Origin of the sequence: Sneathiella sp., assembly GCF_047631475.1 — a bacterium.
In the GTDB taxonomy this organism is placed as follows: Bacteria; Pseudomonadota; Alphaproteobacteria; order Sneathiellales; family Sneathiellaceae; genus Sneathiella.
This window is the reverse complement of the sequence record NZ_JBLHZT010000017.1, coordinates 1-57,553: the sequence shown is the minus strand read 5'-3', so window position 1 is coordinate 57,553 and position 57,553 is coordinate 1. Positions and strand designations below refer to the sequence as shown.

Here is a 57,553-nt window from a genome sequence, read left to right as displayed (position 1 = left end):
CTGCCACAGCAATCGAAAGATCGCGGTCCCGGCAGACAGGTGTTTACGACATAACTGTAACGGATCAGGATGATCGGACCGTCGCTTTGTTTCGTGGGAATTCCCATACAATAAAGGGGCAGATGATCCCTGGCCTTAATGCCAATAAAGAAGAAGAATGAAAATGAAAAACGTTTTTATCTGCGATGCTATCAGAACCCCTATCGGCCGTTACGGCGGCTCACTTTCTTCTGTTCGTACAGATGATTTGGGTGCGATCCCCCTAAAAGCACTGATGGACCGCAACGCCAATGTCGATTGGACGAAAGTCGATGATGTCATTTATGGCAATGCCAATCAGGCCGGCGAGGATAACCGAAATGTTGCCCGCATGGCCTCGTTACTGGCAGGACTTCCGCAAGATGTTCCTGGCTCTACTGTCAATCGCCTGTGTGGATCAGGTTTGGATGCAACCGCCTCTGCCGGCCGCCAAATCATGACGGGAGAAGCCCAACTAACGATCTCAGGCGGCGTTGAAAGCATGAGCCGCGCTCCTTTTGTCATGGGTAAAGCAACGACAGCTTTTTCCAGAAATGCTGAAATTTTCGACACTACAATCGGCTGGCGTTTCGTCAATAAATTGATGAAAGAAAAATACGGTACAGACAGTATGCCTGAGACGGCCGAAAATGTAGCCGATGACTTTGGTGTAAATCGGGAAGATCAGGATCTATTTGCGCTTCGCAGTCAGGAAAAAGCGGCGCAGGCGCAGGCCAACGGTAACCTTGCAGAAGAAATTGTTGCTGTCAGCATCCCGCAACGTAAGGGTGATGCCCTTATCGTTGATAAGGATGAGCATCCGAGGGCAACTTCCCTCGAAAAACTGGGAGCACTGAGACCAATTGTCCGCCTTGACGGCACCGTTACGGCTGGGAATGCATCGGGTGTCAATGATGGCGCCTGCGCGTTGTTGCTGGCCTCTGAAACAGCTGCAAAAGATTTTGGACTGACCCCAAAAGCCAGGATCATTGCAACGGCTACAGCCGGTGTTGCACCGCGTATCATGGGAATTGGTCCGGCCCCAGCATCGAAAAAAGCGCTGGCCTTAGCAGGTCTTTCGATTTCAGACATGGATGTAATCGAACTGAACGAAGCCTTCGCCGCACAAGGGCTGGCGGTCACCCGTGAGCTTGGCATCGCAGATGATGACCCTCGAGTTAATCCTCAAGGCGGCGCAATTGCGCTTGGTCACCCGCTAGGAATGTCCGGCGCCCGTCTTGCGACAACAGCAATGTATCAATTGCAAAGAACAGGCGGCAAATACGCTTTATGCACAATGTGCATTGGTGTCGGCCAAGGAATTGCCATGGTTATAGAAAGGGTCTGATAAAAGACCCAGGTTACAAATATCGGAGGAAAAATGTCACGCTTAACACCGCCGCGAAAATCAGATCTTGATCCGATCGAGATTGCAAGTCGCGACGAAATAACAGATCTGCAAACGACCCGTTTGAAATGGTCAGTATCCCACGCCTATCAAAATGTGGAATTGTTCCGAAAACGGTTTGATCAGGCAGGCGTGCATCCTGATGATATTAAATCTCTCGAAGATCTTGCCAACCTGCCCTTCTGCAACAAGCAGGATCTTCGAGACAATTATCCGTTTGGCATGTTTGCCGTTCCCCGTTCTGAAGTTGTTCGCCTTCATGCCTCCTCCGGAACAACGGGGCGCGCAACTGTCGTCGGATACACAAAAAATGATATCGACAACTGGGCCGATCTTGTGGCCCGCAGCATTCGCGCCTCGGGTGGCACCAGGGACCATATGGTTCATGTGACCTACGGGTATGGACTGTTTACTGGTGGCCTGGGCGCCCACTATGGTGCTGAACGTTTAGGATGTACGGTTGTCCCGATGTCTGGTGGGCAAACCGAACGCCAGGTTCAAATCATTCAGGATTTTCAGCCTGACATTATAATGGTCACCCCCTCCTATATGATGGCGCTGGCGGAAGAATTTGATCGACAGGGCATTGATCCCCGCAGCTCGTCCCTGAAAGCTGGAATTTTCGGCGCCGAACCCTGGAGCGAGGCCATGCGCGATCAAATCGAAAGCCGATTTGATATCGATGCATTGGATATCTATGGCTTATCGGAAGTCATGGGCCCTGGTGTTGCAAATGAATGTCTTGAAACAAAAGATGGCCTGACCCTTTGGGAAGACCATTTTTACCCAGAAATCATCGATCCCGAGACGGGGGCTGTGCTGCCTGATGGTGAACAGGGTGAACTGGTCTTCACGTCCCTGACAAAAGAAGCGTTCCCGGTTATTCGCTATCGGACGGGCGATCTGACCCGGTTGCTTCCCGGCACCGCCCGGTCCATGCGGCGCATTGAAAAAATCACCGGCCGCGCAGATGATATGTTGATCATACGCGGGGTTAATCTTTTTCCAAATCATGTTGAAGACCTTGTTGTCGCCACGGACGGGCTAACGGCTCATTATTTGATTGAGGTTACCCGTGAAGGTATTCTGGACGAGTTGACGGTCAAGGTGGAACGTGATCCCACGAAAAACACCGATGAAAGCGCGGCGGCCTACCTTCAAAAGCGAATTAAAGGTGTGCTTGGGGTTTCCACCAAAGTCGTTATCTGTGAACCCGGCGACATTGAGCGTTCCGTTGGCAAGGCGAAACGCGTCATTGATCACCGAAAACTTTGATCGAAGGGCCAATAATGAGTCAGAATTTCAACGGTTTTTCTGAGGATTTCCAAGCCTTCTTCAAGGAACTCAAGGAAAATAATAATAGGGACTGGTTTGCTGCCAACAAAAAACGCTATCAGGATATCGTTCAATATCCAATCAGTGATTTTGTCGCCGATCTGGGTCCTAAACTTGAAGAAATTGCCCCTTGTTATGTGGCCGATCCCAGACCAAATCGGGGGTCCATGTTCCGCATTTACAGGGACATACGCTTCTCCAAGGATCAACGCCCCTATAAAGATCACGCAGCCTGCCAGTTTCGTCATCAGGCGGGCAAAAATGCACACGCACCCGGTTTTTACATTCATCTTGCTGACGATGGTGTTCATTATGGCGGGGGTATCTGGATGCCACCCTCTCCAAAACTGGCGCTCATCCGGCAGGCAATCGATAAAAATCAGGATAAATGGCTTTCCATCACGCAGGATGAAACATTTTTAAAAACCTTTGGCGCCCTAAATTCGGAAGGTGCCTTAAAGCGTCCTCCAAAAGGCTTTTCAGAGGACCACCCCCTGATTGATGATTTGAAGAAAAAATCTTTCTTCGCAATGCATCGTGCGCCGGCCGCCAATTTACAAAAGGCGTCGCTGTTGGATGACGTAATTGAAACCTATGAAAAAGCGGTTCCCCTGATGCGGTTTTTAACCAACGCTGTTGGTTTACCCTTTTAGGTTTTCGTCTTTTCTGTCACCTGAACGTCCTGTGCATAACTAAAATTTCGCCCTGTTTAAATCCACTTACGAGTTATTAATAATTTTCCTCTAAATTGAGGATCAGGACATTAATTGCGTAAGGAGTGGTATCATGATGAATGTTGTTGAATTTCAGCCAGAGTCTGCTGTCGATCTATACAGCACAGCCCATTACATGATCATGCACCAAGGAGAAAACGCCGTTGAGCTTCTGGACGACGAGGCAAACAGCCTTCGTCAGCTAGGCGCAGAAGACGAGCTAAACGCTTGCCTGCATCTGCTGCGCGTTGTCAAAGAACTGATCCAGATGGAATATAAAGGTCCTATTCACTAAAAAAGCGGCCCTGTTTCCAAGCCCGCTTTTTTATTCGATCAGGTGGGTTTCAAGGAAGAAACACCAGCCTTCAGTCAGTTTTTAAGCACAACACGCCCTACGACATTTCCTTTTTGAAGATCTGTCAGCGCATTATACGCTTCGTTCATTGGGCGTTCATCCAAAGTAAGGGCATTCAATTTGCCCGCTTTGGCAAGCTCCATTAATTCATGCATCTCGGCGAGGCTTCCCACCATGGAACCTTCAATACCGATTGCCTTAATGGGAAACATGGGAAGTGGAAGAGAAAAATTCCCACCGAACAAGCCCACAATAACCAGTCGGCCTGCTTTTGCCAGAATGCTGGCTCCGAAACGGGCGCTGCTTTCCGCGCCCACAAAATCAATTGCCGCATTCACACCGCCATTTGTCAGGCGCATGATTTCCTTGAACTGATCCCGGTCATTCGGATCAAACGCAGCTTCTGCACCGGCATCAAGGCCTGCTTGGCGTTTATCCGGATCAATATCGGCAACATACACTTTTGCGTTGGTCACTGATTTAACAATGGCCATACCCGCCAGCCCAACACCGCCGCAACCAATAATCATCAATGTGCCGTTATCGGCCAGAGGTTTTACCTTTTTTATCGCGCTATACGCGGTCAAACCCGAACAGGTGTAGGTACAAGCCAGTTCTTTAGGAAGATCACCATAATCCAGAAGATATTTTTCATGAGGGACAAGCAAATGATCACTATATCCGCCATCCACATCAACGCCCAGTGCCCGCGGGCGATTACACAGGTGGCCGTTCCCGGCGTCGCAAGTTGGACATTCATCACAACCGATCCACGGATAGACAACATGTTGCTCGCCGACCTTGACGGACGTCACATCGGGACCAACCGCAACAACCTCTCCTACAATTTCATGTCCAAGAGTAAAAGGGAGTTTGCGCTTCCCTTTAATATCTAGTTTTTTGTCTCCTCCAAGGCCGAAATATCCCTCCCAAATATGGATATCGCTATGACAAACACCACAAGCTGAAATTTTGATAAGAACCTGTCCCCCGGCGACAGACGGCTCTGCGGCTACATTTTCAACCAGTTCTTCGCCATATTCCTCGAATTGATAGCTTTTCATTATTATTGCCCTTTTTTATAATGTCAGATAAGAATCATTCCGACTTTTTTTTCTTCTTGTTGTCAGCATACCCAATACAACATTTGAGGGAAAGACCTAGTTCCATATCCCTATTGTTTCAGGGAGAATTCAGTAGCTTAATCTGTTTCTAATTTTTGGTTTTCTTTTGCAAGAATGCCAGTAAGCGTTTTCTCTTGTATGGCCCCCCATACACCTTATCGAACACACAAGCTGATTAAGCAATCGAACAACAGGCAGAGCATTAGTATGGCTGAAAATCTTAGTATTACACAGTTGAGAACCTTTTTATGGGTCGCGACACTGGCAAGTTTTAACAAAACCGCGGAAAAAATGAACACGACACAGCCAGCTATTTCCTCGCGTATTGCCAAGCTTGAGGAAGTCTTGGGTGCCCGTTTGTTCGACCGCGATACAGGCAACATACAGATTACACCAGCCGGAGAAGCCCTTCGTCCACATGCAGAAAATATCATTGCAACGGCCGAACAACTCCCTGTTATTGTGCAAGGAGACGTGTCCAGTTCCGGTCGCATTCAAATGGGAATAACCGAATATGCCGTGGCGACCTGGTTTCCTGAATTTTGGGAAAGTCTTTCAACAGTTTTCCCGAATGTGGAATTGCAGCTTCATGTGGATGCGTCCCGCAACTTGCAAATCGGACTTGAAAAAAAATCACTGGATGTTGCATTTCTGATGGGGCCTGTTCAGGATCACCGGATTAATAATCTGGATTTTGCCACCTACAAACAATCCTGGGTCGCTGCGCCCTCCACAGGATTGCGCAATGACTTACCCTATAATCTTGTTGATTTGAAAAAATACCCGCTGATTACTGGTGCTAAACTTTCTCAGCAGTATCTGGAAGTATCGGGGCATTTAAAAAAGAACCGGCTTGATCAACTGACCCTTTTCCCGTGTAATTCGTTCGTTGCAACCATGGAGCTTGCCAAGCAAGGCGTTGGTATCGGGATATTACCTGAACATTACACCGATCAGGAAGTTGCGAAAGGCTCTTTAATCAGACTGACCTGCGACTGGACACCGGCGCCCCTCGTCTTCACAGGGTCTTACACAGATGGCCCTAATTCAGAACTGACCAAAAAGCTCATCGGTTTTGCTAAATCATTGATATGAAAAAGGTCGCCCAAAAAGCGACCCTCTTCTTTAAACATCAATCTCTTAATTCCTTGTGTGTGCCGTCGCACAAAGGTTGCTTCGACGTCTTCTTGCAAGTACAGAAATAGGCGTAACCATCTTTTTTAGCTTCATACTGAACGGGTGAAAACTCGGTCCCGCTATGAGAGCCATCGCAAAAAGGTTGCTTGCTTGAACGACCACACGCGCACCAAAAATAGGTCTTTCCTTTTTTCACCTCAACGACGGCAGGGGCTGTTCCAGCTACTAATGGTTCACTCATCGCACACTCCAGAAATTTTATAATTTTTCGCGGTTATGGCGGGCACTCAAATCCATCAAGGGTCCCATTGGCACCACCCGCGTTGGGTTGATCGTATCATGACTTTCGTAATAATGCTTTTTGATATGGTCCATATGGACCGTTTGGGCAACGTTCGGGCGTTGATAAAGATCCCGCAGGTAATTGGACAAATTGGGATAATCTGCAATTCGCTTCAGATTACATTTAAAATGTCCGACATAAACCGGATCAAATCGGACAAGTGTCGTAAACAAACGCCAGTCGGCTTCGGTCAAGCGATCACCAGTCAGATACCTTTGCCTGGAGAGTTTTTCCTCTACCCAATCCAATGTTTCAAATAACGGAACGACTGCTTCATCATAAGCTTCCTGTGTTGTTGCAAAACCGGACCGGTAAACACCATTATTCACGGTTTCATAAATCCGTTCGTTAATGGCATCGATTTCAGATCGAAGGTCTTCCGGATAATAATCACCCTCCAATGCACCAACCTGATCAAAGGCGGAATTAAACATCCGAATGATTTCCGAGGATTCATTGGACACGATCGTGTTCATTTTTTTGTCCCACAAAATAGGAACCGTAACCCGGCCGGAATATTTTGGATCGGCTGCTGTATACACTTGATGCAAAAATTTTGCATGGTTGATTGGATCCTGAACAACGCCGTCTGCCTCCTCAAAGGTCCAGCCATTCTCGGCCATATACCAATGGACGACCGACAGGCTGATCATCTTTTCCAAGCCTTTCAGGGCTCTGAAAATAACCGTCCGATGCGCCCAGGGGCAGGCATGTGAAATGTATAAATGATACCGGTCAGCCTCAGCTTTAAACCCGCCCTCGCCGCTTGGGCCTGCAGCACCATCCGGTGTCACCCAGTTTCTAAAAGCGGACTGTTTGCGAACAAACCGACCTTTGCTGGATTTTGTGTCATACCACTGATCGACCCAAACACCCTCTTGAAGTAAACCCATACTCGTTGCTCCTAAAATTTATTTGACTGATAATCATGAAAGGCCTGCATAACCTCGGCCCGTGTATTCATGACAAAAGGACCCCCTCTGGCAACGGGCTCTTTTATAGCCTTCGCGGCGACAATCAGAAAACGGGCCCCCGCGTCAGCGGCTTGAACGGCGACGTCTCCATTATCACTCAGAATTCCGAGCACACCTTTTATGAGTGGTGCTTTCTGTTCACCGATCAAAGCCCGTCCGTCGATCACGAAGATAAAGGCAGAATGATCCGCCTTGATGGACTGTTCAAAAGTCTCGCCCGCAGGCAATGTAACATCCATAAAAGTGGGGATTGTATTTTCATTGGTGACGGGCCCAACCGTATGGTCGGCAAGCTCTCCTGCTACCAAGCGAACCGTTCCGCCATTCTCAAGGGTCACCAGCGGAATGCTTTCTGGCGGAAATTCCTGATATCCTGGGGCGGTCATTTTTTTCGATGCAGGTAAGTTGACCCAGAGTTGAAACCCTTTTAACAGGCCGTTTTCCTGTTCAGGCATTTCGGAATGAACGATCCCGCGTCCGGCAGTCATCCATTGAACGCCTCCCGGAACAATCACGCCTTCATTGCCCGCATTATCCTTGTGACGCATTTTACCAGCCAGAAGATAAGTGACGGTCTCAAAACCCCGATGAGGATGGGATGGGAACCCGCCAATATAATCATCTGGTTGATCGCTTTCAAAAACGTCCAGCAGTAGAAAAGGATCCAGCATTTCAAGTTCCGGTGATCCAATAATCCGGGTCAATTTGACACCATCACCGTCAGAGGCCGGGATGCCTTCTGATTGATAAATTAACCTGCGTGTCTGTTTTTTCATGGTTCGTCTATCTCCAACCTATGCCAAGGGATGCGATAAACATAATATTTCTCATAATCAGAATAAATATAAGATATTGAAAAATACTGTTCTATATTTTAGAACAATAAAATGGGACAATTTGAAGACATGTCGCTGTTCATTCGCATTGCGGATACGGGCAGCATTACAGAAACCGCCTACCAGCTGAATATTGCGAAATCGGCTGTCAGTCGGCGCCTTATGAATCTGGAAGACCGTCTGGGCGTTCAGCTACTGAACAGAACCACACGCAAATCCAGCCTGACGGAGGCCGGGCGGCGGTTTTACCGTCAATCTCAGGTCATTCTGTCCGATATGGATGAATTATCCAATTCAATGCAACAACGAACCACAGAATTATCAGGAACCCTTAAAGTTGCGGTACCATTATCTTTTGGTCTGATGCATCTGTCAAAAGCGGTCATTAAATTCTCTGAGTTGCATCCTGAGCTGGACATCGATCTGAATTTTGCAGACCGACAGGTTGACTTAGTGGAAGAAGGGTTCGATCTGGCACTTAGGATTGCTGATCTAGCAGACTCCTCCCTCGTTGCCCGTAAGCTCACAACTATTCGCCACACTTTGAGTGCCAGTCCTTCATATCTTGAAAAGCATGGCATGCCTCAAAGCTTTCATGATTTGAAAGAGCACTCGTTACTCAAATATTCCAGTCCAACGGGCTTAACGCATTTCTTGATGGATGGAGATGGCAACCGTCATGAGATTAAAGGTAAAACAATCATGACCGCAAACAACGGAGACTTTTTACGGCAAGCCGCCGTTGAAGGCTGCGGTCTGGTTTTTGGGCCAACCTTTATTGTCTGGAAGGACATCCAGGCAGGATCCTTGGTCCCTGTCCTTCAAAAATATGAGTATTTGGAATTAGGGGCATTTGCCGTTTACCCACAAACCCGGTTTGTATCCGCGCGCGTCCGACAATTCATTGACTTTCTGGTCGATTATTTTGGCCCGGAACCCTACTGGGATGCTGCTATTCCCTAGCTGACCCGGATCGCCATTCCACCGTCTACCATCAATTCCGCCCCATTTGTATGGCGGGCTTCATCAGAGGACAAAAACAGAATTGAACGGGCGACATCATCGGGTTCTCCAGCGCCGCCATAACCTTTCACTTTTTCAAATTCACGCCAGCCTGCAACGGGATCACCACCGCCCATTTGGCTCATCAATTCATCCCCCATGGCTGTTTTGATCGGGTTTGGATGAACCGAATTACACCGAATGGGGTAACCTTGGTATAAACAATGACTGGCCACAGACTTGGTAAGATGGGCAACCGCGGCTTTTGAAGCACCATAGGCAATCAGGCTTGGTGTCGATTGGTTTGCCGCCACGGATGCGATATTAACGATCACGCCGCCTTTTTCCTTCATATGCTTGACGGCCGCCTGACATCCCAGAAAGACGCCCTCCACATTCACACTATTCACGGCCTTCCAATGGGCGAGGTCCGTCGTCATAAGCGTTTGTGTAGGAGCGGTTTTCAGCAATCCGGCATTATTCACAAGTATATCGATCTGGCCAAATTGTTCGCTAGTCTGTTCGAAAACAGACTTCCATGCGTCTGGTAACGTTACATCATGCTGCAAGAATATGGCCCCAGCTTCCAGCGCGTTCAATGCAGTTTTTCCAGCCTCAGCATTTTTGTCCGTGACGACAACCTTCGCGCCTTCCGCCTGAAACAATTTAGCGGTCGCCAGACCAATCCCACCGGCCCCGCCCGTTATAAGGGCTACTTTCTGATTTAACCGTCCCATACTCTCCCCTTTTTATTCTGTGTTCAGAAGAGAGTAGAATCAATTTCGCTTGAAAACAATCAGTAGCGCTGACCACCTTCAGGCGGGGCGTAATTTTCTGTAATCACTTTTTTCCATGCCAGATCCGTCGCAAAATCACCCGGTTCGCGGAAATCAACGCCACGGCGTTTCAAATCCGCAGAGAAAATATCTCGAACCCTTTCCGCGGTCAGGTCATCTGAATGATCGTCATAAATCGCAGCCAGCCGTTCATCTTTAAAGCAATGGGCCTTCCAAAGAATTGAGATCCGCACCTGCCCATAATCGAATGACGCCCGCGTTTTCCCATCCTCTTTTACATGCCACCGATCATCCGGTCCCAATTCCAGCAAAGCATCGTAGCCAATATCATCATATTTTCCATGCTCTGACACGGGTCCGATAGCGCCCACTCGATGGAACATATATTCGTTATCGGCCAGTACACATCGGTTGGTAAATGGTGGGCTTTCGGTCAAGGACGGATGATCCAACCCATCCGGCCAGTATTCAAACTCACCCCCTTCGCCCTCATAAAACCAGGTAACGGCAGACGCGATGGGAATTGCCCAATCCTGAAACAGGTTGGAATAACGCATGGGCGTCAACATCCAGCTGGGAACTTCTTTGTTTTCAGCGCCCCGATAAAATGGCAGGTCCAGATGAAACGGCGCCCCTGACGCTGGCAAGTTCAGATTTGTCATCATGGCAACCGGTCGAATAACCTCTGCTCTATAGGTTTCTTTCGCGGTGTCAATAAAGCGCTGATTATTGAAATACGGCTCTGCCCCCTCAAAAACGACTTTACCGCCCAGCGCCCAGAAATTTCGAAACCACCCCCCTGTTGTTTCCCCGACATTTCTATGAACGGCAGCCAATGTTTTATAGGGGCCTCCTTTGCGAATAAGCTTTTCAATCCCTTCAGGATTATCAAAAGCCGGCTCCATGGCGACAGGTTTGGTAAGAAATTGATCACCGCGTAATTTGACTTGTGGTTTCATTATTATTATCCGTCAAAAATTAATAAGGTTTATCACCAGAAACAGTGGTTCTGTTAATTGTACGATAGGCGTCCGGTGGCAAGGTTCGCGTCGTTGCCCGGTGCATCAGGCAACGATTATCCCACATCGCCAGATCCCCCTTTTCCCAATTTAGGCTAAATTTGAACCTGTCTTGCAGACAATGCTCAAACAGGGCGTCAAGGATCGGTTGGGCCTCTTTTTCAGTGAGACCCTGTATCTTCTGAACAATTCCGGGAAAAGCAAAAATTGATCGGGCACCCGTTTCAGGATGCGTTCGCACGATGGGGTGAACGACCTCTGGTGTTGCGGCCAGTTGCGCTTTTGATAGCGTTACTGAAGTGCCTTTATCCTTTGATTTATTCGACCGGTAAGCATGGATGCCATATCGGTCCTTAACTTTCTCCCGCAATCCATCCGGTAATGCTTCAAAAGCCGCCTGCATATCAACAAATTCTGTATCGGCCCGAATATCCGGAATTTCTTTTGCATGTAGAATTGTCGCCTTGGCCGGGCACTCGTTATAAGACAAGTCAGAATGCCAATAAGACCCCCCGTCCGCCGCCCCAAGTGGGTTTCTATCGGCATCTTTTCGATTACTTAATCTAAAAATCTCTGGAAACTGCGGGTGATTGAACTGGGAAATAACATGTATTTCCAAAGGCCCAAACTGCTTAGAAAACTGAATCTGTTCCGTTTCAGACAGGTTCTGGTTTTTAAATATCAGTAGTTTATGGCGGAGAAATGCACGATTAACTGCGTCCTTCAGTTTTTGATCAAAAGGAGTCGCCAAGTCAATTCCCCCAACTGAGGCGCCTGCCACTGGACCAAGTCTTTCAGTTCTAAACAGATAATCGTGCATTGTCTCACCTTCAGACTGTTTAATGGAATACCAAATCAGCCTTCTTCTAATTTATGGGGTGAAATCAAAAGGATCAAACGACTAATTCTTGCTCAAGGGCAAGAAAATGTTATGCTTCGATTAAAATACTTGTGGATTATCAATGCAACGTAAACTTCCCCCGCTCAATCAGGTTCGCTCCTTCGAAGCTGCGGCCCGCCATCAAAGTTTCTCTGCCGCGGCCAGCGAATTGGGAGTTACAGCCGCTGCAATCAGCAGTCTTGTGAAGTCTCTGGAAGATTTTTTAGGAGTTCCCCTGTTTCACAGAGGCGCAAGCCATATCCGTCTGACACAATCGGGAAAGCGATATCTGTTACGTTTGACACCAGCCCTTGACGATATTGCAATTGCCACAGCAGAAGTGACGGGAGACTGGAGGAACAGTTTTACCATCGCAGCGTTTCCATCCGTCGCCCAGCGCTGGCTTATTCCGAATTGGGCTGAATTTAAAAATGAGAACCCCGAACATACCATTCACATAAAAACCGTTCTTACAGCACCGCGCAGTAATCAGGACGATATCGACGCTGCGATCCGGGTCAGGCCACCTGATGATACAACGATGATCTGGGACAAAATTCATGACGACGAATTGATACCGGTCTGTCACCCGAAATTTGCTGACGCTTACCCTGCAACAGAACAAAGCTTAAAAACCCTTCCCCGACTTAAAGTTAGGACACGGCAAACAGACTGGGTAAACTGGTTTCGCCATATGGATATTGACTATGATCCGGCCCTGTTGCGCGATGACCCGGAATTTCATGACCTTCCCATGGCGATTGCTGCGGCTGTTCAGGGAATGGGGATTGTCATTGCCATCAAAAGCCTTATCCAACCCGAACTCAGTTCTGGTCTGCTGGTTCCTTTCATGGAAGAGACACCCCGGATGCTGTGCCCATTTTACCTGACCTACCCACCGGACAAAGCCCATCACCCGTCCTTGCAGGCCTTTCATCACTGGATTTTGAACAGTAAAACAAATCAAATGTGACGACAGAGGGATTGCTCTTGTAAATAGGGAGGCCTAATATCGGATCAGCTTATCTCTTCTTCCCTCCTTCTGAATTGGTCCCTGCCAATGCCCCCTTCCTTCAGTACAGCCTCTCAACAGAGGGTTTCACCAACAGACTATCTGGATAGCCGGTATTCATGGATCCGTTTGTTTGTGTCTGTCTTGCTTGCGACCCTTGGTAGTGGCGGCATGTGGTCGATCATTGTCATCCTTCCTCAGGTCCAGGACGAATTCGGAATTAACAGAGGAGAAGCCTCCCTTGCCTTTACGGCTGTGATGATCGGTTTTGGTCTTGGAAACCTGATTGTTGGAAGACTGGTGGATCGATTTGGTATTTTCATCCCGCTCTTGCTGTCCTGCCTGTTGATCTCTGGCGGGTTTTACCTGTCTACGGTGGTCAGTAGTTTCTGGTTGTTCTCGGTCATTCAGGGCACGATGATTGGCCTGGGAACCTCAACCCTGTTTGGCCCCTTGATGTCAGATATTTCCCACTGGTTTTTTAAAAGACTGGGGATCGCAATCGCAACAGCGGCCAGCGGCAACTATTTTGCTGGCTGTTTTTGGCCTTTATTCATAAAGGATATCGTTGCAACAGAGGGCTGGCGAGATGCGTATAGCCTCGTTTCCATTATTCTGCTGGCAACAATGCTGCCATTGGTATTGATGTTAAGAAGAAAAGTTCCGTCAAAGGTTCATGCTGCCAGTGCCGCGGACCAGCCTATTCAAACCATGAGAGGCGAAACCGACCTTCAACCGAATATGTTACAAGGCTTGCTGGTTATCGCAGGGATTGGGTGTTGTGTTGCCATGTCAATGCCTCAGGTTCATATCGTGGCCTATTCTGATGATCTGGGGTATGGGATCGAACGAGGCGCGGAGATGCTTTCCCTGATGCTGGCAGGCGGTATTATCAGCCGCCTCGCCTCAGGCTTCCTCGCGGATTTATTTGGCGGCATCAAGACCCTTCTTCTTGGATCCGTTCTACAATGTATTGGTCTGATCCTTTATTTGCCCTTTGATGGATTGACGGCCCTATATATCATTTCTTTCATTTTTGGCCTGTCCCAAGGGGGGATTGTCCCAAGTTACGCCATCATCGTCCGGGAATATTTGCCAGCCCGCGAAGCCGGACAGCGGGTGGGACTGGTTATTCTGGCGACGGTCGCGGGAATGGCTCTTGGTGGATGGCTGTCTGGCCTTATTTATGATCTGACGCAATCCTACCGGGCAGCGTTCATTAACGGCATTGGCTGGAATTTGCTCAATATTGGCATTATGACATTCGTTTTGTGGCGGTCTCGCCTGACATTACAGCCCAGCTAACCTGTAACCGACCAGAACAGGGGCGCATGTTATTGCCTCCTGTTCTGGGTTTCTGCAAAAAAGGTGATCTTACCGACACGCCCCCTGTTTCTTTTTTTGAGAAATTACAGGCAAGCCTGCACCCCTTATATTGTCACGTTTTTTAACAAAAAAAATCATCTTTCTACGGAAAACCCTAATTGTTCATCTGTTCTTTTTTCTTGAAATGTTCTCTTTTTGTTCTATTTTATTATTACCCAGAACAAACACCAAAACAGAAGACAGATTTTAATGCCCCCTTTTTCACAGCATCAAAAAACAGACCTAAAAAAGAGCCTGCGCGCTCTTGAACGCTGTTCTGATGTCCAAAAAAAGGAAAAAAGTCCGGCAACAACCTCTTTGGGGTTATCTGCCCTTGATGATGCTTTGCCAGATGCCGGGTTAGAACATGGGGTTATTCATGAAATTGTTCCTCAGAACCATACGGATTTTCCAGCAGCCCTTGGATTTGCCGCAGGATTGGTAGAGCGCCTTTCCAAAGCACACAACCTTCCTGTGCTTTGGTGTAGCCTGGGGCGGGGACTGGATCACCCGCCCCGGCTCTTTCCGCCTGGATTGCCCGCCCTTGGTCTTTCACCGGATAAAATCCTGCATATCGATGTTCAGAATGAGCGAGAGATGCTGTGGGTTCTGGAAGAAGCCCTTTCCTGCCCCGCGTGCCCCTTATTGATTGCCGCCCTGAATCAGCCTGAGAAATTATATGATTTTACAGCGAGCCGGCGCCTTTCACTGCGCGCAGCCCGTCATAAAGGAACATTATTTCTGATCCGTCACCATTTGGCCAACCACCATTTAAAAGGCCGCGGGGCAACCGCAGCCGCAACCCGCTGGTCCATCGCAACCCGCCCCAGCCAGCCCTTTTTTTTTACCAATGCAAAAATGCCCGGATTTTCCCGCCCGCGCTGGCAGGTGGCACTCACCCGTTGCAAACGGGGCCGTCCCAATCTTTGGGAACTGGAATGGGACCATGAGACGTTTTCTTTCCGTTTGGCTGCCCCGTTGGCCGACCGAACGACAGCACCTGACCTCCCCGCAAGCACAGAGGCGGACATCTACAAGATCAGCGCGTTCCGATAAAACAGCCGGCCCTTCCCCCTTTGCCTTCACCACGCAGGTTGGGAACACCGTTCAAATTACAGCCGTCAATGAGGCGGCCGAGAAAATGGGCGTGCATCCTGATATGTCCTTAACAGATGCGCGGGCTCTGTACCCATCGCTTGAAACACGCCAAGCCACACCAGAAGACGACCTTTCAGCACTGCATCGTCTGACCTTATGGTGCCTGCGCTACAGCCCTTTGGTGACCCTCCATCCGCCTGATGGTATTGCTCTGGATATCACCGGATGTGCCCATCTTTTTGGGGGCGAAAAAGCCATGTTTCTGGAAATCGAAAATCGTCTGTCAGGTTTTGGATTAACCTGCAAAACAGGGGCTGCCGATACCATCGGTGCGGCATGGGCCGCTGCGCGTTATGGACGGGAAAATCAAACCCTTGTCCAATCGGGGGATCATATTGCCTTTTTATCCCCCTTGCCGCTTGGCGCCTTGAGACTGCCAAAAGCTCAGATACAGCGCCTTAATCAACTGGGATTACGGAAAATTGGTCACCTGATCAGGGCCCCGCACGCTCCGCTCACCAGCCGGTTTGGCCCCGATCTTATACGGCATCTGCAACAGGCAACAGGGGCCACGCCTGAAACGTTCAACCCACTTTCTGTTCCCCCCACCTATACAGTGCGGCATCCTTTGGTCGAACCTGTCCAGCATCTGGCGGCTGTGGAGGCCACCATTGAAATTTTAGCACGCCAGATTGAAGAGCTTTTAAAAACGCGTCAGGAAGGCGCCCGGCTGCTAAATGTCCTGATTTTTCGCGTGGATGGACATCTGGAAACGCTAAACGTTCAAACAAGCAGTCTGTGTCAGGAAGCCGCCCATATTACCCTGCTTTTTCGGGAAAAAATTGCGACCCTTCATGACGATCTGGATACCGGTTTCGGTATTGACCTGATCTGCATGTCAGCCTTGAAAACCGAATTTATGCCCGATCAACAATCCTCGCTTTCGGCTTCAACAACAACATCCCCGGTTGATGTAGAAACCGATCTTGCCACACTTTTGGATCGCTTTGGAAACCGTTTGGGCTTCAACCGTATTACCCGTTTTATTCCTTTTGAAAGCTATATTCCCGAAAAATCCGTTCGCTTTTGTCCGGTCACAACCCTGTCGTCACAGAAAAAATCACCCGCCTGGGAGCCGCCTCACTCCCCACGTCCTTTTCTGCTGTTTTCCCCAGCGGAACCTATTACTGTTATTGCAGAAGTCCCGGATGGCCCACCCCTTCAGTTCAAGTGGCGCCGCCTGCATCATCATATTACCCGCGCTGAAGGACCGGAACGTCTTGCGCCAGAATGGTGGGATGTTGGAAACCCTCTTTCCGGGCTCAAAACACGCGATTATTATCGTGTTGAAAATGCCTTGGGGCACCGTTTCTGGTTATACAGGGATGGCCTGTATGAACGAACCGACGATCGCCCCCGCTGGTATATGCAAGGGCTGTTTCCATAATGACAATTTCCCCCGGCACTGCCCGCTATGTTGAGCTGGCCGTCACCAGCAATTTCAGTTTTCTAAGGGGCGGCTCCCATCCACACGAACTGGTTCTGACCGCTGCAACCCTTGGACATACGGCGCTTGCCATAACGGACCGCAATACATTGGCAGGCATTGTTCGAGCTCATATTGCCGCTAAAGATATGGGGATACGGCTGATTGTCGGGGTTCGACTGGTCTTCATGAACGGTTTTGAATGCCTGTGTTTTCCAAAGAACAAAGGAGCCTATAGCCGACTGACCCGCCTTCTAACCCTTGGAAACCGCAGGGCGAAAAAAGGCGAATGTCATTTATTTTTATCTGATCTAACACACTTCTCTAAAGATCAGGTTTTTGTGGTTATGCCCCCAGCTATTCTGACACCGGCATTTGAAGAACAGCTGTCAGAGTTTTGCACCCTGTTTCCTGAACAAGCCAACCTCTCCTTATCGCGGTTATTCTCCGGGAAAGACCAAGAAAGGCTGGAACATCTATCGGCATTATCTGATCAGTATAATTGCTCCATGGTCGCAACAAATGATATTCTGTATCATATTCCCAACCGGCGCCCCTTGCAGGATGTTCTGACCTGTATTCGTAATCATTGCACAATTCAGCAGGCCGGTTTTCGGCTCCAGGCGAATGCAGAGAGATATCTCAAAAAAGCTTCAGAAATGTATCGGCTATTTTCCGGATTTGAAGTGGCTGTTCAGCGCAGTCACTTGATTGCTGAAAAATGCACCTTTTCAATGGATGAATTGGCGTATCAGTATCCGGAAGAGCCGAACGGCGAAAGCCTGACCCCGCAGGCAGAATTATCGCGGTTAAGCTGGATTGGTGCAAAAGAACGGTTTCCTGATGGCATTCCTCAAAAAGTAAAAAAAGCCATTGAATATGAATTGACGCTGATCGATCAGCTAAAATACGCGCCTTACTTTCTGACGGTCTATGACATAGTTCGATACGCCCGTTCCTTAACACCGCCCATCCTTTGTCAGGGACGCGGGTCGGCCGCAAATTCCACGATCTGCTACTGCCTTGGCATTACAGCCGTTAATCCTGCCGAAATCGATCTTCTTTTTGAACGTTTCATCTCGGCAGAGCGCGATGAGCCCCCTGATATTGATGTCGATTTTGAGCACGAACGGCGCGAAGAGGTCATTCAGTATATTTATGCCAAATACGGGCGGCACCGGGCAGGACTGGCGGCCACTGTAATCACCTATCGATCTCGTAGTGCCATTCGTGAAGTTGGCAAAGTCATGGGGTTGTCGGACGATGCGGTCAGCTCATTAGCCGCAAGCGTCTGGGGACGCAGCTCGTCCGGTATTCAGGACCATCAGGTTACAGAAAGCGGGCTTGCCGCTTCAGATCCTACTCTAAACCAGATTTTGAAACTCACACAATTGTTGATCGGCTTTCCCCGGCATCTATCACAGCATGTCGGAGGGTTTGTCATTACCCGTGGTCCTTTGGATGAACTATCCCCCATCTCCAATGCTGCGATGGAAAACAGAACCGTTGTTGAATGGGATAAGGATGATCTGGATGCCCTTGGTATCCTGAAAATTGATGTTTTATCACTGGGAATGCTCACATGCCTTCGCAAATCCTTTGATTTGCTGGAACAGCACTATCATAAGCCCATGCAACTTGCCCATATCCCAAGGAATGATCCCTCAACCTACAAAATGATCCAAAAGGCCGATACCATTGGTGTTTTCCAAATCGAAAGCCGGGCCCAGATGTCCATGCTTCCCAGATTACGGCCTGAAAACTTCTATGATCTGGTTATCGAAATTGCCATTGTCCGGCCCGGACCAATCCAAGGGGAAATGGTTCATCCCTACCTGCGCCGCCGACAGGGACTTGAACCGGTTGAGTATCCATCGGAAGAATTAAAAGCCGTCCTTGAGAAAACGAAAGGCGTTCCGTTATTTCAAGAGCAGGCCATGAAAATCGCGATGGTCGGTGCTGGTTTTACCGCATCTGAAGCAGATCAGTTGCGCCGGGCCATGGCAACCTTCAAAAAAACAGGCGATATTGGCAACTTTCGAGAACGGTTTATCAATGGCATGATCAATAAGCAATATGATCCGCACTTCGCCGAACTGTGCTTCAAACAGATTGAGGGGTTTAGCGACTATGGCTTTCCTGAAAGTCATTCAGCAAGTTTCGCCTTGCTGGCCTATGCATCAGCCTGGCTTAAATGTCATTACCCCGATATATTCGCCGCCGCCCTGTTAAATTCACAACCAATGGGCTTTTATTCCGCCTCCAGCATTATCCGGGATTTTTTAAGTCATGGCGGTAAAGCGTTGCCTGTCGATGTGAACGAAAGCGATTGGGATTACACGCTGGAAACACCGGATCGCTCCGACAAATTCCATCCATTGCGTTTAGGGTTTCGGCAGGTAAGCGGCCTAAAAAAAGCCGCGGCCCTCGCCATTGCAGATCAGCGCGGGACCGGTTATGACAGTGTACGGGATTTATATTTCCGTACAGGAATTGATATGAAATCTCTGGAAGATCTGGCCCATGCAGATGCCTTTCGTTCCATTGGTCTGGACCGGCGGGAAGCGCTTTGGGCTGTTAAGGGGTTAGGTGGTTATTCGGGACGACGCGCGGCTTTGGAAGAACTTCCCTTGTTTGCGGCCGCTCATGATGCGGCCTCTGAACTCCAGAATGAAGTTGAAATGCAGCTTCCGACAATGCCACTTGGACAACATGTGGTGGAAGATTACGCAAGCCTGCGTCTGTCTTTAAAAGCGCATCCGGTTTCTTTCCTGCGGCCCCTGTTTGATCAACGAAGGGTCTTAAAAGCATCAGATTTGCCCCATTGTAAATCCGGCCGAAAAATTGAAATCGCCGGGCTGGTTCTGGTCCGTCAGCGCCCCGGAACGGCGGCAGGTGTAATCTTTATGACATTGGAAGATGAAACAGGCACCTCAAATGTCATTATATGGCCGAAGAAATTTGAACAATATCGCCGCATTGTCCTTTCAAGCCGCCTCCTGCTGATTAGAGGAGAGATTCAGATGGAACAGAATGTAATTCATATCATAGCCGATCAAATCAACGATATGAGTGCACAACTGGCCACATTGACCGAAGAAGGGAACATCCCGCAACCCGACATCAAGAAAAGTCTGGAAAAGCCAAATCTGTGGCGCCATCCTCGATCGTCAAACGTCATGCCGAAAGGACGCAATTTTCATTGACGCCGCAGAAACCCAAAGACGGCCCTTCAGCAAAGCCTTAAACCTCTTTTGTACTTTCCCACCAACGAACCGTTTCCTGAATGGTCCTCTCAAAAGACGATAAGGAACCAGATATTTCATCCCAGTCGCCGGGCTGACCTTCAATAAGTTGAGCCTGATTGGCCAGACGCACGGCACAAAGAGAACTCGCCACCCCTTTTATCGTATGGGCCGCTCTTCCCACCCGCTCAGTATCACGACTAGATAGACCTTCCTTGAGACTAACAAGCTCTTTATTTATAGAGTTTGGCGCCTTCTCAAGGAGCATTGTCACAACATCCGTCCCAAGTTGCCCTTGAAAGTCACTCATATTCTCATCACTTCCGATCGGGTCTCTTAACGTTGCTTCGAACAATTCAGGGTCTCCCACATCATCGACGGTACGGCCGCTCTCGATCTTATCCTGCTGGACTGGCGCGCCCGCAGTATCATGCCTGTTTCGCGAGATGATATCGTGCAACTGTATTTCTGTAAAAGGCTTTGTCAGAACGTCATTCATTCCGATTTCGCGGAATAAAGCATGGCGTTCAGCGAAGGCTTCTGCTGTTAAGCCCACGATCGGAATATACGCGCCCTTCTTTAACGCCCGTATCTTCTTGGTTGCTTCAATTCCATCCATTTCAGGCATATGAACGTCCATCAGAACGAGATCAAAATGACCGGATTCCATTTTTTCAACAGCAAGCTTCCCATTTTCTGTCGCCTCAAAACTATGTCCCAGCTTTGTTAAAGATGCTTCCAAAATCGTCAAATTAACATCATTGTCTTCGGCAATCAGAATATGAAGCGGCGTATCCGATCTGGAAGGCGTGTCTGCCAGTCCCTCGTCACCCAGTACTCGTTCAGACGGTTCCTCAGTACAGATTTCCAAGGGAAGCTGGACATAAAACTTGCTCCCCTCTCCTTCTTTACTTTCAAGGCGGATTTGCCCCCCCAATATTCCAATTAGTTTTTTTATAATTGTCAGGCCTAAACCTGTTCCTCCGAATTTCCGGGCAACCGAATTATCGACCTGAGAAAAAGAGTCAAAAATTGCAGACTGTCGATTGGCAGGAATACCAACGCCCGTATCTGAAACCAGTATCTGTATGTTTTGCCTGTTTTCTTCCCCTCCGGGTTCTACAGAGACGCTCAACGTCACACAACCTGCCTCTGTAAATTTAAAGGCGTTACTCAACAAATTCATTATGATCTGACGGATACGGGTTGGATCAGACTTGAAGTGGGGGGCAATATTTGTTGAAATTTCAGTGTTAAACTCAATATTTTTTTCACTCGCCAAAAATTCGAAGGGGGACTTTACCGTCTGAATGGCCTCCAAAAGATCAAACGAAATACATTCAACCTGCAACACACCCGCCTCGATTTTACTCATATCTAAAACGTCGTTGATCAGATCAAGCAGCACATTACCGGATCGTAAAATGGTATCCAGCATGTTCATTTGCTCTTCATCCAGCCTCGTATCCCCCAGCATACGTGCTACACCGATAACACCGTTTAAGGGTGTCCTGATTTCATGACTAATCGTTGATAAAAAATCTGTTTTCGCCAGATTGGCAGTATTGGCCTGCAGCAACAGGCTTTCCAGTTTTTCCGCATTCCTTAGCCGATCCGTAATATCCATGTAAGTAGACACAAACCCACCGCCGGGCATGGCACGCGTGGACACCTCAATCTGATGATCGGTTCCAAAGTTACTTATAAAGCTTGTTGCATGGGGGTTGCGGGCAAATTCCAACTGTTTCTCGAAACTATCCCGCTGGTCAAATTTACCGAAATCCTCCCGCCCGACAAGATACCCGAGGCAATCCTCAAAGCTGACGCCAACTCTAAGCATTTCGCCGGGCAGGTTAAGCATATTCTGGGCGAGTTTGTTAACAACGGTCAGTTCCAGATCAGCATTGAAAACCGTTAAGCCGACGGGCACATTTTCTTTGGTTGTTTCGAGTATTTCCCGGCCAAACCGCAGTGCATCTTCGTCCGCTTTTCTTTGTGTTACATCCCGAATGATGCCCGTGTAAAGCTGCCTTCCGTCCACTTCCATTTTGCGAACCACGAGGTCCATAGGAAATAATGTGCCATCCTTGCGGCGGCCCCTTAATTCCTTAAGGGCTTCCCGTTCATTCTGTCGTGTTTCACCAAAAAATATTTCGATAAATCCATTCCAACCGCCGTGCCCCAGATCCGGCATCAGCTGATTGAAATTCATGGTTTCCAATTCATATGTCTCATACCCGAATATCTTGCCAACTCTAACGTTGAAGCTCTCGATGTCCCCCTTTTCACCAACGGTAATAATACCATCTGCAATTGTATCCAGAAGCGTATTTAACCGCGACGTTTGCGAGACAAGAAACTTTGCATCATTTTGTAATCTGGACTGGTGAAGTTGCTGTTCAACGCTGGCACCAAAATCGTTGAGAGCAATCAATTCGTCACTTGTAAACGTGCGAGGCTTCGTATCCATCAAACAAAGTGTCCCGACGGTCAGCCCCCCGCCCACTTGTAAAGGATAGCCAGCATAAAATCGTATTATTGACGACCCAAGAACAAACCTCCTGCCTTTGAAACGTGGATCCAGTTCCGTATCGCGCACATAAAGAATGTCGTCACTCAAAATGGCTTCTGCACACAGCGAACCTGCACGCCCAACCTGATGCACATCAATTCCCTGACACGATTTGAACCAAAGGCGGTTTTCATCTACAAGACTTACAAGGACAATAGGGACATCAAAATATTTTTTTGCAATTCTTGTTAAGCGATCAAACCCTTCCTCGTGAACAGTATCCAGCAATCCCAATTCCTGGAGAACCTCCAAACGCTGTTCTTCATATTCGGGGACCTCAGATACCGTCACAATCAACCCTCCCAAGGGTGTCGCAAAGTGCCAATCAAAGTTGATTAAAATAGAAAATTTGCTCGTCCAGTTTATTTTTGCTTAATTACGATAACGTTAATATAACAAAATATCGGCAAACGACTCAGACCCACTCAGCGCCTTGCACTGGCCCGATCAAAGGCATAGTGCAAGGCGACAAAAATGGTCAGGCGACAGGAACCCAAAAATCGAATTCACTGTGTTTTTCATCAAACAACTGAAGAAAACCGAGGCACTGATCATTTTTCAAATATCCAAAACAAACTTCTCTGGTTTCCGCCAAAGAATGGCCGAAGGTAATCTCACAAAAATCAACGTCGCTTGTTTGTCCAATTACATGACTGAGTGTATTGGGGGTTTTCGACAAATACGCGCTCTCCATTCGTTCTGATTGAGCCAAAACCTGCGGCTGACCAATGAGCTTCTTGTTTTCTACAGTCATAAAACCAACTTCGATACATCCAAATGTTTCAGGGGGCTGAAACCCATCTTGGAGGATCTTACCAGACCGAAGAACAATGCTTTCCGGATTAATTAGTGATAACAATGCGCGCGAACTATCCGCTTCGGAATATTGCTCGTGCATTCGCTCAAAAGCCGATTGGTTTTCGAAAAAAATGATATCCGCAAACTCGCCTTTCATATTGGACAGCAGGGAATGAAACCCGACTCCGTCAATTGGTCCCAAAAATGATCGCTGCCATTGCAGAGAGGCTTCCAGCATTTTCTCAGTCGTCGCGGTTTCATTCATTTTAAATTTTGCAAAACCAAAAACGGAATAATCAGTTAAATTCTTATTCAGCATCCAAGGGTCTCCTTTAATGGATCTCGTTATTAATCGGTGCCGAATTTAATAGATGTACACCCTGACAATTTATGTCAGTATTGGATATGCGCTTAACGAGACTTTTTAAAATTCTGGATCTTCTTCGAACCCTGCGGCTGCCCATTTCAGCTCAAAGCCTTGGACAAAAGTTTGGGGTCTCCACACGAACCATTTACAGAGATATCGCCACACTTCAGGAATTAGGCGCACCGATTAGAGGCGAGAGCGGTCTTGGATATCAGATCGAAAAAGGTTATTTTCTGCCGCCCCTGCATTTCGACACAGACGAACTGGATGCGCTGTCACTGGGCATCCATCTGGTGACCGCCCGCTCAGACGCTAACCTGAGCAATGCAGCGAAAAGTGCATCCGCGAAAATTGCAGACGCCCTTCCCGAGCAAATGAAAGGTCAATTCGAAAATGATCCCTTTTGGGCTTACTCCCGAGAAAAAGAGGAAAAACCCCAACAATTTTCATACCTTACCGACATCCGTACAGCCCTTAGGAACAGAAACAAACTGGACCTTCACTACAAATCCCTCAAAGGCGTTCATAGTCGAAGAACAGTTTGGCCCTTGGGATTAACCTTTTTTGACGACGCATGGCTTCTGTGCGCCTGGTGTGAAAACAAACAAGATTTCCGGAATTTTCGGGTGGACTTAATTCAAGAGCTTACACGACTGGAAACCCTGTTTCACCCGACTCCGGGGCGGACGTTCAACGATTATTTGCGTTTGTGGTAAGCCGCCAAAAGATCAGTCTTAAAAAAGTTCACTTTTGATATTGATAATCATTCTTATTAGTAATAAGGTGCCTTCAATAAGGTATATGCTGCTTTTGGCGATGCCTTTCTCCACATTGATTACTTTCCAACGGGATATCCATGTTTTCACTTCGCAAAACAAAGCACTCGCTATTGGCGATTTCAGCTGCTTTATTTATGGCCACCAATACAGCTTCCGCCGATACGGTCTCCAAAGACGCCGTGTTAGAAACCTATTCAAATATTGCGCATGCCATTTTTGAAGACAGCGTGACAACGGCCAAGGCATTGGAGGCCAGCATTCACGCCCTTATTGCAAATCCGTCCAGTGCAACCCTCAACGCCGCTAAAGCGGCCTGGATTACGGCGCGGATGCCTTATCAGCAAAGTGAAGCCTATCGTTTTGGTAACCCGATTGTTGACGATTGGGAGGGTCGCGTTAATGCATGGCCTTTGGATGAAGGATTGATCGATTATGTTGATCAATCTTATGGAACCGAAGCGGATTCCAATCAGCTATACACAATGAATGTGATCGCCAACAAAATACTTTCCGTCAACGGGAAAACGGTAGATGCCTCCCTGATCACCCCGCAATTTCTGGCAGAAACACTGCACGAAGCTGAAGACGTAGAAGCGAATGTCGCAACCGGATATCACGCGATCGAATTTTTATTATGGGGACAGGATACGAACGGAACAGGCGCTGGCGCAGGTGCCCGCCCGGCAACAGATTTTGACCTTGAAAATTGTACCGGCGGGAATTGCGAACGGCGCATTCAATATCTAACATCTGCCACGACATTGTTGATAAATGACCTGAAAGAAATGCAGGCCAACTGGTCAGAAAATGGAGTGGCACGGGCGCATCTTTTGAAAAATAACGATGCCGGAATTGCCACTATATTTACCGGAATGGGGTCTCTTTCCTATGGCGAACTTGCCGGCGAACGCATGAAGCTTGGCTTATTGCTGGGAGACCCGGAAGAAGAACATGATTGTTTTTCCGACAACACCCATAACTCCCACTATTTCGATCAGGTTGGCATTCGCAATGTCTATACCGGACATTATAAGCGCATCGATGGCCGCGTTGTTTCAGGTGCCTCTGTTGCTGATTTGGTAGAGGCTCAGGATGCAACTGTAAATGCCGACCTTTTGGCAAAACTGGATCAAACAGTCTCTGCCATGGCCCGGTTAAAATCCCGCGCAGAAAGCATCGAAGCCTATGATCAAATGATCGGTGAAGGAAATGCCGCCGGAAATGCTGTTGTTCAAGCTGCGATTGACGGTTTGATTGATCAGACGCGATCCATCGAGCGGGCTGTATCAACATTAGGGTTAAAAGCCATTGAAATTGAAGGGTCCGATAGTCTGGATAAACCTTCCTCTGTTTTCCAATAATATCTGAGGGGGCGTATGCCCCCTTTGTTCATTCTGAGTATAGACAATGAAACCTGTAAAATTTGGAATGTTAGGTGTCGGGACCACTCTTGCTTTATTGTTGGCTCATTCTGTAGCCGCCGCGCCAGCAAACAGCCACCGGACGGATCTGTCACAGAAAGATCAAATACGCGTTTTGTCAGTGACCCGCCCCACAAATGATTTCCAAAACGCCGAAACTTTCGAGGAAAATTCTGCAGGGGCCGCAACCGATACCGCTCGTCCATCCTCAAATGCCTTTTCGCAAAGCTCTGCAAATCTTGATTTTGAAGGCCAAAGAACCTTCAAACTGGGGAACGGCCTGTTTCGTAAAATATGGGTATCATCCCCGTCATCGACACAGGCATCTGATGGTTTAGGTCCCCTTTTCAATGCGCGTTCCTGCCAACGTTGTCATTTAAAGGATGGACGCGGTCATCCACCCGAAAATGCATCTGATCACGCCACTTCCATGTTTCTGCGGCTATCAGTTCCCCCCAAAACAGAACAGGAAAAAGCCGATATAGCAACTGGGCGGAAAGCGCTTATTCCAGAGCCCACCTATGGTGGACAGCTACAGGATTTTGCAGTCTCCGGTCTGAAGGCAGAAGGTAAAATGGTTATCCAGTATACAGAAGTTCCGGTCGAGCTGGGTGATGGAACCGTTGTCTCGTTAAGAAAGCCTGTTTATTCGGTAACGGATCTGGGATTTGGGGATCTTTCAAACGACGTTCTTTTATCGCCGCGCATTGCACCGCAAATGATCGGGTTGGGTCTTCTGGAAGCCATTCATCCCATGGACATCAAATCTCAGGCAGATCCTGAAGATCACGATGGGGATGGGATCTCTGGTCGCTTCAGTGAAGTATTTGACCCCGAAAGCGAAGAGAAAAAACTCGGGCTATTTGGTTGGAAAGCGTCAACTCCGACGGTTCTTTTGCAATCGGCCAATGCCTTCGCTGGGGATATGGGCATTTCAAGCCCGATGGCCCCCCGTCATCATGGGGATTGTACCGCCAATCAGCCAGACTGCCTTAACTTGCCAACCGGTGTACAAAGCCGGCTGGGAGATACCGAAGCCCCCGACCCGGTTTTGGAACTTGTCGCCTTTTACGCTCGTAACCTCGCTGTTCCAAAAAGGCGCAATGTCAACGACACCAAGGCATTGAAAGGCAAGGAGATATTCTATTCAGCCGGCTGTACCGCCTGTCATACCCCTAAATACGTGACTCGCCGAGATGCCCCGCAAAAAGAGCTTCGTTTTCAACTTATATGGCCCTATACGGACATGTTATTACACGATATGGGTCCAGGCCTTTCTGACCAACGTCCTGTTGGTAGCTCCTCGGGATCTGAATGGCGAACCGCCCCTTTATGGGGAATTGGTCTGACAGAAACGGTAAACGGGCATACTTTCTTTTTGCATGATGGACGGGCAAGAAACCTGCTGGAAGCTGTTCTCTGGCATGGCGGAGAAGCGCAATCGTCGCGGGATGCAGTTGTTGGTCTGGATCAGGAAAATCGGGAAGCTCTTCTTTTCTTTCTGAATTCCTTATAAGGAAGGCAACATGTTGTTTTGGAAAAAAGCAATCGCGATTGGCCTTTTCGCCATACCGCTCAGCCTGACCATAAGCCCTGCACAAGCGCAGGAAAAATTGTATAAAACCGTTATTCAGAATGCAATTTCGAAGGCCATTTTGCCAGGCTATACGCACCTGCAAACAGCGTCCCGATTACAGGTTTCCCGCCTGCAATCGCTCTGCACCCAAAAAACAATCGCCAATCTGGAAAACGCCCAATCTGATTTTAGAAGGCTTCTCATCGCTTGGTCTAAAGTGGAACTGTATCGGTTTGGTCCCGCCCGCGTTGACAACAGACAGGAAAGGTTGTTTTTCTGGCCAGACAGGCGATCCCGCGGATTGAGACAGATCAAAACCATTTTATTGCAAGAAGATAATCAGGATCTGATCCCGGAAAATCTAATCGGGAAAAGCGTGGCCGTCCAAGGTTTAACAGCCTTGGAATATGTGCTGTTTGGAAAAGGAGCCGAAACGCTGTTAAAATCGGACAGTAACCCCTATCGATGTTCATATGGTCTAGCCATCGCCAAAGTGATTGAACAGAATGCAACCTTTCTAAAAGACGCATGGCAGGAACACGCGAGCTATCCGTCCATCCTAAGCAATCCGGGCCCAGCAAACCCGATCTATAAATCCTCAAAAGAGGTTATTCGGGACTTGCTTCAATATTCCAACGAAATCTTGCAGATTGTAGAGATGCGCAAAATCCAACCGATGCTAAAGAAGGGTTTTGACGGCGCCACGCATAAACCGGCTCCGTTCTGGCGCAGTAATATGACCATCCCAACCCTTATTGCAAACCTTCAATCCGTTGCAGAATTACAAACCCTATCAAACATGCAAGTCCTACTTCCGAAAGATGAAAAGGGTCAGGTTTCATCGTTGAAATTCGAACTTTCTCAAGCCCTTAAGATGCTAAAGGTGATTAAACAATATGGGCCCATATCCCATATTCTTCAAAATCGCGTAGCCTACGAAAAACTTGTTTATCTACAAAATCCGATAGGCGGGGCTCAAAATATTTTGTCTGAATACTATCCTGAGGCTCTGGGGATCACGATGGGGTTTAACTCACTTGATGGAGATTAACAGACGGCAATTTATCTATGCGTCAGTCGCCAGCCCGTTTTTTACAGGCTCCGTGATGGCTGCGGATGCCCCTGCTTTCGTGTTAGCTGGGAAAGACGAAGATGGTGGTTATTATTCTGTTCTGTTGGACCAGAATGCACGGATTTTGCGCGCTGTTCCTTTGCCAGGCCGGGCTCATGGGGCCGCCTATTGCAGGCAGTCGAACACCCTTATAACATTTGCGCGAAGACCAGATCAATTCGCCGTCGCCTACGCGGCTGAAACTGCATCCCCAATAACCGTTATTCAGTCAGCGAAAGGGCGTCATTTTTATGGGCATGGGGCATTTTCCAAAGATGGAAAATTTCTGTACGCAGCCGAGAATGATTTTAACAATGAAACCGGCGTGATCGGCATTTATGATGCGCAAGACAGGTTTAACCGCCTTGGAGAATGGCAGAGCGGTGGCATTGGCCCCCATGAAATCAGATGCTCCAACGATGGAAAAAGGCTTATTATTGCGAATGGCGGTATTCTGACCCATCCGGATTATCCCCGGCAAAAATTAAATCTGCCAGACATGAGCCCATCCCTGACCATATTGGACCTGCCAAATGGCGATCTGGTCAACCAGGTCGTCCTGGATCCTGTATTACGGCAGGTGTCTCTTCGGCATTTTGCTGAAGACCATCAAGGAACAATTTGGGTTGGCGGACAATATCAGGGACCGCTGGTCGATGACGTACCGCTTTTATTCAAACTTGAACTAGCATCCTCTGTGCTGGAACCCCTTGTCCTGCCGCGATCCCTCGGGCCGGGCATAAAGCAATATATTGGCTCGGTCGCCGTCAGTGGTCAGGGATCAAAAATTGCTTTTTCCGCACCGAAGGGCAATCGGGTTTTAATTTGGAACGAACAGGAAAATTCTTTTGAACCCGGTTATTCTGAAAGCGATATCTGTGGATTGGCCCCAATGGGATCAGGCTTTCTTATGTCCACGGGGCGCGGTAAGCTCATTCATAGAACCACTGAGCAACTCCGCTTTCAATGGGACAATCACATCACCGTCCTTTAAGGTTCGATGACCATTATCGGGCCAGGGCTTTAAATACATCCTGCGGTGAAATGCTACCAACGGCCTGCTGACCTTCAACCACTTGAACTGTCTCAAGATCCCCTTCCATACGGCTAACAAGGGCCTGTAAGGGAGTATCAACGGACACCGTTGTCCCATCATCCTCTACAATCGACGCCGGTGTCTGGGGACGCATCACATCCTTTGCTCTCAGAACGTTCATCGGGTTCATGTGAGCAACGAAGTCTTTCACATAGTCATCCGCCGGCTTCAGAACAATTTCCTGTGGGGTCCCGAACTGAACAATTCGCCCACCTTTCATTATCGCTATTTTATTTCCGATTTTCATGGCTTCATCAAGATCATGACTGACAAACAAAATCGTTCTTTGAGATCGCTGCTGAAGATCCAGCAATTCATCTTGCAAATGCGCCCGAATAAGGGGGTCCAACGCACTAAAAGGTTCATCCATCAAAAGAATGGGCGCTTCCGTCACAAAAGCACGGGCCAGACCCACACGTTGACGCATCCCTCCAGACAATTCGGTTATTTTGCGATCTTTCCAGTCGGACAAGCCGACGAGCTCCAGCTGATGATCCACTTTTGCCGCACGCTCTTTCTTGGAAAGGCCGGAAAGTTCCAACCCCAGACCAACATTTTCCGCGACCGTCCGCCAGGGTAGAAGCGCAAAATTCTGAAAGACCATAGACACAATATCGCGGCGCAAGTGCTGTAGATGCTGTTTATCCGCACGGCCGATGTCAATCAGTTCATCGCCATTATGGACTTGAACATTTCCATCAGTGATAGGATTAAGCCCATTTACTGTCCGCAGCAACGTCGATTTTCCGGATCCGGACAGTCCCATCAACACAACAATCTCGCCGCGTTCTACAGACAGCGTGCAACCAGAAACGCCCAAGACATTGCCTGTTTGCTGTTCGATTTCCTCGCGTTCTTTACCGGCATTGGCAAGATCGAGCGCAGGGCCCGTATCGTGACCAAAAATCACAGAGACATCGTCAAATTGAACTGCAATATCCATCTGGATTAATCCTTCGATGAACGGATCAGCCGATCCAGAATAATGGCAACCAATACGATAGCCACACCAACCTCAAAGCCTTTTGCGATATTCACCTGATTAAGGGCGCGCAACGTGGGGACACCAAGACCGTCGGCGCCAACCAATGCTGCAATCACAACCATTGAAAGAGACAACATGATTGTTTGTGTAATACCGGCGCGGATTTGTGGTAACGCATAGGGAATTTCAATTTTCCAAAGAACCGCCCAATGACTGCCGCCGAACGCAACACCGGCTTCCTTAAGATCAGGCGGCGTACTTGAGATACCCAACTGTGTCAGTCGAATAGGCGCTGGCAAGGCAAAAATTACGGTTGCAATCAATCCCGGTACCATCCCTAAACCAAACAGAATGAGCGCGGGAATGAGATAAACAAAGGTGGGAATGGTTTGCATCAGATCCAAAACAGGTCTGATTGCCGAATAGAACCAAGGCTTTCGTGCTGCATAAATGCCAAGCGGTATCCCCAATAGCATGCACACAAAGGTAGAACCCAGGACCAACGCCAATGTCTCCGTGGTTTCTTCCCAATAGCCCTGATTGATAATCAACAACATTCCAAGAAGGACAAAAATTGAAAATCCGACCGAGCGGCGTAAATACCATGACAAGGCAACCGTTACGCCCACAATAATAAAGGGGTGCGGACCTTGAAGGATAAAAAGAATTCCTTCAATAAAGCCTTCAAGTGCGAAGGCCAGTCCATCAAAAAACCAAGCACCATTTTCAGTTAGAAAATTCACGAAGGCCTTGGCCCACTTGCCGATCGGAATTTTCTCTTCGGTCAACCAGTCCATTCTATCACCCCAAAAGGTAAAGGCCGGTCAAACCGGCCTTTAACGCATAAATTATAGACCCAAGCTTGCTTTAACAGCGGCAAGGCCCTCTTTTCCGTCGAGGGTTTTGACTCCGGCAAGCCACTTATCAAGGACCTCTGGATTTTTCTTAATCCACGCTTTCGCGGCTTTTTCCGGGTCTTCATCATCATTTAGAATGGCGCCCATGATCTCGTTTTCGAGCTTCAGGCTGAATTCAAGATTTTTAAGAAGCATGCCGACATTTTTGCATTCTTCTGAATATCCTTTACGCGTATTTGTAAAAACTTCGGCACCCCCAAAATTTGGACCAAAGTAATCATCGCCCCCCGAAAGATAAGCCATTTCGAAATTCGCGTTCATTGGGTGCGGCTCCCAGCCAAGGAAAACTACATGTTCCTTTTTCTTCTTGGCGCGCGCCACCTGAGACAGCATTCCCTGTTCTGATGATTCAACCACCTTAAAACCATCTAGCCCCATGGATTTTTCTTTGATCATATCCTGGATAAGACGGTTCCCATCGTTACCGGGCTCAATACCGTAGATTTTACCGTCCAGCTGATCTTTGAATTTTCCAATGTCAGCAAAAGATTTAAGTCCCGCATCGTACGTGTATTTCGGAACGGCGAGCGTATATTTGGCACCTTCCAGATTTCGGGCAACGGTCTCGACTGTGCCAGCATCCCGATAGGGCTTGATATCTGCTTCCATTGTCGGCATCCAATTCCCAAGGAAAATATCAATATCGCCGTTTGCAAGGGATGTATATGTCACCGGAACAGACAATACTTTGACATCGGTTTCATAACCAAGTCCCTGAAGGACAGTCGACGCGGTTGCTGTCGTTGCAGTGATGTCGGTCCAGCCAACATCGGAAAAACGCACAGTTGAGCAATCTGCATAGGCAGATGCAGATAACGCGGTAAAGCCAGCAACAAATATGGATGTTTTCAGTGTTGTATTCATTTAGCAGCCCCCTTGAGGTCAGTTTTATTCCGTATCGGTCTTGCGATACAGATGGTGCATGTCTTCAGCAAAATCCAAGATCAGTGTCTATCAGCGAAGATGCGTCTCATTTCATTTATACCCTGTTCCCTTATGCCAACATATTCACTCGCCAAAATCAATGTTTTATTGATTGACCAGTTAATCAAAAAAAAAGTATAAAAAATACATCATAGAAATACTAGTTTTCAGCCACTTAAGGAATATCATGCCTAAAGTCGGAGTTGAAGATTTCCGGAAGAAAAGCCTTATTTCCGCAACGCTTCATACAATTCAGGACAAAGGAACAATCGACATTCGGGTTAGTGACGTCGCCCGACATGCTGGTGTTTCATCAGGTCTGGCGCATCATTATTTTGGTAATAAAAACCAGATGATCCTTGCTGCGCTCCGATTTTTACTGACGGAGTTTCGAGGGCAGGTGAACCATGCGCTGCGGTCAACAACGACCCCTCGCGGCCGACTGTCCGCGATCATTGCAGCCAGCCTCAATCAATGCCAGTTCAGTCAGGAAAATATTACAGCCTGGCTTATTTTCTATGCACATGCGCAGGAAAATATCGAGGCACAGAAGTTGTTGCAGGTTTATGTCCGCAGGCTAAGGTCCAATCTATTGTATGATCTGAAAAAATTAACAGGGGAACAGGCTGGGCCTATTGCCGAAATCGTCGCTAGCCTGATTGACGGATTTTATATCCGGCAGGCCCTTCGAATGGGCAAAGCAGATGGCGATTATGCCCGTTCACTAATTGAACATTCTCTTGATTTACATATCCTGGCAGCTGTTGAAGGACCCGGGCATGACGTATGATTACATTGTTGTTGGTGCGGGTTCCGCCGGCTGCGTTCTTGCAAACCGATTAAGCGAGGACCCTAATAATTCTGTGTGCCTAATCGAGTTTGGCGGTTCAGACAGCAGCATTTTTATAAGCATGCCTACGGCCCTTTCCATCCCCATGAATATGGACCGGTTCAACTGGGGCTTTGAAACAGTGGAAGAACCAGGTCTCAAGGGCCGCAAACTGGATTGCCCGCGGGGCAAGGTCCTTGGCGGCTCGTCGTCGATCAATGGTATGGTTTACGTTCGGGGTCATGCATGCGATTTCGAGGAATGGAAAGAAGCGGGTGCAGATGGTTGGGGATATGCCGATACCCTCCCCTATTTCAAACGGGCAGAAGACTGGATTGACGGCGCTGACCCATATCGTGGGCAAGATGGTCCGTTAAAGACAAATAAGGGGAACAACATGTCCATGAACCCCCTTTACAAAGCATTTATCGACGCCGGTGTTGAAGCAGGATATCCCGCAACACCTGATTATAATGGTCAACAGCAGGAAGGTTTTGGCCAGATGCACATGACCGTTGGAAATGGGAAACGGGCATCGACCGCACAAACTTATTTGAAAGCCGCGAAAAAGCGCCCGAACCTGACCATCCTAACGCAGTGCCTTGCGCATAAAGTTGTGATGGACAATAAACGGGCGACGGGCGTTGAAATCTCCCAGTCCGGCACACGAAAGATCCTGAGTGCCACGAAAGAAGTCATCCTGTCTGCGGGCTCCATAGGATCACCGACACTGCTGCAACGCTCGGGGATCGGCCCGGCAGAGGATTTGAAAAAAGCAGGGGTCGATCCTATCCATGATCTGCCTGGCGTCGGCCAAAATCTGCAAGATCATCTGGAAGTGTATTTTCAGTTCAGATGCAAAAAACCGATTACCCTGAACAGCCGTTTAAATCCGCTTTCCAAGGGTCTGATTGGCGCGAGATGGTTGTTGTTTAAAACCGGCCTAGGCGCGACAAATCACTTTGAATCCTGCGGGTTCATTCGCTCTGACGCGGGCCAGAAATGGCCAGACATTCAATATCACTTTCTGCCTGCTGCCATGCGATATGATGGCCGCACGGCCTTCGATGGGCATGGCTACCAGGTGCATGTGGGTCCCAATAAACCGAAAAGCCGGGGCTCTGTCATGATCACGTCGGACAAAGCCGAAGACACACCCGAAATTCGCTTTAATTACCTGACCGAAAAGAAGGATATTGAAGACTGGCGCAAAGTTATTCGATTAAGCCGAGAAATATTGACGCAACCTGCATTGGATGAATATCGGGGCGAAGAAATCCAGCCCGGTGACAGCATCAACAGCGATGAAGAAATAGATCAGTGGGTTCGGGAAAATGTCGAAAGCGCCTATCACCCGTCCTGCACCTGTAAAATGGGGGCAGACAACGACCCTATGGCCGTTCTAGACCCTGATTGTTCGGTTAAGGGCATTCAAAATCTACGGGTTGTGGATTCTTCTATTTTCCCGACGATTACCAATGGAAACCTGAACGCGCCCACCATTATGGTGGCCGAAAAAGCATCCGATCATATACTGGCCAAACCGCTTCTTGCACAATCTAATGCTGACTACTGGCTAGACCCTGAATGGCAGACCCGTCAACGGCTTGGAAAACCGGCCCGATAGCAAGCTCGGTCAACTGGGTGTCCTGTGAAAGGTCCAGATGGCCCTTCCCTTCTGACGCAAACTCTATAAAAAGCTCAGAAAATCGTACCCGCTGTAAATCAAAAAACCCGGTTAGGTCACATGACCATGATGCCAACTTAGAATATCGGCTTTCAGTTCGTCTAGTTCTTCCTGTTCCAGTTGCTCAAACTCAGGATCATGACGGTCAGCCAAATGCTTGGAAACGTTTTTCCAGTCGTCCCGCTGCAACGCTTGGCGGGCCAATGGGAAAAGAGTTATCTCCTCCATCCGCAGGTGATTTTTATGGGCCGTACTATATTCCTGAGCGACCGAGGCAAACCACATTCGCGGGATCTCGTTATCCTGTTCGATGTTATCAACGGCCTCTAACAAATGATCGGCCAGGAAAGATAATTTTTTATGCTCGATGGGAAGGTCCTCAATTTCTGAGGCTTTTTCCGGACTTCTGACTTTCACCCACTTATAAATCTCGTCTTCCGCCTTGTGGTGTTTAAACTGACTGGTGCGGGTCAGAAACTCCAAGATAGATTGTACAAGGTGATAATCCAGAACTTTGCCTGATGTAAATTTATCGACTTCCTGATCGAGTAAATAGAGAAGCTTCGACATCGTTTTATGATCTTTGGTAAGCTGATCGATAATGACTGACATTGAACAAACTCCCATTTGTTAAGGATCGATCATCTAACCGTACCCAATGCGGTGTCCAATACATTGATTGAAATCAGCGAACGGTAAATATAAAAATAGCCGCCTAAGGATTAGCCCGTTTCTGGACGAATATTGAAGAAGACCGCATATAACGTCGGGACTACCGCCAACGTCAGGACGGTTCCCACGCCCAGTCCAAACGCCATGGCGCTTGCCATTGCATAAAATAGTGGGTCCTGCGAGATAATCAGCGGTAACAATCCCAAAACGGTCGTTAGGGACGTAATCATGATCGGCTGTAAACGAGCAAGGCACGCCGTAACCAATGCGTCATAAGCCGTCTGGCCACGGTCCCGTTCAAAATCAATCCGGTCGATCAGAACAATACCATTATTGATGATAATCCCCGCCAAACTGAAAAACCCAAGAATTACCATAAAGCCAAACAAGGCGTTCAATGCAAAAAGGCCCGCCGTTGCCCCCACCAGTATCAAAGGGATCGTCAAAAAGATTATGACCGGTCGGCGGAACGAATTAAATTGCCAGACCAGCAGTAACACAATTATCCCCAGACAAACGGGTAAATTGGCAAACAGCTTTTCGTTGGCTTCCGCCTGACTTTCAACTTCACCCGCGATTTCCCAACGATGCCCGTCGGGTATATCCAATCCGGCCAGATACCCATCCAAACCGCTAAAGATTTCAGCCGCCGACAAAGTTTGATGCTTTGCCGTCACCATGATTGCTCTTTCCTGATCTCGGCGCTTGATACGCGCAGTTTCCCATTGTCCGTTTATCGTGGCAATCTGATCCAACGGGACCCATTCCCCTCTTGAGGATGAGAAAACAACAACGTCAATCAAACCGTTAATTGTCCCTCTTTCCTGTTCATCGGACTGGATAACAATGGGAATGACCGTGTCCCCTTCCCGAAATTCCGTGATGGCACTTCCTGAAAAATAGATATTCAGGGCATTAGCAACATCTTCCGATGTAACACCGGCTTGCCGGGCCCGCGCCTGATCCACATCGACGATGATTTTGATAACCGGGTTTTCCCAGTTTTGTTTCGCAACCAGCATTCCCGGTATTTGCTTTAGAGTTTCAACGAGCTTATCGGCCTGAGACCGCAGAACCAGACTGTCATCGCCGACAAACCGCAACTGGAAAAGTCCAGCTTCAGAAGCACCCATCCACATTTTTTTCGCTTCGCCGCGCGCTTCGGGTAAAGCATCCAACATATAACGCCGTGTTTTAGCAACAAGGCCGTCCACATCTTCAGTTGATTTTGTCGTCACTAGAATAAAAGCCCGATGCGGGTCAGGATCCATTGCGGCAAGCGACAAGAAAAACCGAGGGCCACCATTGCCCACATAGGCGATATTACTTTCAATCTGGGGATTTATTTCCTGATCAGATAACCAGCCCGTTAGTCTGCCAACCACGACATCTGTCTTTTTAACAGACGTTCCCGCAGGTAAATCCAGATAAATCAAATATTGGTTGCGATCCCCGAGCGGGAAAAATTCCTTACCAACGAAATTCAGGAGATAACCTGACAGAAGCAACAGCCCCACCATCCCAAGCAGGAAAAGGTACCGAAATTTCAATACAGCTTCCAAAATTGATCTATAAAGCCGTTCAAACCTGCTTTTAAAGCTGTTGGTTTGTCCCTGCCCGTCTTTGGGTACCGTTGACTTCGATATTTTCATAAACCAGACACATAATACAGGCGTCAAAAACAGTGAAAGAAACCACGAAGACAACAGAACAATCGTAACAACCTGCGCCAAAGAGCCCGTAAATTCACCAGCGCCTCCTTCAGAGAGGGCCATCGGGATGAAAAACAGGATGGTTGTCAAAGATGAGGTTAGCAACGGCATCGCCAGTGTTTTTGACGCTTCAATCGCCGCCGCTCGGCGATCTTCTCCCTTCTTCAGTCGCACGCCAATATCTTCTGCGATCACAATGCCATTATCAACCAGCATCCCAAGCGCAATAATCATTGCCGCAATCGATACGCGCTGCAATTCAACATCGAACTGGCGCATGATGATAATGCTCATCAACATTGTTATGGGGACAAAAGAGCCGACGATCAGCCCGGTTCGCACCCCCAGGAAAAGCATGACAATGACAAGGACGATCACCAGTGTCTGATAAAGGTTGTTGACCGCTCCTTCAACCGCATCTTCCACCAGTTCTGGCTGGAAAGTCGCGAAATCGAGGACATACCCCCAGGGAAGCTGTTGTTGCAGGGCGTCCACTTTCTCAACAAGCTTCTCGCCAAAGGCAACACTGTTGATCCCTTCTTTAATGGAAAGCGAAATAATGATGGCGGGCTTACCGTTGAAATAAACCGGGTCTTTTGGCGGATCGATGTAATCCCGTTGAATTTCTACAAGATCCTTTAGCCGAAAGACCTGATCTGTTTCCGGGATCTCAATAAAGGTATTTTCAATTTCTTCAACCGTATCAAAATTTCCACTGGGCTCCAGAATGATATTTTGACCCGCAGCGTCAATTTTTCCGCCGGGTAGAATAATATTCTGGTCCCTCAGCGTAGCAACAACTGTATTCAAATTGATGCCCAACTGTGTGATACGAGAGCGTTTAAAATACAGATAGACCCGCTCATCCTGTTCACCAAATCGCTCAACTTTGCTGATCCCGTCCAGCGTATAAAATTTTTCACTGAGATTTTTTGCGGTCTCCTTCATTTCTGACAATGAGAAACCATCGCTCCACAACGCAATCGTAGCGACCGCTGTTTCTCCCACTTGATCATTAACCTGCGGACCGATCGTGCCTTCGGGCAGTTCAGATGTAATATCTGTCATTTTATCCCGAAGATCTGCCCAAACCGGCGCCAAATCATCGACCGAGTCATGCAGGATAATTTTGATCAGGGAAACCCCGGTTTTTGAATCCGAGTCGATATGCTTAACTTCGGGTATCTGACGGATTTTTTCTTCCAAAGGGCGGGTCAAAAGGTCTTCAACGCGCCGCGAAGACATTCCAGGAAACTGGGTGGTTATGTTCGCATTTCGAATAACAATGGACGGGTCTTCACGGCTTGGATATGTCACAAAGGTCAAAACCCCCATGATCACAATTGCCAGAACCGACAAGATCGTAATTCGCGAGTTATTAAGCGCAAATTCAGTGATATATGCCATGCCGATATTCCCTATCCTGAACGCTGCTTTAATTCGCTACACTGGTTATTCGTTTGACTTTCTGACCATCCGACAAAAATGAAACGCCTGCAGAAACAACCAGATCCCCGGCATCAACCCCTTTTACCGCAATCAAATTTCCCCGGACCGTTTCAGGAATGACAGGGCGTCGTGACAGCGTTTGAGAAGCCGGATCAAAAATATAAACAAAACTGTCTTTTAAGTTCTCGGACGCAGAAATTGCGGTCAGGGGAATCAGAAAACCGTGTTCTCCAGGCGCATTCTGGGTCACCAGTGAAACCTCACCACTCATACCAGCCCGTAAAGCGGATGGTGGTTCAATTAAACTGACTTTCACTGGAAAGACGTTACCGACACCGGCAACCCGCGAGATTTCCGTAACACGCCCCCTGACAGTTTCTCCGGGTAAGGCACCAAATTTGGCGGTTGCCACCATTCCCATATTGAGATTTGAAATGACATTTTCAGGCACTGAAATTGACACTTCAAGAGCGCCTTCAGCATCCAGCGATAAGATCTGCTTTCCGCCGCCAACTTCTTCATTTGGTTCAGCGAATTTCTCGGCGACGACCCCTTGATAGGGAGCCGTCAACACGGCATCCGCCCGCGCCCTCTTAGCCTGATTTAACCGGGTTGTTTTAAAGTTGACCTCGCTCAGCGCAGTTTCCAACGCATATTGCGCCTGCTCCAAAGCCGCCTTACTTACCCAACCTTTTTCAAACAGCTGCTTATTGCGTTTGAAATCTTCTTCCTTTTCTGCGGCCGCGGATCTGGCCTTGCCAAGCTCCGCTTCAGCCGCTTCTACATCCAGCTCAAACGGGACCGGATCCAATGTAGCAAGGATCTGGCCTTTCTCGATTTTGTCACCAATATTGACCGAAATACTTTTTACCGTTCCGGCCAGCGGAAAGCTTAAATTTGCCGTATTGGCGGCAATGATCTTCCCAGAAAAAATACGTTCGTTTCTGCCCGCATTCTGCGATACGTCAAACAGTTTAACCGCTCTAATCGGTTCGGATTTGTTGGTTGCGGGTTCATCACAAGCCCCCAGCAAAAAAGACGTAACACTGAACAGGATAACCGACAATGACTTCATTCTTGCCTCCGTAGGGAACGTGTATAGCCGTTTGAAGGATTAAGCCACCGTCCAGACGCAAGAACAAGTATAATCTGAATGAAATTGCTGAATATCCAAGTCTGCGTTGCCCTCACACGATACTGGCAAGGCTCGTTCTGACTATTGAAATTAACCATAAGAGCGGCATCATGAAAAACATCTGCAGCAAATGCGGGCAACCCTATACTAAGCTCCCTCAAGACAGCAGACACGGCAAGCACGCCCTGACCGTAGACAATGGGGTGCTAGCAGGCCTTGGCCACGAAATTCGTTTATCCCCGATCCTTTTTCGACTTTTCCACCTGCTATACAGATATCCGTCAAAAACAATCAGTCATGACTTCATTATGCATTCTTTGTATCAGGAAAGGCTGGATCAGCCGTTTAGAAGCGCTGTAAAAATGCATATCATGAAACTGCGCCGGAAGTTGGCCCCAATCAACATTAAGATTAAATCTGATTGGGGCTATGGGTATCGATTGGAACTTCCGAAACAATCTGAAAAATTTAAAAACAGGCTTAGCGACTGAGAACCTGCGCCAGTATATCGGCCTGTGCCTTTAAATCACTGGCGACATCCTGTACTTCCTTGGCATTCTCACTCACCTGCATGACGTTCTGATTAACCTCGCCAACGCTGAAAGTTACTTTTTGAACGCCCGACGCTGCCTCCTGAACGTTTCTCGAAATTTCGTGTGTCGCCGCACCCTGTTCTTCTACGGCAGACGCAATAGCAGACGACACCTCACTTAGCTTCCCGATTGACCCGCTGATACTCCCAATAGAAGAAACAGCATTCCCTGCTGCAAATTGGATGTCCTGCACTTGTTTTTTTATGTCATCGGTCGCTTTTTCAGTTTGTGCTGACAGGCTTTTCACCTCACTCGCAACGACAGCAAATCCCTTGCCAGCATCCCCGGCGCGGGCAGCTTCAATTGTGGCGTTCAGGGCGAGGAGTTTTGTTTGCCCTGCAATGTCATTAATCAGATTAACAACATCACCAATTTTGTCAGACGCTTCGGATAATCCAGAGACCAACGCATTGACCTCCTTCGACTGGGCAACAGCCTCCGCGGACATTGTCGCGGAATTTGAAACCTGCCTGTTGATTTCCTGAATGGAGGAATTTAATTCCTCTGCCGCGGATGCGACCGTCTGGGTGTTGTTGCCGGCCTCATCTGCTGCCGCCGCAACAGTTTTGGTTTTTTCGCTCGTCACATCAATGGTTTCACCCATTACCGATGAACTGGCGTTCAGCTGCGCTGACGCACTGGCAATTGACTCAACCACCTCTGAAAAGCGTTTGATTTTCTGTTCAATCCCATCCGCGGCCGTGTTGATCTTTTGTGCGGCGTAACCGTATGAGCCTTGCAGGCCTTCAGGCGCAATTCTTCTAAAATACTGATTGTCAGCGATAAACCCGAGACACGCCGTCGACTCCCGAACATAGGCGTCCGACCGATCGATCATTTCGTTTATTTTCACACAAAGATGGCGCTCTAAAGACGCCTCGGTTGGAATATTTTTGATCCGGCTATCAAAATTACCCTGACAGGTGTCCTCGACAACTTTAATAATCTCCAAAATTCGCTCATAGGGGATTGATGTGTCACTTGCTCTTTCCGTTTGTGAATAAGCGTTCATTGCGCTACTCCCCACATGATCGACGAAACAAATTCATCATAGGATTTTCTGGCCTCCTCCAGCATTCCGTTCAAATGAGCGACAGAGTTCTGAATTCCCGTTTTTCGATCGGAAGAACGCGCTTCAATAGCGTTCAGCTCCTCATATAACGGCTCAATCGTAGATTTAATCACGGCATGGTCCGGCACCCGCCTTGTTGAATGATATCCGTTTACGCGCCCATCGGCATAACTTGGCGTAACATGAGCAACGACCCAGTAATGATCTCCGTTTTTTGTTGCATTGACCACATAGGCGAAAATCTCCTGCCCGTTTGCTATCTGTCGCCAAAACAGCTCGAAAACCCCTCGGGGCATATTTTCATGTCGGATAAGATTGTGTGGCTGACCAATAACTTCAGCCTCTTCATATCCCGCGATTTCTAAAAAAGTGTGGTTGGCATAGGTGATATGCCCTTTTAAATTGGTTTTGCTCACAATCAGATCATTCTGATCAAAGAAAACCTCAGTCCCTTTATAATTCACGTTTCCATTCCCCAGATGCAACCGAACTCGCCTGTTAAAACTGCTCGATTACTTCAAAAACCCTGTCTTGTTGTAATTAAATTTCTTAATAATTTATTTTGTAGGGATAAGTTGGGAGTCTATTATTAATTAATAGTAAATCTATATTTAACAGATTACGTTCTATTCTTATGTATGAATAATCAATATTTCCTAATAATATGACTAAAGCAAAGAAAAAACACGACCTAAAGCATATGAAAAAAGTTAAACTATTGAGTATGATTTGCAAAAACTGACCCGAAAGACCTAATTTTTTGTATGGATTTAAACTTTAGAAAACAAAAATAAAAAAATATCAAATATAACAAAATTCCTGTCAGATCCTCCAAAACAATCCTTCTTCGCCTTCAAAAAGCCGTTTCACGAATCATCCCTATTAATTCCAGAATTGATGGTTTTCGAAACTGTCTAAACAGGTTAGGCTGTCACATCCGGTTACAAGAAAAAGAGAAAATGACCACATTTACATTTAACACCACACCGCAGCTGATCTGCAATCCCGGCGCCATGGCAGGCCTGGGTGAGCTCGTAAAATCCAATATTGGAAACCATATCCTGATCGTAACCGATCCGGGGATTGTTAAATATGGCCTCCTCGAAACAGCTTTGGAAAGTTTAAAAGCAGCAGACATTCAGGTTTCCATCTTTGAGGATGTTGAGGCCGACCCAAAAGAAAGCATAATCCTGGCTGCGACAAAAATCGCTTTGGAACGCAGGGTAGATGCGATCATTGGCTTGGGCGGCGGCTCATCCATGGATGTCGCCAAGCTTGTTGCCCTACTGGCAAAGGGAGACGAACAACTTGGTGATGTTTACGGGATCGATATGATTAAGGGAAGTCGGTTGCCGCTTGTTCTAATACCAACGACCGCCGGAACCGGTTCTGAAGTAACACCCATCTCTATTGTAACTGTCGGGGCAGAAACCAAAAAAGGCGTAGTTTCCCGCAAACTCTTGCCAGACATCGCCATATTGGATGCTGACCTGACCTTGGGGCTACCGCCGCATGTCACAGCCGCCACCGGGATCGATGCAATGGTACACGCCATCGAAGCCTTTACCTCTCGCGGCGCGAACAATAACCCTCTTTCTGCAACATTAGGAAAAGAAGCGCTCAGACTTCTAGGTGCCAATATCCGAACAGCCGTTAAAGAAGGTCAAAACCGCGAAGCCCGCTCAAACATGTTGTTGGGGGCTTGCCTTGCCGGACAGGCATTTGCCAATTCTCCTGTCGCTGCTGTTCACGCCCTTGCTTATCCGATCGGTGGAATTTTCCATGTTCCCCACGGACTTTCAAACGCACTGGTTCTTCCGGAAGTGATGCGGTTCAATGCACCGGAATGCGGAGAAGATTATGCGGCACTGGCGCCGTTGGTTTTTCCGGATATCGACCAGACAGGCGGTTCACAAAAAATATGTCAGGACTTCATTGACCGCCTTGCTGACCTGTCGCGGGATCTTGGGCTCGAAACCACATTGCGCGAAGTCGGCATTCAAGAACAGGACCTTGTTAAACTGGCGGATGCGGCGATGGAGCAAACACGACTTCTGGTCAACAATCCACGGCCCGTCACCCATCAGGATGCCCTGACCATCTATCAGAAAGCGCTTTAATTTATGAACGCCAGAAAAGATCTGAGTTCCCGCCGGGATTATCCGCACTTCCTGACCATACCAACACGGTGGATGGATAATGACGCGTATGGTCATGTGAATAATGTTCAGTATTACAGTTACTTCGATACTGCCGTAAACCAGTTTCTAGTGGTGAACGGTGCGCTGGATATTCAAAAAAGTACAGTGATTGGTCTTGTTGTCGAAACCCAGTGTCGATATTCGAAAAGCATCGTCTTCCCCGATATTGTGACAGCGGGCGTCCGTGTCGCCCATATGGGAAACAGTTCTGTACGATACGAAATTGCCTTATTCCGGGATAAGGAACAGGAAGCCGCCGCTGAAGGTCACTTCATCCATGTATATGTGGACCGAATAACCAACCGCCCTGTTCCCTTACCTCAATTTATGAGAGATATCCTCAAAACCATTGCGGTTTAATCAGGCATATCTTTAGATTTTAGAAAAATCCCCGCTTCGCCCTAATCCTGAGGCGAAGCGCGCCGCCCCTGTTTGCGCTTCCTGTTTCAAGGCTTTTTCACCCTCTATCCCTTCAAGGCGCAGGGCATCCTCCACATCCATTCCCCATTGTCGGTAAGATGTCAATCGGTCTCCCTGCAAACAGGTTTGCGGGAACGAACATAATTGTTCCGCCAGTTTAACAGCTTCCGTATAAGCCTCTCCTTCCGCCACCAGACGGTTCGCCAGGCCCATCTGTTCAGCTTCGCCTGCATCCACTTCGCGCCCGGTCAAAATCATATCGAGCGCCCTGCTATGACCAATCAAGCGAGGTAACCGAACGGTGCCTCCATCAATTAACGGAACGCCCCAGCGACGGCAGAAAACACCGAAACGGGCGGTTTCAGCAACTACTCTCAGATCACACCACAGCGCAAGTTCGAGCCCCCCCGCGACGGCATATCCCTCTACCGCAGCGATAACGGGTTTACTGAGAAGTCTGCGTGTCGGCCCCATCACCCCATCGCCCTCCGGTTCGTAAGAAAGCTCACTTGAAGACAGGGATTTCAAATCAAACCCGGCACAGAAGTATTTTCCGGCTCCCCGCAGGATTGCAACCGATTGGCTATCATCGGCATCGAAATCATCAAAAGCCTCAAGCAAAAGCCGGCCCGTGTGATAATCCACTGCGTTACGCCGTTCTGGCCGATTTATTGTTACTGTGGTGATGGCACCCTTTTTTTCAACCAAAACGGTTTTGTTTTCTTGCGCTGGCATAACGGTTTCCTGATTTTTTTTTAAGTTTCGTTGTCCAAAGGATACCCCGAAGCCGAAAACCGTCAACCGCCCCTTACAACACAGTCGCGTTTTCCAAAAAATAGAAGACACCGGTTTCCTGTTCATATCGCACAGACAGCGTCCCTCGGATTGTAATCGGATCGAAGGAGAAAGCGATGCCCTTTGGCGCGATAACTTCAATCACATTTTCAGGGCCGATATGGTAATGATACGGACAACTTAAGGGATACGGTCCAATTAAAAAATTCTTTTGATCCTCTGTTTGCTCCAAGGGAAACATATATCCCATGATTGTAACAGTGGTTCCGTCCAGATTTCTAACGTCATCGGCATAAACTGGTTTTAAGTAACAGGCATCATATCCGTCTTTTTCAGTCTTGCAGACTTCAAAGGATTTTGTCGCCGCAAAGATTGACCACGGGACAGCCCCCCCTGTTACCTCAAGCGGTTTCCAGTTCTGTTCAAAATCCAACCGTTCCTGCTCAGTCAGTTCCTGTTCACTTAAGGCTTGAACCTGCAACGCACCGGCAAATGAAAAGATCAGGATCAGGCTCAAATAGAATATATGCTTCACACCTGCCCCCCCATCAAGGAATGCCGAATGTCGATTTTATAGGCCCGGTAGGCCGGCACAAGGCAGATCAGGGCAGATATAACGACAACACTCCCCCATAAATAAAGAAGCTCTGTCTTGTGAAGAAGGGTTTCAACATTCAGCCCCTCTCCTTTTAAAAATAAAGTTACCAAGACTTCAAACCCGACCAGCCCGCCAACAACCCCTAGAATACTACCAATAACGGCAATAAAAAGACCCTGCATCAAAACGATGGCAAAAATTTTGGAAGGCCGCGCCCCTAGAACACGATAAAGAGCCAAATCGTATTTACGTTGCTGGATCGCGGACAATAGTCCGACGAAAACACCCCCCAGTGACAATAACAACAACCCTCCTCCGATCCAATTCAACACCGTTTGACCAATACCGATCATGGATGAAAGTCGTGTCATTGCCAAGGAAGGACTAACGGCCTGGAACGGCGTCTGCGTGTTAATTTGACGCGGCAAACCATAGGCAGCCGCCCGGGTTCGATAAAAAACCAGCAACGCCGTGATCTCCGCCTTAGATGCCTTACCCTCAGATTGATGAATGTCCAGCACCGATTGCACAGGTGTTACAATCAAGCGATCAATGATACGACCGGTAGGCTTTAAAATCCCAACCACTCGATACGGGTGCTCGTCATGACGATGCGCGCCTTCCTGCCCTACAAGACCATGGTTCCCCGAAAAGGCGGAGCCAATGACCATCCCCGTTTCTTGCGCCACAGTAGAACCAAGAACCACCTGCATCGGGTTTTGCCATATGCCGCCGTTTGCAAATTCAGCTTCAAAATATTCCAGATATTCTGAACTGGTGCCCACGATCCGCCGCCCCCTATATTGATCCCCAAGTGCCAGCGGAATGACTTTCCTGACATGTCGGTTCTGCTTTATTGCCATAGCCCGGTTATAATCGATATTTCCAGGGGGAATATCCAGATGATAAATCGACGAAAGGACCAGCTGTAGCGGACTTCCTTTCGCGCCAACCACAAGGTCAATTTCGGCGGCTTCGTTGAGAAAGCGATGCTGCAAATAGTCAGAAAAAAGCAGCAATAAAGTAACCATCGCCATTCCAACGGCCATGGACACGATATGAAGGGTTGTGGCGAAGGGCCTAAAGCGCAAATACTGCAAGCAAAGCGTAACAAGGGTCATGCTTTTTCCCAAATTCTTAGATCAAGGCGCTGGTCATTTGGAAACATCGCCTTCAAGCGACTGTCATGGGTGACGATGATAAGGGATGCCCCGACTTTCTCCGCCTCTGCCTTCAATAAATTGACAGAAAGATTTGCTGAATTATCGTCCAGTGCAGAGGTAGGCTCATCACACAAGATCCAGTTGGGACGCCCGATGACGGCTCTGGCAATGGCAACCCGCTGACTTTCACCGCCGCTCAATACACTGGCTTTCTTTTGTAAGAGATGGCCAATTTCCAACCTTTCAAGCAACGATATGATCGCTCCTTCTTCGGGCTCTTTGCCGCTCATCAAGTCAGGCAGCATCAAATTCTTTTCCACAGTCAGAAACGGAACCATGTGATGGGATTGGAACACAAATCCCATATTGCTTCCGCGAAACCTGTCCACCTCCGAGGCGGACAGTTGATGAAAAGGAACTCCATTATAATGAATAGTGCCTGTAGTGACCGGAATTAGCCCCGCCAAAAGTGACAAAAGCGTAGTTTTTCCAGACCCGGACGGCCCATGAACAAGCAGATGGGCTCCCGGTTCCAATGTGACATTCACATCCCTTAAAATATGTTGATTATCAATACGATAGGATACTGTTCTACATTCCAACATAATCTATTTCTGTGACTTAAGACAGTCCTGCAACCCACGTGACAAGCTTTTTAACAGGTCTGTATACTGATTTTCCCCAACCGCTATTTCCGAACCGATAGGGTCCAGCGTTCCGCTTTTAGCCTCGGTCCCTTCCAAAACAGTCTTAACAAGTTTATCGGAGAATTGTGGCTCCCTGAAAATGCAAACAGCTTTGCTGTCGATCAGCTTACGACGAATTTCCCGAATGCGACCAACACCCGGCTTTTCATCAGGCTCTAACAGGATCGATCCCACGGCAGTCAGCTCATAATGTTTTTCAAAATACTGGTAGGCATCATGAAAAACGATATAGGGAATATCCTTTACTGCTTCCAGTTCTTTTGCCAGTTGTTGATCAGTCGCGCGAATACGGGCAATCGTTGCTTTGGCATTCTGCTTATACAAATCCTGATTTTCAGGATAGACAACAGACAGCTCGCGCGTAATGGTTTTTACAATTTCCACGGCATTGTCTGGATCAAGCCAAAAATGATGATCGTCACTGGTGCTGTGCATGTCAGCGTCATGGTCATCAGATGAACCGTGTTCGTGTTCGTGTGCGTGTTCGTCCTTATGCTCAGCTTCATCAGCATGCTTATGGTCATCTTCATGCGCGTGTTTATGCTCTTCTTCATCAGCATGTTTTTTATCATGGCCGTGATTTTTCGCATGGTCTTTTTCATGATCATGCCCCTTATCTTTGGTATGCTCACGCTCATGCTCGCTATCGTGCTCATCTCCTTCATGCGCGTGACCTGAATGTGCGTGCGCCTCCCAAGCACCTCCTGCCCGATTTTCCAGAACTTCCAGTCGGGCTTTATTCGCCATACTGATTTTTCGAATATGCGAAGGTAATGTTTCCAGAGTTTTGGATAGAAACCCTTCGAAGCCGCCTCCAATGTAGAAGACGAAATTAGATTTTTGCAACTTGCGGATTTGCGAAGGTTTTAACTGATAATTGTGGGGGGACGCATATCCCTGTATTAACAATTCAGCCTCTCCCGTCTCTCCCATGACCCCTTGGACCAAAGAATGTAACGGAGCGATGGTTGTCATCACACCTTTGGTTTCTGCTGCAAAAGACAGGGAAAAGGGCGCGCATGCGACGGCAACTGCCAGGACGTATTTCTTCATCACTTTACCTAAAAATTTTGGTTATGTTATAATATAACTATTCTAAGTCAAGCCCATTTGGCAACCCATTTCAACGGCGTTCAGAACCAGACTTCAAAAAAGGCGTTGACAAATTCACTCATCTAGATTTGTTATGTTATAACATTTCATTAAGTGGACTCACAATGCAACCTTTATCTTTTAAAATCTATTCGCTCGTCACTGCACTCAGTTTTCTGCCGGCTCTTGCCGTTGCCGGTGACGGCCATAATCACGGCAACGCCTCGCACTCCCCTCAAGGCGCCGCTGGTTTCTATGGACATCTGGATACCAAGATACACAGCGATATTGTCTACAACGCTGAAGAAAAAGACGAGGAGATCTCAGAAATCTATAGCCATACGCATTTGGATTTGGGGTACGTTTTCTCTACCGGCCTCTCGCTCAACAGTGTTATCGAACTGGAAGGAGAGCCTGCGGGCCATGATCATGGCGGCGGCGGGAATGCAGCGGAAGGCCACAGTCGTTTTTTTGACGATCACACCCTCAAAATCAGAGATTTGAATATTCGCTATGAAACCGACCAATTTGGAGTGATGGCCGGCAAGTTCTCTCCAGTGGTTGGTTTTGATTATCATCAGTTTCCTGGCATTTACGGCTATCAGGTTATTCATGAATATGCGCTGCGTGAAAAAATTGGACTGGGAGCAAATCTCAAATTAGATATGGGCGACTTCGGCAAGCACAAACTCGAAGCCAGCAGCTTTTTCGCCGATACAAGTTTTCTCAGCGGCGCACTCTTCAACCATCAAGACCCCGTTGAAAAGCAAGATGGCGGTGTTTCCAATACAGAAGATCTATCCTCGTTTGCAGTCTCTTTAGGGGGAAAGGATTTTTATTCCTTGAACAATAATATCGTACAGGGGCTATCCTATCGGCTTGGTTTTGCTCATCAGGCCGCTGGTAAAAACAATGAAGAGGATGAAAACCGGTATTCTGTTTCGTTGAACTACAAACACCGTTTCACCAAGGATCTCGAAGGCAGAATGATCGGGGAGATTATGCATATCCGCCACCTGAACGGCGAAGCCGCCCACGATCGCACCTGGCACACAGCAGGTTTGGAAATCACCTACAAAAATTGGAATGTCGGCTCTACATGGAGCCATATCCGCAATGACAATTCTGTAGAAATCGACGAAGCCATTGACGGAGACATCGTACAAGCGTCAATCGGTTATGAATTCGATAGCGGGGTGTTTCTGGGGGTTGGATACAAGTATCAGGACGAAGAAAATGAAGAAAACCACCGAGTTGGTGCACTTGTAAGCTATTCACACCATTTCTAGAAGTTCAAAAATGATTTGACAAATTTAGACCGGTCGGTACATTTAAACCAATTGGTCTAAATTTGGAAATCTTTGTGTATTCAAAATCATCAAAAACCCGTGAAAAATTACTCGAAGCAACATCCCTGCTCCTTCGGACAAAGGGTTATAATGCGATGGGGTTATCTGACATCATTGGTCAAAGCGGGGTCCCTAAAGGCTCGCTCTACCACCACTTTCCAGATGGGAAAGAAGGATTGGCCGCTGGTGCCGTCGATTTCGCGGGTCAGAAGATGCTGGTATCCTTGCAAAAACTCATCGACAAAACGGGAAGCCCTGTGGCGGGTATTCAGGCATTTTGCGATTATTACATTCAGCAGTTGGAGGAAAGCGGCTACCGAAAAGGATGCCCTCTTGCCACAGTCGCCTTGGAAACGGCAGCAGATGTTCCTATGGTGCAACAGGCCTGTGCCAATGCGTTTTCATCCTACGAAAAATTACTCGCCGAGCAGATCCACGTCTTCGGCGCCCCAGAAGAGAAAGCCAATCACTTGGCAATTACAACGATCTCTGCCATCGAAGGGGCGCTTTTGCTTGCAAAAGCACAAAACAGTACCGCCCCCCTGCAAATCATGCGGGACCAGTTGTCAGATCTTCTGAAACCGTTTCAGTCATCTCAAAAAATAAGGACATAAACCCATGACTGTTATCCAAGAGAACCTTTCGCTTCCGGCAAAAGACGGATACCAACTCAGTGCGACCCTTTTCACAGCGGAAATACCGTCCTCTCATTTTGTGCTGATTAACAGCGCAACGGCCGTCCCGCGTCAGTTTTACAAAAACTATGCGGAATTTCTGGTTCAGGAAGGATTTTCCGTTTTGACGTACGATTACCGTGGGATTGGTGGCTCCCGGCCCGCAAATCTTCGTGGTTTCACTGCGCGGATGAGGGACTGGGCATTGCAGGACATGGCCGGCATGGTCGACTGGCTCCGGTCCGAGAAATGCCCGGACAAAATTTTTATGATCGGCCACAGCTTTGGGGGTCAGGCCGCGGGCCTTATGGATAATATCGACAATATCGACGGAATGCTGACCGTATCGGCACAAAGCGGTCATTGGCGCCTACAGGGCGGGGAACAGAAATGGATGGTTCTGCTTCATAGTTGGGTCACGCTCCCGGTTACCAGTTTCCTTCTGGGATACATGCCGTGGAGTTGGTTCGGGGCCGAAGATTTACCAGGTAAGGTCAGTTCAGAATGGGCCGGTTGGTGTCGCCATCGGGACTATATTCTAGGCGACAAAACCCTGCCCCTTGATCGTTACAATAATTTTGATATTCCTGTCCTTGCCTACAGTATTGACGACGATAAATGGGGCACTGAAAAATCTGTCGATGCCATGATGAAAGCCTACCCTAATATGGAAAGACGCCATATCGTCCCTCAAACAGAAGGGATCAGCTCCCTCGGTCATTTTGGATATTTCCGTGCGAAATCTGAACCTCTTTGGAAGGAAGCCGTATCCTGGCTAAAAGGACTTCAGGCTGTTTCCTGAATGCCACCCTATTTTCGAACCAGAAATGCTGTTCCGAACAAAACAGAACTTGTCAGCACGAGGGACAAGGTGAATGTACCGTTCACCTGATATAATAAACTGGCGATTAACGGGCCAACCATCTGACCGGCGGCAAATGCCGCGGTCATCGCCGCAATATGGCGAAGCGCATCTGAGGCTGGTGCCAACCGGTGGGCTTCTTTCATACCCATCATGGTAATGATCATAAACGTTCCGCCAACACATAACCCGGACAATAAAATCATCCCGACATGACCGGATATCAAAGGCAACAATAGTCCCGTCCCTAAGACAAGCTGACTAATCCGCCAGATGGCGGCATTTGTAAAGTGACGTTGCAATCGCGCTGCAAGAATGGTCGAGACAAACGCAGCCCCTCCGAAAATTGGCCAGCTCCATCCGAAAATCAACGGATCATTGATCACGGTACGCGCCATTACTGGCAAATAGGTTGCCGGTATGACATAACCCACGCCCGTTGCGCCATATGCTATAATATTGCGCCAATTCAAAGGGGTCTTTTCAGCGGTTAGCTCTGCGGATTTCATCGCTTTTTTTCCGGGAATCTCGTCACCAATCAAAAGGAAAAGAAACGCCGCCGCGATCAATATGACGGCGCCGAAGATAATCCAGCTGTGCGAACTTCCAATGCCCAACTGCATAATCACCAATGCGGCCAGGCCAGATAAAGCAATCCCCCCGCCCACACCGGAAAAAACAACCCCCTGCATTGCCACTTGCCCGTGCTTGGCCAAATACTCGATATAAAAGCCACCGACCATCACAAGACAAAAGGCACTCAAAGAACCGGCTAGAAATCTCAGAATTAACCAAAGAGAAATCAGGTCGGTCAGACCCATCAACAGGGTTGACAGGCCAATGATCACAAGGGATGCCTTAAGGACCAATTTTGGTGCCAGCGGAAGCCGGGAGGCGACGGTCGCGCCAATCCAGTAGCCAAGAAAATGAACAGAGGCAACCCATCCCCCTTCCGATACTGTCAACAGATTTTCATTCTGCATCAACGGTAAGATCGGGGTAAACACAAAACGGCCAATCCCCATGGCGATGACGAGGGTTGTAAAACCAATAACTGTAATTCTCAGTGAATTACCTTTTTCCTTTTCCATCAAAGTCACTCTGCCCACCCTACAAATCAGAACTTGATACTTGCTGAGTATGCCGACTATCATATATCTTTAAAAATGAATAATAGTGATAGTTGGTTTCTATAAACGAGATATTAGAATGCAAAATATAAGCCTTCAGGCCTTGGAAATTTTTAGAACGGTTGCGGCGGAAGGCAGCGTTTCAAAAGCTGCTCAAAAGCTGGGGCGTGTACAATCCAACATCAGTACGCGGATCAAACAACTTGAAGAAAACCTAGGCAAGTCACTGTTTTTACGGAAAAATAGAGGTCTGGATCTCACATCCGACGGGAAATTGCTTTTATCTTACGCAGAACGTTTTCATTCTTTGTCTGAAGAAACCACAGAAGCATTTCGCGAGGGAAAGCCTTCCGGATCGTTCCGGATTGGCGCAATGGAAAGTACGGCGGCGGCCCGCCTGCCCGCTTTTATGTCTAAATACCACGCCCTTTACCCGGCGATTGAGATTGAGTTGGTGACGGGAACCGCAGCTGCATTACTGACCCGTCTTCAAAAGTATGAAATTGAAGCGGCGTTTATTGCTGAACCACTGACTGACCCGACCCTTGATAGTCTTTCGGTTTTTGAAGAGCAACTGGTACTGATAGCCCCGACTAATTACCCTTCTTTGGAAATGGGTGTTGATTTAAATGGTCGTCCGTTAATCGCGTTTGAAGTTGGCTGCGCCTATCGGCGTTATTTGGAGCGATGGCTAATGGATAATGAAATTTTTCCGTCCGCAACACATTCGTTAAGTTCTTATCTGGCTATTCTTGCCTCCGTCTCAGCGGGAAGTGGCTTTAGTGTGATCCCCCAATCCGTGTTGTCACGGGTGCAACTGGACGGTACATTTCAGACGCTGCCTCTTGACGGTGAGTATGCTCACATTCAGACCCTCCTTGCCTGGCGAAGGGATTTCTCTTCTCCCCGGCTTGACTGCCTGAAGGCACTTCTCATATAACAATACACAAGATCCCGTTGAAAATACAAAATTCAACGGGATCAATAGTTTAAGATAAATTTTTAGACCAGTTCCGCAAGTGATTTAGCGGAATAATCTTCCAGTTCATCCATGCGTCCTTCACGCACTTTCTTTGGCCATTCCGGATCCTGAATTAGGGCGCGGCCAACGGCTACCAGATCAAATTCATCTGTCTCCAGCCGGTCGCCGAGATCCTCAATACTGCGGGTACCGGAGTCTTCACCCTTAAACGAAGACATCATGTCTTTGGACAGACCAACACTTCCCACCGTGATGGTTGGCAGGCCGGTCAGTTTTTTCGTCCAACCCGCGAGATTTAATGGGCTACCCTCAAATTCCGGCTCCCAATATCGGCGGGTTGAGCAATGGAAAATATCGACTCCCGCCTCAACCAGTGGCTTAAGAAACGCGGCCAGTTCTTCGGGGCTCTCGGCCAAACGGGCACTATAATCCTGCTGCTTCCATTGGGAGAATCGAAAAACAATTGGATAATCCTCGCCCGTCGCAGCCCGAATGGCAGCTACAATCCTTGCGGCAAATGATGTCCGTTTTACTTGGTCTCCGCCATACCCGTCTTCCCGCCGGTTCATCTGCTCCCAAAAGAACTGATCGATCAGATATCCATGGGCACCATGAATTTCCACGCCATCAAATCCAATATTTTTAGCGGCCGTTGCAGCATCCGCATAAGCCTTGACCAAAAACCCAATCTCGTCTTCAGTTAAAGGCTCGGCGATTTTCTTTTCATTGTGCAATATGCCAGAGGGACTGGCGTTCGGCAGTTCAGGATTAGGCGCCTCGTTTGCCCGTCGTGCCATTCCAACATGCCAGATTTGCGGCATAATCTTGCCGCCGGCACCGTGAACAGCCTTCACCACATTTTCCCAGCCGGCCAATGCTTTTTCACCGTAGAAATGAGGAACATTGGGGTGTGGAGAAGCAACAGGATCGTTCACCACAGTCCCTTCCGTGATGATGAGCCCGGTTCCCCCTTCTACACGGCGACGATAGTAGTCGGCTACATTCTGGCCCGGAACGCCATCTGGCGAAAAAAATCGGGTCATGGGTGCCATCACTAACCGATTGGGCAAAGAAAGTTTTGGTGACGAAAACGGCGAAAAGAGTTTATCAAGTTTACGGGGCACAGCTTGTTCCTATTATTTATTCATCGTTAGACTGTTTTTAATATAGCTACTAAAAACGTAGTTAAAAGTATAGCTTTTTTTCAAACCCCGATTTCACCGCCTCTTTATAGTTGGGCCGTATTTGTTTCCACGCCGACAAATAACCTTCCGACCAACTCCAGCGTCGCGTCGCTGACCATCATATGCTGGGTTGCCACATGGACATCTCTGAAATGGCGCTGCAACGGGCTTTTGGCATAGACAGACGTTCCCCCGCCCAACCGATACATTCGGTCAATAACCCTGGCGGCCGAGTTGGTCGCATGGGTTGTCGCCAACCTGATATCCCGGCGATCCTCAATGCTAGGCTCATCGCCTTGCATCGCGTTTTGCCAACTTCGGGAAATGGACTCATAGAAAAACAGGCGGGCAGCCCGCAATTCCGCTTCCGCCTTCGCCACCTGACTTTGGGTCGACGGTTTTAGAGCAAGCGGTTTGCTACTTCCCTGCGGTGTCTTCTCGCTTGCAAATCCGACCAGTTCATCCAACGACGCCCGCGCAAGACCCAAAGCAACGGCCGCAATTCCAATGCCAAGCAGTGCAAAAATAGGAAATTTGTGAATGGCACCGTCTGGGCCAGACATGCGAGTGGCGTCAAATGTCATTTCTTCAGGCACGAACAAATCCCGCACGCGAAAATCCGTAGAACCAGTCGCTTTCAACCCTGAAACCTGCCAGGTATCAAGCAACTCGATGTCAGTCGTCGGCATAAAGAAGGCTCTTTGATCCGGGCGTCCATCCGGTGTTTTGAGAATTGCACCTTCAGGGTCAGTTACAAACCCTCCTCCCGAGATAAAAGCCGCATTTCGGGACCCTGACCCCCACTGCCACTGTCCGGTCAACCGATAACCACTTCTGTCCCCTTGAACTGTTTTAATCGCCCGTCCCATTGGCGCAAAGACACCAGCGGTAATGGCCTTTGGATCCGAGAGAAAAATTCGCCGGACTGCATCATCGGGCAGATTTGAAACCGAAATTGCCGATGTAATACCAATAAAAACCACCCACGCGACCGAGCCATCGGCATGCGCCAGATATTCTGTCACTGCCGCATAATCTACTGGAGACTTCTCCAATCCATGGAGGCTTTTTGGTGTGCATAATCGATAAAGACCCGTTTCTGCAATCCGATCGGCGAGGTCTTGCGAGACATATCCCTGTGCCTCAAACTCGCTCGCCCGCGTCCGAATTTCTTCAGAAAAGCTTTTGGCAATATTCATCACATCTTCTGACGGATTTATCATGGTTTGAAATGCTGTCATTTAGTCCCCCAATTAATTTCTGTTTTCATAATGCGGATAAACGCGTTACACAAAAAGGGCACAAAGGGACAACATGATAGGCAATACAGGACATGATAAAGCGCCTCGCTTTTGAAAATTCGCTTTTTTCTTTCCTTGAACAGGAACGCATACCCACCTTGCCAATCAAGCAGCAGCTTGAAACATGCAATGAGGACCGCCTTACCAGACTGAGACTTCTTGCCTATTATGCCGTTCAAGAAAGTCGGGAAAACCACCTCGGTTTAATCGTGGGCCTGAAAACCACCACATTATCCTACGGCATCTTGGGACATGCGATATTGCATTGTGATACCCTTCTCAAGTCACAGCAGTTAATGCTGGATCATATCTGGGTTTTACAGCCGACGCCGCGAAATCCTGTCAGTCTTGAACTCTCCGGGCAGCGCATGGCAATTCGCTATTTACTGCCTCCTCTTTGGCCTGAAATACCGAATTTCTTTCTGGATCTGTTTTTTTCGGCAAATCTGGCACGGGCACGCGAACTCACGGGTCATCCTTTAGACACCTGCCGACTGGAACTTAGAAGAGACAAGCCCGATGATTACGGCCGCTATGAAAAACTATTGGGGATTCCGGTCTCCTATGCCCAGCCCTATGATCGGTTGATATATGACCGGGCCTTTGCAGAACGTCCTTTGTCAGCATCCTACATTTCTCATTCGGCCGCTTACCGGGAACAATGCAAATTAATCCTTTCACGGATGCGCTCTGCATCGGGTCTGGCCGAACATATTCGCAAAATCATTATGGAGGATCGTTCTCGCTCACTCACGATGGAAAACGTGGCGGATCTTCTAAATCAGGATACCAGAACCCTGCGGCGCCATCTAAAAAAAGAAGGCACCAGTTTTCGCGACATTCAAAATGAAGTGCGGTGTCATATTGCGCGCCAATATTTAACAGATACTGATCTGTCGGTAGCCGACATTGCCGTGTTATCCGGTTATTTCGACTCCCCCACCTTTAGCCGCGCGTTCAAAGGGTGGACCGGGAAAACGCCTCCTGAATACAGAAAAAATAACAATTAATTCAATTATTTAAATAAAAACCCTAAATCAATTTCTGGATTCTATCCTGAAGCTTGGGAATGACATCAACTTCAAACCAGGGGTTGCGTTTCAGCCAGATGTTATTTCGGGGACTAGGATGTGGGAGAACGACAGTATCTGGCCAATATTCTTGCCAGTTTTTGACAGTGTCAGTCACTGTTTTCTGCTTCCGGTCGCGTAAATGCCAATCCATCGCATATTGCCCGATAACAAGAGTGAGGT

The 57,553-nt window shown here is 48.1% G+C and carries 53 protein-coding genes (1 of these 53 cut by a window edge); 27 read left to right on the top strand and 26 right to left on the bottom strand.

Annotated elements, in window-relative coordinates; all coding sequences use genetic code 11:
• From paaI to ACJAYR_RS09090, 5 genes are all read left to right on the top strand, one after another.
• Nucleotides 1-161 carry the 3' portion of a hydroxyphenylacetyl-CoA thioesterase PaaI gene (gene paaI, locus ACJAYR_RS09110; RefSeq protein WP_415236316.1) on the top strand. It extends 307 nt beyond the left edge of the window, so the window shows 161 of its 468 coding nt (coding positions 308-468); its start codon lies beyond the left edge, outside the window; it ends in the stop codon at nt 159-161.
• A gap of 2 nt (nt 162-163) precedes the next feature.
• Nucleotides 164-1,366, top strand: coding sequence for a 3-oxoadipyl-CoA thiolase (gene pcaF / locus ACJAYR_RS09105; RefSeq protein ID WP_415236315.1), 1,203 nt, complete (start codon nt 164-166; stop codon nt 1,364-1,366).
• Nucleotides 1,367-1,399: 33 nt separating this feature from the next.
• The gene (paaK, locus tag ACJAYR_RS09100; protein WP_415236314.1) at nt 1,400-2,701 is read left to right on the top strand and encodes a phenylacetate--CoA ligase PaaK; all 1,302 of its coding nucleotides are present in this window, start codon (nt 1,400-1,402) and stop codon (nt 2,699-2,701) included.
• Between the two features lie 14 nt (nt 2,702-2,715).
• Complete coding sequence (locus ACJAYR_RS09095; RefSeq protein WP_415236313.1) at nt 2,716-3,414, top strand: DUF2461 domain-containing protein; 699 nt, start codon at nt 2,716-2,718, stop codon at nt 3,412-3,414.
• A gap of 133 nt (nt 3,415-3,547) precedes the next feature.
• The gene (locus ACJAYR_RS09090; protein ID WP_169545649.1) at nt 3,548-3,769 is read left to right on the top strand and encodes a hypothetical protein; all 222 of its coding nucleotides are present in this window, start codon (nt 3,548-3,550) and stop codon (nt 3,767-3,769) included.
• Between the two features lie 74 nt (nt 3,770-3,843).
• On the opposite strand, the gene ACJAYR_RS09085 is transcribed toward ACJAYR_RS09090, so the two are convergent.
• On the bottom strand, nt 3,844-4,893 hold the full coding sequence (locus ACJAYR_RS09085; RefSeq protein WP_415236312.1) for an alcohol dehydrogenase: 1,050 nt from the start codon (nt 4,891-4,893) through the stop codon (nt 3,844-3,846).
• A gap of 267 nt (nt 4,894-5,160) precedes the next feature.
• On the opposite strand from ACJAYR_RS09085, the gene ACJAYR_RS09080 reads away from it, so the two are divergent.
• Nucleotides 5,161-6,048, top strand: a complete 888-nt coding sequence (locus ACJAYR_RS09080) for a LysR family transcriptional regulator (protein ID WP_415236311.1) — start codon at nt 5,161-5,163, stop codon at nt 6,046-6,048.
• Between the two features lie 37 nt (nt 6,049-6,085).
• Here ACJAYR_RS09080 and ACJAYR_RS09075 read toward each other — a convergent pair whose 3' ends face one another.
• From ACJAYR_RS09075 to ACJAYR_RS09065, 3 genes are read right to left on the bottom strand one after another with little or no spacing between them, the layout of a single operon-like run.
• On the bottom strand, nt 6,086-6,331 hold the full coding sequence (locus tag ACJAYR_RS09075; RefSeq protein ID WP_415236310.1) for a CDGSH iron-sulfur domain-containing protein: 246 nt from the start codon (nt 6,329-6,331) through the stop codon (nt 6,086-6,088).
• A 17-nt stretch (nt 6,332-6,348) separates the two neighbouring features.
• Complete coding sequence (locus ACJAYR_RS09070; RefSeq protein ID WP_415236309.1) at nt 6,349-7,326, bottom strand: glutathione S-transferase family protein; 978 nt, start codon at nt 7,324-7,326, stop codon at nt 6,349-6,351.
• A gap of 11 nt (nt 7,327-7,337) precedes the next feature.
• The gene (locus ACJAYR_RS09065) at nt 7,338-8,183 is read right to left on the bottom strand and encodes a pirin family protein (protein WP_415236308.1); all 846 of its coding nucleotides are present in this window, start codon (nt 8,181-8,183) and stop codon (nt 7,338-7,340) included.
• 111 nt (nt 8,184-8,294) lie between these two features.
• On the opposite strand from ACJAYR_RS09065, the gene ACJAYR_RS09060 reads away from it, so the two are divergent.
• Nucleotides 8,295-9,206 (top strand): LysR family transcriptional regulator, encoded by a 912-nt coding sequence (locus ACJAYR_RS09060; protein WP_415236307.1) that lies wholly within the window; start codon nt 8,295-8,297, stop codon nt 9,204-9,206.
• Here ACJAYR_RS09060 and ACJAYR_RS09055 read toward each other — a convergent pair.
• From ACJAYR_RS09055 to ACJAYR_RS09045, 3 genes are read right to left on the bottom strand one after another with little or no spacing between them, the layout of a single operon-like run.
• A complete protein-coding gene (locus tag ACJAYR_RS09055; protein WP_415236306.1) occupies nt 9,203-9,982 on the bottom strand; it encodes a glucose 1-dehydrogenase in 780 nt (259 codons plus the stop codon). The genes ACJAYR_RS09060 and ACJAYR_RS09055 overlap by 4 nt on opposite strands.
• 59 nt (nt 9,983-10,041) lie before the next feature.
• Entirely contained in the window at nt 10,042-11,001 is a 960-nt protein-coding gene (locus ACJAYR_RS09050; protein ID WP_415236305.1) for a hypothetical protein, read from the bottom strand.
• A 19-nt stretch (nt 11,002-11,020) separates the two neighbouring features.
• Nucleotides 11,021-11,881, bottom strand: a complete 861-nt coding sequence (locus tag ACJAYR_RS09045; RefSeq protein WP_415236304.1) for a TauD/TfdA dioxygenase family protein — start codon at nt 11,879-11,881, stop codon at nt 11,021-11,023.
• 142 nt (nt 11,882-12,023) lie between these two features.
• On the opposite strand from ACJAYR_RS09045, the gene ACJAYR_RS09040 reads away from it, so the two are divergent.
• The 5 genes from ACJAYR_RS09040 to ACJAYR_RS09020 all read left to right on the top strand — a co-directional run bounded on the left by ACJAYR_RS09040 (nt 12,024) and on the right by ACJAYR_RS09020 (nt 20,108).
• Nucleotides 12,024-12,914 (top strand): LysR substrate-binding domain-containing protein, encoded by an 891-nt coding sequence (locus ACJAYR_RS09040; RefSeq protein ID WP_415236303.1) that lies wholly within the window; start codon nt 12,024-12,026, stop codon nt 12,912-12,914.
• Nucleotides 12,915-13,001: 87 nt separating this feature from the next.
• Nucleotides 13,002-14,258 carry an MFS transporter gene (locus ACJAYR_RS09035; protein WP_415236302.1) on the top strand — a complete coding sequence of 419 codons (1,257 nt, stop codon included), beginning with the start codon at nt 13,002-13,004 and terminating at the stop codon, nt 14,256-14,258.
• 270 nt (nt 14,259-14,528) lie between these two features.
• Nucleotides 14,529-15,374 carry an ImuA family protein gene (locus ACJAYR_RS09030; RefSeq protein WP_415236301.1) on the top strand — a complete coding sequence of 282 codons (846 nt, stop codon included), beginning with the start codon at nt 14,529-14,531 and terminating at the stop codon, nt 15,372-15,374.
• Nucleotides 15,265-16,863 (top strand): Y-family DNA polymerase, encoded by a 1,599-nt coding sequence (locus ACJAYR_RS09025; RefSeq protein ID WP_415236300.1) that lies wholly within the window; start codon nt 15,265-15,267, stop codon nt 16,861-16,863. Before ACJAYR_RS09030 ends, ACJAYR_RS09025 begins: the two co-directional genes overlap by 110 nt.
• On the top strand, nt 16,863-20,108 hold the full coding sequence (locus ACJAYR_RS09020; protein WP_415236299.1) for an error-prone DNA polymerase: 3,246 nt from the start codon (nt 16,863-16,865) through the stop codon (nt 20,106-20,108). The genes ACJAYR_RS09025 and ACJAYR_RS09020 overlap by 1 nt, the downstream gene beginning before the upstream one ends.
• Nucleotides 20,109-20,145: 37 nt before the next feature.
• Here ACJAYR_RS09020 and ACJAYR_RS09015 read toward each other — a convergent pair whose 3' ends face one another.
• Both ACJAYR_RS09015 and ACJAYR_RS09010 read right to left on the bottom strand, forming a co-directional pair.
• The gene (locus ACJAYR_RS09015) at nt 20,146-23,010 is read right to left on the bottom strand and encodes an ATP-binding protein (RefSeq protein WP_415236298.1); all 2,865 of its coding nucleotides are present in this window, start codon (nt 23,008-23,010) and stop codon (nt 20,146-20,148) included.
• 187 nt (nt 23,011-23,197) lie between these two features.
• Nucleotides 23,198-23,836, bottom strand: coding sequence for a hypothetical protein (locus ACJAYR_RS09010; protein ID WP_415236297.1), 639 nt, complete (start codon nt 23,834-23,836; stop codon nt 23,198-23,200).
• A 71-nt stretch (nt 23,837-23,907) separates the two neighbouring features.
• Here ACJAYR_RS09010 and ACJAYR_RS09005 point away from each other — a divergent pair, with 71 nt between their 5' ends.
• The 5 genes from ACJAYR_RS09005 to ACJAYR_RS08985 all read left to right on the top strand — a co-directional run bounded on the left by ACJAYR_RS09005 (nt 23,908) and on the right by ACJAYR_RS08985 (nt 29,765).
• Entirely contained in the window at nt 23,908-24,600 is a 693-nt protein-coding gene (locus ACJAYR_RS09005) for a helix-turn-helix transcriptional regulator (protein ID WP_415236296.1), read from the top strand.
• A gap of 140 nt (nt 24,601-24,740) precedes the next feature.
• Nucleotides 24,741-26,024 (top strand): imelysin family protein, encoded by a 1,284-nt coding sequence (locus tag ACJAYR_RS09000; protein WP_415236295.1) that lies wholly within the window; start codon nt 24,741-24,743, stop codon nt 26,022-26,024.
• Between the two features lie 46 nt (nt 26,025-26,070).
• Nucleotides 26,071-27,600, top strand: a complete 1,530-nt coding sequence (locus tag ACJAYR_RS08995; protein ID WP_415236294.1) for a di-heme oxidoredictase family protein — start codon at nt 26,071-26,073, stop codon at nt 27,598-27,600.
• Between the two features lie 10 nt (nt 27,601-27,610).
• Complete coding sequence (locus ACJAYR_RS08990; protein ID WP_415236293.1) at nt 27,611-28,711, top strand: imelysin family protein; 1,101 nt, start codon at nt 27,611-27,613, stop codon at nt 28,709-28,711.
• A complete protein-coding gene (locus ACJAYR_RS08985; protein WP_415236292.1) occupies nt 28,701-29,765 on the top strand; it encodes a DUF1513 domain-containing protein in 1,065 nt (354 codons plus the stop codon). The genes ACJAYR_RS08990 and ACJAYR_RS08985 overlap by 11 nt, the downstream gene beginning before the upstream one ends.
• Nucleotides 29,766-29,778: 13 nt before the next feature.
• Here ACJAYR_RS08985 and choV read toward each other — a convergent pair whose 3' ends face one another.
• Genes choV through ACJAYR_RS08970 form a run of 3 tightly spaced genes read right to left on the bottom strand, consistent with a single transcriptional unit; the run spans nt 29,779 to nt 32,633 of the window.
• Nucleotides 29,779-30,810, bottom strand: a complete 1,032-nt coding sequence (choV, locus tag ACJAYR_RS08980; protein WP_415236291.1) for a choline ABC transporter ATP-binding protein — start codon at nt 30,808-30,810, stop codon at nt 29,779-29,781.
• Between the two features lie 5 nt (nt 30,811-30,815).
• Nucleotides 30,816-31,649, bottom strand: a complete 834-nt coding sequence (gene choW / locus ACJAYR_RS08975; RefSeq protein WP_415236290.1) for a choline ABC transporter permease subunit — start codon at nt 31,647-31,649, stop codon at nt 30,816-30,818.
• 51 nt (nt 31,650-31,700) lie between these two features.
• Complete coding sequence (locus tag ACJAYR_RS08970; protein WP_415236289.1) at nt 31,701-32,633, bottom strand: choline ABC transporter substrate-binding protein; 933 nt, start codon at nt 32,631-32,633, stop codon at nt 31,701-31,703.
• Nucleotides 32,634-32,880: 247 nt separating this feature from the next.
• On the opposite strand from ACJAYR_RS08970, the gene betI reads away from it, so the two are divergent.
• Both betI and betA read left to right on the top strand, forming a co-directional pair.
• Nucleotides 32,881-33,483 carry a transcriptional regulator BetI gene (gene betI / locus ACJAYR_RS08965; protein WP_415236288.1) on the top strand — a complete coding sequence of 201 codons (603 nt, stop codon included), beginning with the start codon at nt 32,881-32,883 and terminating at the stop codon, nt 33,481-33,483.
• The gene (gene betA / locus ACJAYR_RS08960) at nt 33,473-35,149 is read left to right on the top strand and encodes a choline dehydrogenase (RefSeq protein ID WP_415236287.1); all 1,677 of its coding nucleotides are present in this window, start codon (nt 33,473-33,475) and stop codon (nt 35,147-35,149) included. Before betI ends, betA begins: the two co-directional genes overlap by 11 nt.
• A gap of 111 nt (nt 35,150-35,260) precedes the next feature.
• Here betA and ACJAYR_RS08955 read toward each other — a convergent pair whose 3' ends face one another.
• From ACJAYR_RS08955 to ACJAYR_RS08945, 3 genes are all read right to left on the bottom strand, one after another.
• Nucleotides 35,261-35,821, bottom strand: coding sequence for a hemerythrin domain-containing protein (locus ACJAYR_RS08955; RefSeq protein ID WP_415236286.1), 561 nt, complete (start codon nt 35,819-35,821; stop codon nt 35,261-35,263).
• 110 nt (nt 35,822-35,931) lie between these two features.
• Nucleotides 35,932-39,000 carry an efflux RND transporter permease subunit gene (locus tag ACJAYR_RS08950; protein WP_415236285.1) on the bottom strand — a complete coding sequence of 1,023 codons (3,069 nt, stop codon included), beginning with the start codon at nt 38,998-39,000 and terminating at the stop codon, nt 35,932-35,934.
• 28 nt (nt 39,001-39,028) lie between these two features.
• Entirely contained in the window at nt 39,029-40,117 is a 1,089-nt protein-coding gene (locus ACJAYR_RS08945; protein WP_415236284.1) for an efflux RND transporter periplasmic adaptor subunit, read from the bottom strand.
• 170 nt (nt 40,118-40,287) lie between these two features.
• On the opposite strand from ACJAYR_RS08945, the gene ACJAYR_RS08940 reads away from it, so the two are divergent.
• Nucleotides 40,288-40,668, top strand: coding sequence for a helix-turn-helix domain-containing protein (locus ACJAYR_RS08940; protein WP_415236283.1), 381 nt, complete (start codon nt 40,288-40,290; stop codon nt 40,666-40,668).
• On the opposite strand, the gene ACJAYR_RS08935 is transcribed toward ACJAYR_RS08940, so the two are convergent.
• Both ACJAYR_RS08935 and ACJAYR_RS08930 read right to left on the bottom strand, forming a co-directional pair.
• The gene (locus ACJAYR_RS08935; protein ID WP_415236282.1) at nt 40,658-41,782 is read right to left on the bottom strand and encodes a methyl-accepting chemotaxis protein; all 1,125 of its coding nucleotides are present in this window, start codon (nt 41,780-41,782) and stop codon (nt 40,658-40,660) included. The two genes, ACJAYR_RS08940 and ACJAYR_RS08935, sit on opposite strands and share 11 nt — an antisense overlap.
• The gene (locus tag ACJAYR_RS08930; RefSeq protein ID WP_415236281.1) at nt 41,779-42,306 is read right to left on the bottom strand and encodes a PAS domain-containing protein; all 528 of its coding nucleotides are present in this window, start codon (nt 42,304-42,306) and stop codon (nt 41,779-41,781) included. The genes ACJAYR_RS08935 and ACJAYR_RS08930 overlap by 4 nt, the downstream gene beginning before the upstream one ends.
• Nucleotides 42,307-42,801: 495 nt before the next feature.
• Here ACJAYR_RS08930 and ACJAYR_RS08925 point away from each other — a divergent pair, with 495 nt between their 5' ends.
• Both ACJAYR_RS08925 and ACJAYR_RS08920 read left to right on the top strand, forming a co-directional pair.
• Nucleotides 42,802-43,962, top strand: a complete 1,161-nt coding sequence (locus ACJAYR_RS08925; RefSeq protein ID WP_415236280.1) for an iron-containing alcohol dehydrogenase — start codon at nt 42,802-42,804, stop codon at nt 43,960-43,962.
• 3 nt (nt 43,963-43,965) lie between these two features.
• A complete protein-coding gene (locus tag ACJAYR_RS08920) occupies nt 43,966-44,403 on the top strand; it encodes an acyl-CoA thioesterase (RefSeq protein WP_169545683.1) in 438 nt (145 codons plus the stop codon).
• Nucleotides 44,404-44,415: 12 nt separating this feature from the next.
• On the opposite strand, the gene ACJAYR_RS08915 is transcribed toward ACJAYR_RS08920, so the two are convergent.
• From ACJAYR_RS08915 to ACJAYR_RS08895, 5 genes are all read right to left on the bottom strand, one after another.
• Nucleotides 44,416-45,198, bottom strand: a complete 783-nt coding sequence (locus tag ACJAYR_RS08915; protein ID WP_415236279.1) for a crotonase/enoyl-CoA hydratase family protein — start codon at nt 45,196-45,198, stop codon at nt 44,416-44,418.
• Between the two features lie 73 nt (nt 45,199-45,271).
• Entirely contained in the window at nt 45,272-45,793 is a 522-nt protein-coding gene (locus ACJAYR_RS08910) for a DUF3299 domain-containing protein (protein WP_415236278.1), read from the bottom strand.
• On the bottom strand, nt 45,790-46,977 hold the full coding sequence (locus tag ACJAYR_RS08905; RefSeq protein WP_415236277.1) for an ABC transporter permease: 1,188 nt from the start codon (nt 46,975-46,977) through the stop codon (nt 45,790-45,792). The genes ACJAYR_RS08910 and ACJAYR_RS08905 overlap by 4 nt, the downstream gene beginning before the upstream one ends.
• Nucleotides 46,974-47,624 carry an ABC transporter ATP-binding protein gene (locus tag ACJAYR_RS08900; protein WP_415236276.1) on the bottom strand — a complete coding sequence of 217 codons (651 nt, stop codon included), beginning with the start codon at nt 47,622-47,624 and terminating at the stop codon, nt 46,974-46,976. The genes ACJAYR_RS08905 and ACJAYR_RS08900 overlap by 4 nt, the downstream gene beginning before the upstream one ends.
• 3 nt (nt 47,625-47,627) lie before the next feature.
• Nucleotides 47,628-48,779 (bottom strand): metal ABC transporter solute-binding protein, Zn/Mn family, encoded by a 1,152-nt coding sequence (locus tag ACJAYR_RS08895; protein ID WP_415236275.1) that lies wholly within the window; start codon nt 48,777-48,779, stop codon nt 47,628-47,630.
• 164 nt (nt 48,780-48,943) lie between these two features.
• Here ACJAYR_RS08895 and ACJAYR_RS08890 point away from each other — a divergent pair, with 164 nt between their 5' ends.
• The 3 genes from ACJAYR_RS08890 to ACJAYR_RS08880 all read left to right on the top strand — a co-directional run bounded on the left by ACJAYR_RS08890 (nt 48,944) and on the right by ACJAYR_RS08880 (nt 51,643).
• Complete coding sequence (locus ACJAYR_RS08890) at nt 48,944-50,107, top strand: hypothetical protein (RefSeq protein ID WP_415236274.1); 1,164 nt, start codon at nt 48,944-48,946, stop codon at nt 50,105-50,107.
• Between the two features lie 74 nt (nt 50,108-50,181).
• Entirely contained in the window at nt 50,182-50,781 is a 600-nt protein-coding gene (locus tag ACJAYR_RS08885) for a TetR/AcrR family transcriptional regulator (protein ID WP_415236273.1), read from the top strand.
• A gap of 4 nt (nt 50,782-50,785) precedes the next feature.
• A complete protein-coding gene (locus tag ACJAYR_RS08880) occupies nt 50,786-51,643 on the top strand; it encodes an alpha/beta fold hydrolase (protein WP_415236272.1) in 858 nt (285 codons plus the stop codon).
• An 8-nt stretch (nt 51,644-51,651) separates the two neighbouring features.
• On the opposite strand, the gene ACJAYR_RS08875 is transcribed toward ACJAYR_RS08880, so the two are convergent.
• A complete protein-coding gene (locus ACJAYR_RS08875; protein ID WP_415236331.1) occupies nt 51,652-52,794 on the bottom strand; it encodes a YbfB/YjiJ family MFS transporter in 1,143 nt (380 codons plus the stop codon).
• Between the two features lie 118 nt (nt 52,795-52,912).
• On the opposite strand from ACJAYR_RS08875, the gene ACJAYR_RS08870 reads away from it, so the two are divergent.
• Nucleotides 52,913-53,773 carry a LysR family transcriptional regulator gene (locus ACJAYR_RS08870; protein ID WP_415236271.1) on the top strand — a complete coding sequence of 287 codons (861 nt, stop codon included), beginning with the start codon at nt 52,913-52,915 and terminating at the stop codon, nt 53,771-53,773.
• Nucleotides 53,774-53,835: 62 nt separating this feature from the next.
• Here the strand turns inward: ACJAYR_RS08870 and ACJAYR_RS08865 are convergent, their stop codons facing one another.
• Together ACJAYR_RS08865 and ACJAYR_RS08860 are read right to left on the bottom strand one after the other, a co-directional pair.
• Nucleotides 53,836-54,939, bottom strand: coding sequence for an NADH:flavin oxidoreductase (locus ACJAYR_RS08865; protein ID WP_415236270.1), 1,104 nt, complete (start codon nt 54,937-54,939; stop codon nt 53,836-53,838).
• Between the two features lie 104 nt (nt 54,940-55,043).
• Entirely contained in the window at nt 55,044-56,240 is a 1,197-nt protein-coding gene (locus tag ACJAYR_RS08860; RefSeq protein WP_415236269.1) for an acyl-CoA dehydrogenase family protein, read from the bottom strand.
• A gap of 92 nt (nt 56,241-56,332) precedes the next feature.
• Between ACJAYR_RS08860 and ACJAYR_RS08855 the strand changes: the two genes are divergently transcribed.
• Nucleotides 56,333-57,310, top strand: a complete 978-nt coding sequence (locus ACJAYR_RS08855) for a helix-turn-helix domain-containing protein (RefSeq protein ID WP_415236268.1) — start codon at nt 56,333-56,335, stop codon at nt 57,308-57,310.
• Nucleotides 57,311-57,332: 22 nt separating this feature from the next.
• On the opposite strand, the gene ACJAYR_RS08850 is transcribed toward ACJAYR_RS08855, so the two are convergent.
• On the bottom strand, nt 57,333-57,553 hold a 221-nt coding region (locus tag ACJAYR_RS08850; RefSeq protein WP_415236267.1), incomplete at its 5' end, for a uracil-DNA glycosylase family protein.

What these genes read in the sequence shown, in the direction of transcription:
- pcaF (WP_415236315.1), top strand. Translation starts at nt 164, where the DNA reads ATGAAAAACGTTTTTATCTGCGATGCTATCAGAACCCCTATCGGCCGT.
- ACJAYR_RS08900 (WP_415236276.1), bottom strand. Translation starts at nt 47,624, where the DNA reads ATGTTGGAATGTAGAACAGTATCCTATCGTATTGATAATCAACATATT.
- ACJAYR_RS09010 (WP_415236297.1), bottom strand. Translation starts at nt 23,836, where the DNA reads ATGCTGAATAAGAATTTAACTGATTATTCCGTTTTTGGTTTTGCAAAA.
- ACJAYR_RS09095 (WP_415236313.1), top strand. Translation starts at nt 2,716, where the DNA reads ATGAGTCAGAATTTCAACGGTTTTTCTGAGGATTTCCAAGCCTTCTTC.
- ACJAYR_RS09035 (WP_415236302.1), top strand. Translation starts at nt 13,002, where the DNA reads ATGCCCCCTTCCTTCAGTACAGCCTCTCAACAGAGGGTTTCACCAACA.
- ACJAYR_RS08925 (WP_415236280.1), top strand. Translation starts at nt 42,802, where the DNA reads ATGACCACATTTACATTTAACACCACACCGCAGCTGATCTGCAATCCC.
- ACJAYR_RS09030 (WP_415236301.1), top strand. Translation starts at nt 14,529, where the DNA reads ATGCCCCCTTTTTCACAGCATCAAAAAACAGACCTAAAAAAGAGCCTG.
- betI (WP_415236288.1), top strand. Translation starts at nt 32,881, where the DNA reads ATGCCTAAAGTCGGAGTTGAAGATTTCCGGAAGAAAAGCCTTATTTCC.
- ACJAYR_RS08990 (WP_415236293.1), top strand. Translation starts at nt 27,611, where the DNA reads ATGTTGTTTTGGAAAAAAGCAATCGCGATTGGCCTTTTCGCCATACCG.
- ACJAYR_RS08855 (WP_415236268.1), top strand. Translation starts at nt 56,333, where the DNA reads ATGATAAAGCGCCTCGCTTTTGAAAATTCGCTTTTTTCTTTCCTTGAA.
- choV (WP_415236291.1), bottom strand. Translation starts at nt 30,810, where the DNA reads ATGGATATTGCAGTTCAATTTGACGATGTCTCTGTGATTTTTGGTCAC.
- ACJAYR_RS08995 (WP_415236294.1), top strand. Translation starts at nt 26,071, where the DNA reads ATGAAACCTGTAAAATTTGGAATGTTAGGTGTCGGGACCACTCTTGCT.
- ACJAYR_RS08920 (WP_169545683.1), top strand. Translation starts at nt 43,966, where the DNA reads ATGAACGCCAGAAAAGATCTGAGTTCCCGCCGGGATTATCCGCACTTC.
- ACJAYR_RS08880 (WP_415236272.1), top strand. Translation starts at nt 50,786, where the DNA reads ATGACTGTTATCCAAGAGAACCTTTCGCTTCCGGCAAAAGACGGATAC.
- ACJAYR_RS09050 (WP_415236305.1), bottom strand. Translation starts at nt 11,001, where the DNA reads ATGAAACCACAAGTCAAATTACGCGGTGATCAATTTCTTACCAAACCT.
- ACJAYR_RS08940 (WP_415236283.1), top strand. Translation starts at nt 40,288, where the DNA reads ATGAAAAACATCTGCAGCAAATGCGGGCAACCCTATACTAAGCTCCCT.
- ACJAYR_RS09085 (WP_415236312.1), bottom strand. Translation starts at nt 4,893, where the DNA reads ATGAAAAGCTATCAATTCGAGGAATATGGCGAAGAACTGGTTGAAAAT.
- choW (WP_415236290.1), bottom strand. Translation starts at nt 31,649, where the DNA reads ATGGACTGGTTGACCGAAGAGAAAATTCCGATCGGCAAGTGGGCCAAG.
- ACJAYR_RS09040 (WP_415236303.1), top strand. Translation starts at nt 12,024, where the DNA reads ATGCAACGTAAACTTCCCCCGCTCAATCAGGTTCGCTCCTTCGAAGCT.
- ACJAYR_RS08985 (WP_415236292.1), top strand. Translation starts at nt 28,701, where the DNA reads ATGGAGATTAACAGACGGCAATTTATCTATGCGTCAGTCGCCAGCCCG.
- ACJAYR_RS09000 (WP_415236295.1), top strand. Translation starts at nt 24,741, where the DNA reads ATGTTTTCACTTCGCAAAACAAAGCACTCGCTATTGGCGATTTCAGCT.
- ACJAYR_RS08870 (WP_415236271.1), top strand. Translation starts at nt 52,913, where the DNA reads ATGCAAAATATAAGCCTTCAGGCCTTGGAAATTTTTAGAACGGTTGCG.
- ACJAYR_RS09080 (WP_415236311.1), top strand. Translation starts at nt 5,161, where the DNA reads ATGGCTGAAAATCTTAGTATTACACAGTTGAGAACCTTTTTATGGGTC.
- ACJAYR_RS08860 (WP_415236269.1), bottom strand. Translation starts at nt 56,240, where the DNA reads ATGACAGCATTTCAAACCATGATAAATCCGTCAGAAGATGTGATGAAT.
- ACJAYR_RS09045 (WP_415236304.1), bottom strand. Translation starts at nt 11,881, where the DNA reads ATGCACGATTATCTGTTTAGAACTGAAAGACTTGGTCCAGTGGCAGGC.
- ACJAYR_RS09020 (WP_415236299.1), top strand. Translation starts at nt 16,863, where the DNA reads ATGACAATTTCCCCCGGCACTGCCCGCTATGTTGAGCTGGCCGTCACC.
- ACJAYR_RS09065 (WP_415236308.1), bottom strand. Translation starts at nt 8,183, where the DNA reads ATGAAAAAACAGACACGCAGGTTAATTTATCAATCAGAAGGCATCCCG.
- ACJAYR_RS09075 (WP_415236310.1), bottom strand. Translation starts at nt 6,331, where the DNA reads ATGAGTGAACCATTAGTAGCTGGAACAGCCCCTGCCGTCGTTGAGGTG.
- ACJAYR_RS09090 (WP_169545649.1), top strand. Translation starts at nt 3,548, where the DNA reads ATGATGAATGTTGTTGAATTTCAGCCAGAGTCTGCTGTCGATCTATAC.
- ACJAYR_RS08935 (WP_415236282.1), bottom strand. Translation starts at nt 41,782, where the DNA reads ATGAACGCTTATTCACAAACGGAAAGAGCAAGTGACACATCAATCCCC.
- ACJAYR_RS08970 (WP_415236289.1), bottom strand. Translation starts at nt 32,633, where the DNA reads ATGAATACAACACTGAAAACATCCATATTTGTTGCTGGCTTTACCGCG.
- ACJAYR_RS08890 (WP_415236274.1), top strand. Translation starts at nt 48,944, where the DNA reads ATGCAACCTTTATCTTTTAAAATCTATTCGCTCGTCACTGCACTCAGT.
- betA (WP_415236287.1), top strand. Translation starts at nt 33,473, where the DNA reads ATGACGTATGATTACATTGTTGTTGGTGCGGGTTCCGCCGGCTGCGTT.
- ACJAYR_RS09025 (WP_415236300.1), top strand. Translation starts at nt 15,265, where the DNA reads ATGAGACGTTTTCTTTCCGTTTGGCTGCCCCGTTGGCCGACCGAACGA.
- ACJAYR_RS09070 (WP_415236309.1), bottom strand. Translation starts at nt 7,326, where the DNA reads ATGGGTTTACTTCAAGAGGGTGTTTGGGTCGATCAGTGGTATGACACA.
- ACJAYR_RS08950 (WP_415236285.1), bottom strand. Translation starts at nt 39,000, where the DNA reads ATGGCATATATCACTGAATTTGCGCTTAATAACTCGCGAATTACGATC.
- paaK (WP_415236314.1), top strand. Translation starts at nt 1,400, where the DNA reads ATGTCACGCTTAACACCGCCGCGAAAATCAGATCTTGATCCGATCGAG.
- ACJAYR_RS09060 (WP_415236307.1), top strand. Translation starts at nt 8,295, where the DNA reads ATGGGACAATTTGAAGACATGTCGCTGTTCATTCGCATTGCGGATACG.
- ACJAYR_RS08905 (WP_415236277.1), bottom strand. Translation starts at nt 46,977, where the DNA reads ATGACCCTTGTTACGCTTTGCTTGCAGTATTTGCGCTTTAGGCCCTTC.
- ACJAYR_RS08955 (WP_415236286.1), bottom strand. Translation starts at nt 35,821, where the DNA reads ATGTCAGTCATTATCGATCAGCTTACCAAAGATCATAAAACGATGTCG.
- ACJAYR_RS08915 (WP_415236279.1), bottom strand. Translation starts at nt 45,198, where the DNA reads ATGCCAGCGCAAGAAAACAAAACCGTTTTGGTTGAAAAAAAGGGTGCC.
- ACJAYR_RS08895 (WP_415236275.1), bottom strand. Translation starts at nt 48,779, where the DNA reads ATGAAGAAATACGTCCTGGCAGTTGCCGTCGCATGCGCGCCCTTTTCC.
- ACJAYR_RS09005 (WP_415236296.1), top strand. Translation starts at nt 23,908, where the DNA reads ATGTCAGTATTGGATATGCGCTTAACGAGACTTTTTAAAATTCTGGAT.
- ACJAYR_RS09055 (WP_415236306.1), bottom strand. Translation starts at nt 9,982, where the DNA reads ATGGGACGGTTAAATCAGAAAGTAGCCCTTATAACGGGCGGGGCCGGT.
- ACJAYR_RS08945 (WP_415236284.1), bottom strand. Translation starts at nt 40,117, where the DNA reads ATGAAGTCATTGTCGGTTATCCTGTTCAGTGTTACGTCTTTTTTGCTG.
- ACJAYR_RS08875 (WP_415236331.1), bottom strand. Translation starts at nt 52,794, where the DNA reads ATGGAAAAGGAAAAAGGTAATTCACTGAGAATTACAGTTATTGGTTTT.